This window comes from Microbacterium sp. NPDC055455 (assembly GCF_053619935.1).
This window is the reverse complement of sequence record NZ_JBSHLB010000005.1, coordinates 226316-282772: the sequence shown is the minus strand read 5'-3', so window position 1 is coordinate 282772 and position 56457 is coordinate 226316. Positions and strand designations below refer to the sequence as shown.

53 protein-coding genes and 2 tRNA genes (2 of these 55 only partly in view) are annotated in these 56457 nt (G+C 71.1%); 31 read left to right on the top strand and 24 right to left on the bottom strand.

Annotated elements, in window-relative coordinates; translation table 11 throughout:
* The 5 genes from ACWGUG_RS14820 to ACWGUG_RS14800 form a co-directional block, all read right to left on the bottom strand.
* Positions 1-290, bottom strand: partial view of an HAD-IIB family hydrolase gene (locus ACWGUG_RS14820; protein WP_452325133.1) — the 5' portion only. 487 nt of this gene lie to the left of the window's left edge; 290 of the gene's 777 nt are visible here — the first part of the coding sequence; it begins with the start codon at positions 288-290; its stop codon lies off the left edge, out of view.
* Positions 291-340: 50 nt separating this feature from the next.
* Positions 341-417 (bottom strand) — tRNA-Pro (locus ACWGUG_RS14815).
* A gap of 18 nt (positions 418-435) precedes the next feature.
* Positions 436-2286 (bottom strand): hypothetical protein, encoded by a 1851-nt coding sequence (locus tag ACWGUG_RS14810; protein WP_452325132.1) that lies wholly within the window; start codon positions 2284-2286, stop codon positions 436-438.
* A 207-nt stretch (positions 2287-2493) separates the two neighbouring features.
* On the bottom strand, positions 2494-3426 hold the full coding sequence (locus ACWGUG_RS14805) for a metallophosphoesterase (protein WP_378882083.1): 933 nt from the start codon (positions 3424-3426) through the stop codon (positions 2494-2496).
* Positions 3426-6242, bottom strand: coding sequence for a transglycosylase domain-containing protein (locus ACWGUG_RS14800; RefSeq protein ID WP_378882081.1), 2817 nt, complete (start codon positions 6240-6242; stop codon positions 3426-3428). The genes ACWGUG_RS14805 and ACWGUG_RS14800 overlap by 1 nt, the downstream gene beginning before the upstream one ends.
* A 108-nt stretch (positions 6243-6350) precedes the next feature.
* Between ACWGUG_RS14800 and ACWGUG_RS14795 the strand changes: the two genes are divergently transcribed.
* Complete coding sequence (locus ACWGUG_RS14795; RefSeq protein ID WP_336396741.1) at positions 6351-6566, top strand: hypothetical protein; 216 nt, start codon at positions 6351-6353, stop codon at positions 6564-6566.
* Positions 6567-6568: 2 nt separating this feature from the next.
* The gene (locus tag ACWGUG_RS14790) at positions 6569-7036 is read left to right on the top strand and encodes a RidA family protein (protein WP_452325131.1); all 468 of its coding nucleotides are present in this window, start codon (positions 6569-6571) and stop codon (positions 7034-7036) included.
* Positions 7037-7091: 55 nt separating this feature from the next.
* Here ACWGUG_RS14790 and acs read toward each other — a convergent pair whose 3' ends face one another.
* Complete coding sequence (gene acs, locus ACWGUG_RS14785) at positions 7092-9086, bottom strand: acetate--CoA ligase (RefSeq protein WP_452325130.1); 1995 nt, start codon at positions 9084-9086, stop codon at positions 7092-7094.
* A gap of 426 nt (positions 9087-9512) precedes the next feature.
* Between acs and ACWGUG_RS14780 the strand changes: the two genes are divergently transcribed.
* The 11 genes from ACWGUG_RS14780 (at position 9513) to ACWGUG_RS14730 (ending at position 19677) form a co-directional block, all read left to right on the top strand.
* Positions 9513-10739, top strand: coding sequence for a TadA family conjugal transfer-associated ATPase (locus ACWGUG_RS14780; RefSeq protein WP_452325129.1), 1227 nt, complete (start codon positions 9513-9515; stop codon positions 10737-10739).
* Positions 10724-11779, top strand: coding sequence for a type II secretion system F family protein (locus tag ACWGUG_RS14775; protein ID WP_452325128.1), 1056 nt, complete (start codon positions 10724-10726; stop codon positions 11777-11779). Before ACWGUG_RS14780 ends, ACWGUG_RS14775 begins: the two co-directional genes overlap by 16 nt.
* Positions 11780-11854: 75 nt before the next feature.
* On the top strand, positions 11855-12082 hold the full coding sequence (locus ACWGUG_RS14770) for a DUF4244 domain-containing protein (protein ID WP_378882068.1): 228 nt from the start codon (positions 11855-11857) through the stop codon (positions 12080-12082).
* Positions 12082-12414: a TadE family type IV pilus minor pilin gene (locus tag ACWGUG_RS14765; RefSeq protein ID WP_452325127.1), complete on the top strand. Its 333-nt coding sequence runs from the start codon at positions 12082-12084 to the stop codon at positions 12412-12414. Before ACWGUG_RS14770 ends, ACWGUG_RS14765 begins: the two co-directional genes overlap by 1 nt.
* A 49-nt stretch (positions 12415-12463) precedes the next feature.
* Positions 12464-12781: a helicase gene (locus tag ACWGUG_RS14760; RefSeq protein ID WP_452325126.1), complete on the top strand. Its 318-nt coding sequence runs from the start codon at positions 12464-12466 to the stop codon at positions 12779-12781.
* 67 nt (positions 12782-12848) lie between these two features.
* The gene (gene topA / locus ACWGUG_RS14755) at positions 12849-15563 is read left to right on the top strand and encodes a type I DNA topoisomerase (protein ID WP_452325125.1); all 2715 of its coding nucleotides are present in this window, start codon (positions 12849-12851) and stop codon (positions 15561-15563) included.
* Positions 15560-16234 (top strand): dTMP kinase, encoded by a 675-nt coding sequence (tmk, locus tag ACWGUG_RS14750; protein ID WP_336396732.1) that lies wholly within the window; start codon positions 15560-15562, stop codon positions 16232-16234. The genes topA and tmk overlap by 4 nt, the downstream gene beginning before the upstream one ends.
* A gap of 80 nt (positions 16235-16314) precedes the next feature.
* Complete coding sequence (locus ACWGUG_RS14745; protein ID WP_452325124.1) at positions 16315-17511, top strand: DNA polymerase III subunit delta'; 1197 nt, start codon at positions 16315-16317, stop codon at positions 17509-17511.
* Entirely contained in the window at positions 17508-19076 is a 1569-nt protein-coding gene (locus ACWGUG_RS14740; RefSeq protein WP_336396730.1) for an alpha/beta hydrolase, read from the top strand. The genes ACWGUG_RS14745 and ACWGUG_RS14740 overlap by 4 nt, the downstream gene beginning before the upstream one ends.
* A 74-nt stretch (positions 19077-19150) precedes the next feature.
* Positions 19151-19223: transfer RNA gene (locus ACWGUG_RS14735), tRNA-Thr, on the top strand.
* Positions 19224-19281: 58 nt separating this feature from the next.
* On the top strand, positions 19282-19677 hold the full coding sequence (locus ACWGUG_RS14730; protein WP_452325123.1) for a hypothetical protein: 396 nt from the start codon (positions 19282-19284) through the stop codon (positions 19675-19677).
* 26 nt (positions 19678-19703) lie between these two features.
* Here the strand turns inward: ACWGUG_RS14730 and ACWGUG_RS14725 are convergent, their stop codons facing one another.
* Positions 19704-20021 (bottom strand): EamA family transporter, encoded by a 318-nt coding sequence (locus ACWGUG_RS14725; protein ID WP_452325122.1) that lies wholly within the window; start codon positions 20019-20021, stop codon positions 19704-19706.
* Here ACWGUG_RS14725 and ACWGUG_RS14720 point away from each other — a divergent pair.
* Together ACWGUG_RS14720 and ACWGUG_RS14715 are read left to right on the top strand one after the other, a co-directional pair.
* Complete coding sequence (locus ACWGUG_RS14720; protein ID WP_452325121.1) at positions 20016-22226, top strand: MMPL family transporter; 2211 nt, start codon at positions 20016-20018, stop codon at positions 22224-22226. The genes ACWGUG_RS14725 and ACWGUG_RS14720 overlap by 6 nt on opposite strands.
* A complete protein-coding gene (locus tag ACWGUG_RS14715) occupies positions 22223-22810 on the top strand; it encodes an isochorismatase family protein (RefSeq protein ID WP_452325120.1) in 588 nt (195 codons plus the stop codon). Before ACWGUG_RS14720 ends, ACWGUG_RS14715 begins: the two co-directional genes overlap by 4 nt.
* A gap of 112 nt (positions 22811-22922) precedes the next feature.
* On the opposite strand, the gene ACWGUG_RS14710 is transcribed toward ACWGUG_RS14715, so the two are convergent.
* From ACWGUG_RS14710 to ACWGUG_RS14690, 5 genes are read right to left on the bottom strand one after another with little or no spacing between them, the layout of a single operon-like run.
* Entirely contained in the window at positions 22923-24149 is a 1227-nt protein-coding gene (locus ACWGUG_RS14710) for a nitrate/nitrite transporter (protein ID WP_336396725.1), read from the bottom strand.
* Positions 24146-24931 carry a respiratory nitrate reductase subunit gamma gene (narI, locus tag ACWGUG_RS14705; RefSeq protein ID WP_336396724.1) on the bottom strand — a complete coding sequence of 262 codons (786 nt, stop codon included), beginning with the start codon at positions 24929-24931 and terminating at the stop codon, positions 24146-24148. Before narI ends, ACWGUG_RS14710 begins: the two co-directional genes overlap by 4 nt.
* Entirely contained in the window at positions 24931-25554 is a 624-nt protein-coding gene (narJ, locus tag ACWGUG_RS14700; RefSeq protein ID WP_336396723.1) for a nitrate reductase molybdenum cofactor assembly chaperone, read from the bottom strand. The genes narI and narJ overlap by 1 nt, the downstream gene beginning before the upstream one ends.
* Positions 25551-27242: a nitrate reductase subunit beta gene (gene narH / locus ACWGUG_RS14695; RefSeq protein WP_336396722.1), complete on the bottom strand. Its 1692-nt coding sequence runs from the start codon at positions 27240-27242 to the stop codon at positions 25551-25553. Before narH ends, narJ begins: the two co-directional genes overlap by 4 nt.
* Positions 27242-30940, bottom strand: a complete 3699-nt coding sequence (locus ACWGUG_RS14690) for a nitrate reductase subunit alpha (protein WP_452325119.1) — start codon at positions 30938-30940, stop codon at positions 27242-27244. Before ACWGUG_RS14690 ends, narH begins: the two co-directional genes overlap by 1 nt.
* A gap of 494 nt (positions 30941-31434) precedes the next feature.
* On the opposite strand from ACWGUG_RS14690, the gene ACWGUG_RS14685 reads away from it, so the two are divergent.
* Complete coding sequence (locus ACWGUG_RS14685; RefSeq protein ID WP_452325118.1) at positions 31435-31935, top strand: hypothetical protein; 501 nt, start codon at positions 31435-31437, stop codon at positions 31933-31935.
* A 6-nt stretch (positions 31936-31941) separates the two neighbouring features.
* Here the strand turns inward: ACWGUG_RS14685 and ACWGUG_RS14680 are convergent, their stop codons facing one another.
* Together ACWGUG_RS14680 and ACWGUG_RS14675 are read right to left on the bottom strand one after the other, a co-directional pair.
* Positions 31942-33441 (bottom strand): protein kinase domain-containing protein, encoded by a 1500-nt coding sequence (locus ACWGUG_RS14680; RefSeq protein WP_452325117.1) that lies wholly within the window; start codon positions 33439-33441, stop codon positions 31942-31944.
* A gap of 190 nt (positions 33442-33631) precedes the next feature.
* Positions 33632-34297: a fasciclin domain-containing protein gene (locus ACWGUG_RS14675; RefSeq protein WP_336396718.1), complete on the bottom strand. Its 666-nt coding sequence runs from the start codon at positions 34295-34297 to the stop codon at positions 33632-33634.
* Between the two features lie 208 nt (positions 34298-34505).
* On the opposite strand from ACWGUG_RS14675, the gene sigK reads away from it, so the two are divergent.
* From sigK to ACWGUG_RS14645, 6 genes are all read left to right on the top strand, one after another.
* The gene (gene sigK / locus ACWGUG_RS14670; RefSeq protein WP_378882030.1) at positions 34506-35108 is read left to right on the top strand and encodes an ECF RNA polymerase sigma factor SigK; all 603 of its coding nucleotides are present in this window, start codon (positions 34506-34508) and stop codon (positions 35106-35108) included.
* Entirely contained in the window at positions 35108-36010 is a 903-nt protein-coding gene (locus ACWGUG_RS14665; protein ID WP_452325142.1) for an anti-sigma factor, read from the top strand. The genes sigK and ACWGUG_RS14665 overlap by 1 nt, the downstream gene beginning before the upstream one ends.
* Positions 36011-36103: 93 nt before the next feature.
* Complete coding sequence (locus ACWGUG_RS14660; protein WP_336396772.1) at positions 36104-36451, top strand: helix-turn-helix transcriptional regulator; 348 nt, start codon at positions 36104-36106, stop codon at positions 36449-36451.
* 78 nt (positions 36452-36529) lie between these two features.
* Positions 36530-36937, top strand: a complete 408-nt coding sequence (locus tag ACWGUG_RS14655; protein WP_336396716.1) for a VOC family protein — start codon at positions 36530-36532, stop codon at positions 36935-36937.
* Positions 36938-37035: 98 nt separating this feature from the next.
* Entirely contained in the window at positions 37036-37674 is a 639-nt protein-coding gene (locus tag ACWGUG_RS14650) for a DNA-directed RNA polymerase subunit beta (protein ID WP_336396715.1), read from the top strand.
* A 169-nt stretch (positions 37675-37843) separates the two neighbouring features.
* Positions 37844-38731 carry an aminodeoxychorismate lyase gene (locus ACWGUG_RS14645; RefSeq protein ID WP_336396714.1) on the top strand — a complete coding sequence of 296 codons (888 nt, stop codon included), beginning with the start codon at positions 37844-37846 and terminating at the stop codon, positions 38729-38731.
* A 7-nt stretch (positions 38732-38738) separates the two neighbouring features.
* Here ACWGUG_RS14645 and pstB read toward each other — a convergent pair whose 3' ends face one another.
* From pstB to ACWGUG_RS14610, 7 genes are all read right to left on the bottom strand, one after another.
* Positions 38739-39518, bottom strand: coding sequence for a phosphate ABC transporter ATP-binding protein PstB (pstB, locus tag ACWGUG_RS14640; protein WP_194396018.1), 780 nt, complete (start codon positions 39516-39518; stop codon positions 38739-38741).
* A 32-nt stretch (positions 39519-39550) separates the two neighbouring features.
* Positions 39551-40657, bottom strand: a complete 1107-nt coding sequence (gene pstA, locus ACWGUG_RS14635; protein ID WP_336396713.1) for a phosphate ABC transporter permease PstA — start codon at positions 40655-40657, stop codon at positions 39551-39553.
* Between the two features lies 1 nt (position 40658).
* Complete coding sequence (pstC, locus tag ACWGUG_RS14630) at positions 40659-41600, bottom strand: phosphate ABC transporter permease subunit PstC (RefSeq protein WP_452325116.1); 942 nt, start codon at positions 41598-41600, stop codon at positions 40659-40661.
* Positions 41601-41677: 77 nt separating this feature from the next.
* On the bottom strand, positions 41678-42784 hold the full coding sequence (locus ACWGUG_RS14625; RefSeq protein ID WP_378882021.1) for a phosphate ABC transporter substrate-binding protein PstS: 1107 nt from the start codon (positions 42782-42784) through the stop codon (positions 41678-41680).
* Between the two features lie 163 nt (positions 42785-42947).
* The gene (locus ACWGUG_RS14620) at positions 42948-43886 is read right to left on the bottom strand and encodes an NUDIX hydrolase (RefSeq protein WP_378882018.1); all 939 of its coding nucleotides are present in this window, start codon (positions 43884-43886) and stop codon (positions 42948-42950) included.
* On the bottom strand, positions 43883-46048 hold the full coding sequence (locus ACWGUG_RS14615) for an RNA degradosome polyphosphate kinase (RefSeq protein WP_336396709.1): 2166 nt from the start codon (positions 46046-46048) through the stop codon (positions 43883-43885). Before ACWGUG_RS14615 ends, ACWGUG_RS14620 begins: the two co-directional genes overlap by 4 nt.
* Before the next feature lie 108 nt (positions 46049-46156).
* Positions 46157-46861: a response regulator transcription factor gene (locus tag ACWGUG_RS14610; RefSeq protein ID WP_336396708.1), complete on the bottom strand. Its 705-nt coding sequence runs from the start codon at positions 46859-46861 to the stop codon at positions 46157-46159.
* 135 nt (positions 46862-46996) lie between these two features.
* Between ACWGUG_RS14610 and ACWGUG_RS14605 the strand changes: the two genes are divergently transcribed.
* From ACWGUG_RS14605 to ACWGUG_RS14590, 4 genes are all read left to right on the top strand, one after another.
* A complete protein-coding gene (locus ACWGUG_RS14605; RefSeq protein WP_336396707.1) occupies positions 46997-47287 on the top strand; it encodes a hypothetical protein in 291 nt (96 codons plus the stop codon).
* 134 nt (positions 47288-47421) lie between these two features.
* The gene (locus tag ACWGUG_RS14600) at positions 47422-48024 is read left to right on the top strand and encodes an FABP family protein (protein ID WP_452325115.1); all 603 of its coding nucleotides are present in this window, start codon (positions 47422-47424) and stop codon (positions 48022-48024) included.
* Between the two features lie 13 nt (positions 48025-48037).
* Positions 48038-49141: a CAF17-like 4Fe-4S cluster assembly/insertion protein YgfZ gene (ygfZ, locus tag ACWGUG_RS14595; RefSeq protein WP_452325114.1), complete on the top strand. Its 1104-nt coding sequence runs from the start codon at positions 48038-48040 to the stop codon at positions 49139-49141.
* Positions 49142-49155: 14 nt separating this feature from the next.
* Positions 49156-50268 carry an FUSC family protein gene (locus ACWGUG_RS14590; RefSeq protein WP_452325113.1) on the top strand — a complete coding sequence of 371 codons (1113 nt, stop codon included), beginning with the start codon at positions 49156-49158 and terminating at the stop codon, positions 50266-50268.
* Between the two features lie 7 nt (positions 50269-50275).
* On the opposite strand, the gene ACWGUG_RS14585 is transcribed toward ACWGUG_RS14590, so the two are convergent.
* Positions 50276-51094, bottom strand: a complete 819-nt coding sequence (locus ACWGUG_RS14585) for a class I SAM-dependent methyltransferase (RefSeq protein WP_452325112.1) — start codon at positions 51092-51094, stop codon at positions 50276-50278.
* Positions 51095-51175: 81 nt separating this feature from the next.
* On the opposite strand from ACWGUG_RS14585, the gene ACWGUG_RS14580 reads away from it, so the two are divergent.
* Positions 51176-51925 carry a phosphoglyceromutase gene (locus tag ACWGUG_RS14580; RefSeq protein ID WP_336396702.1) on the top strand — a complete coding sequence of 250 codons (750 nt, stop codon included), beginning with the start codon at positions 51176-51178 and terminating at the stop codon, positions 51923-51925.
* A 66-nt stretch (positions 51926-51991) separates the two neighbouring features.
* Here ACWGUG_RS14580 and phoU read toward each other — a convergent pair whose 3' ends face one another.
* Complete coding sequence (gene phoU, locus ACWGUG_RS14575) at positions 51992-52666, bottom strand: phosphate signaling complex protein PhoU (RefSeq protein WP_336396701.1); 675 nt, start codon at positions 52664-52666, stop codon at positions 51992-51994.
* 167 nt (positions 52667-52833) lie between these two features.
* Between phoU and ACWGUG_RS14570 the strand changes: the two genes are divergently transcribed.
* Positions 52834-54243 (top strand): sensor histidine kinase, encoded by a 1410-nt coding sequence (locus ACWGUG_RS14570; protein WP_452325111.1) that lies wholly within the window; start codon positions 52834-52836, stop codon positions 54241-54243.
* Positions 54240-54923, top strand: coding sequence for a response regulator (locus ACWGUG_RS14565; protein ID WP_378881998.1), 684 nt, complete (start codon positions 54240-54242; stop codon positions 54921-54923). The genes ACWGUG_RS14570 and ACWGUG_RS14565 overlap by 4 nt, the downstream gene beginning before the upstream one ends.
* A gap of 69 nt (positions 54924-54992) precedes the next feature.
* Here the strand turns inward: ACWGUG_RS14565 and ACWGUG_RS14560 are convergent, their stop codons facing one another.
* On the bottom strand, positions 54993-55439 hold the full coding sequence (locus ACWGUG_RS14560) for a DNA modification methylase (RefSeq protein WP_378881995.1): 447 nt from the start codon (positions 55437-55439) through the stop codon (positions 54993-54995).
* Positions 55440-55697: 258 nt separating this feature from the next.
* Here ACWGUG_RS14560 and ACWGUG_RS14555 point away from each other — a divergent pair, with 258 nt between their 5' ends.
* A complete protein-coding gene (locus tag ACWGUG_RS14555) occupies positions 55698-56180 on the top strand; it encodes a CarD family transcriptional regulator (protein ID WP_106816803.1) in 483 nt (160 codons plus the stop codon).
* Between the two features lie 87 nt (positions 56181-56267).
* Positions 56268-56457 carry the start of a 2-C-methyl-D-erythritol 4-phosphate cytidylyltransferase gene (gene ispD, locus ACWGUG_RS14550; protein ID WP_452325110.1) on the top strand. It continues 1013 nt past the right edge of the window, so 190 of the gene's 1203 nt are visible here — the first part of the coding sequence; it begins with the start codon at positions 56268-56270; its stop codon lies off the right edge, out of view.

The following is a 56457-nucleotide window of genomic DNA, read 5'->3' as shown; positions in this document are numbered from 1 at the left end:
GAGCGCTTGTAGACGGTCACGACGCCGTCGTCGGACAGCCGGTAGTACTGGGTACCGCACGTCGGCAGCAGGTGCATGCGGCCCCGGGCATCGGCGGTCGCGTCGGGCAGCCTGTCGACCACCTGGCTGGTGAACTGCGCGAGCTGACCACCGGAGATGATCGCGACGTCGACGCGCTCGGCGAGCGCCACGAGCAGGTCGCCGATGCGCGGGTCGATGCGGCTCTTGCTCGGTGCGAGGGTGTCGTCCAGATCGAAGGCGACGAGGCGGGGCGAGGCGCTGTCTGTCACGAGTCCGTCCTTTCGCGCGAGAGGCCCCGCCTTCCGGCGGAGCCTCTCAGTGGTCGGGGTGACAGGATTTGAACCTGCGGCCTCTTCGTCCCGAACGAAGCGCGCTACCAAGCTGCGCCACACCCCGTTTTGCAACCCTCCGAGTCTAACCGATGTCGAGCCGTGCTCCGAACCAGGGGCGGCGGGGGCGGCGGGATGCCACGACGGCGGCGCCCGCCGACAGGAGCATCACCGCGATCGCGGTCGGCACGCGAAGCGTGCCGGGGTCGGCACCCGTCGCCGGAAGCTGCGGGGCGTTCGCCGCGGGCGTCGCCGTCCGCGTCGCCGTCGGCGATGGCGCGACGACGCGCGTCGTCTCGTTCTCGACGCCGCACACCCCGAGGTGGACGATCTGCCCGGCCGCATCGAGCGCCTGCTCCTGCCAGTAGTACGTTCCGGCCTCATCCACGGGCGGCGAGGTCACCGTGTGGTCGCCCGTCGCCGTCACCAGGATCTCGTCGCTGCGCCAGACCAGGTTCTCCTCGGTGCACGTCTCCGCGGCCGGAGTGCCCTCGACCGCGCGATAGACCGCGGATGTGATGCGCAGCCCGTCGGCCGGTAGAGGATGCCCGACGTGCACGGTGTCGCTGAGGCGATCGCCCGGCGCAGCGAGCGGCAGTGCGGTGGTCGTGATCGCCGGGACCATGGTGACCTGGCTGCGCTCGCCGAACTCCTCGCTCCAGCGGTAGCCCACGCCGGTGCGCTCGGCGACCTCCTCCGTCTGCTGCGCGCCGGAGATGCTCCAGACAGCGGTGTAGAAGCCTGCCTCCGTCATCTCTTCGTCCGAGGTCACCCGGTACGCCGCGGTGGGTCCTGTCGCGGGGTCGCTGGTCAGCGCGAGCGTGGCCACCGGCTCGGCATCCGGCGGGGCGTCCCCCGTCACCGGCTCCGTGTCGGTGCGGTACACCGCGGCCTCGGCGGTCACGGGCAGGTACGAGCCGTCCTCGCCGCGGGGCCATGTTCCCTCCTCGGCGTGGAACGTCACGTCGTCTACGAACCGCCCGCCCGGTACGTAGCGGCTGACCACCTGGGTCGTGATGGTGGGCGCGAAGGGGAGAGCGCGCGGCGCGGCATCCGCACCGCTCACCTCGAAAGACACGTCGCCTGCCGGCCCCGCGGTGTCCTGCCCGCCCGGCGTCGTGAAATGCCGCACGGCGGCGACGAGCCCCGCGGTGAACCGGCCCGTGCCGCTGACGCTGAAGGGGCGACCCTCCGCGGGAGGGACGGCCGCGATCGCGTAGTCGACGCCGGGGACGGCCCCGTCGCGGGTCGCGGCGCCGGTGTCTGCGAACACCGCGTTGACGAGCGACAGCGAGCCGGTGGCGGACGTGACCGTCGCGTCGACGCGCACGCTGCCGGCCAGGGCATCGCCCGGATCGGTGGTGAAGACCATCGTCCCGGTCGCGGTCGTCGGCGCGGCCACGGCGCGGGCCTCGTCGTAGTAGGCCACGGCGAGCGCCTGCACCGCCGCGCTGTGCTGCGGAGCGAGCGCCGAGAGCGTCCAATGGATCGCGCCGGCCAGCGAATCGCCGGGATAGCCGAAGGCCTGGAGCGTCTCGTCCCAGTCGGCGATCGCCTTGACCGACCAGCCGACGGCGGCCGCGGTGACGGGGTCGTCGGTCTGACCGTACGTGGTGACGAGGAAGTTGATGCCGGCGAGCTGCTGGGGCGTGAGTCCGGCGGCTGTCGTGCTGAGCCCGAGGTCCGTGGTGGACCCGGTCGGGGCCAGAGCGCCGGGCGTGATGCAGTAGGTGTGCACACCGTCGACGAGCATCGAGCCGTGCCAGCCGTAACGCGAGATCGGCGCCCAGCTGCCGAAGCCGCTGCCCTGCGATGCGGCGTGCGCAGGCTGGGGGGCCAGCAGGGCCACCAGCAGATGGACCACGATCGCGATGGTCAGGGCGAGCGCCGAGACGGCGGGCGGAAGGCCGCGACGACGCGCACGCAGCAGCCTCACGATCAAGGGCGGCCGGGGCGGACGCGGATCGTAAAGCGGTGGGCGGCGTGGGGCGGTTCTCGTCAGCACGTCCCGAGCCTGGCGCCCGCGCGGCCGCGCGGGGATCACGAACGGCAGCACCGGTGGACAGCGGGGCGTCAGGTGCGGCCTGGGGAGGAGGCGCGTGCCGCGGGACGGCGAGCGCCGTCGAGCGCCGGCCGGCCGCCGTCAGGGGCGGGGGAGGAGGGTCAGCAGGGACGCCTCCGGGCGGCACGCGAAGCGCACGGGGGCGTAGATCGAGTGTCCGATGCCGGCGCTGACGTTCAGCGGCGCCGTCCGGCCGGCATGGGTCCACTCGCTCAGGCCGCGGGCCTGCCGGAGCGGGATGTCGCAGTTGGCCACGAGCGCCCCGAAGCCCGGCACCCGGACCTGTCCGCCGTGGGTGTGCCCTGCGAAGATCGCGTCCGCTCCGAGGTCGACGAAGTCGTCGAGCACGCGCCGATAGGGTGCATGCGTCACGCCGATGGTGAGATCCGCGGAGCCGTCCGCGCGCAGCTGCGAGACCAGGCCGGGGAGCACCTCGAGATCGTCCCACCCGCGGTGGGCGTCGCTGACGCCGAACGCGGCGATGCGCAGGTCTCCGGCATCCAGCGTCCCGCCGGCGTTGTTGAGATTCAGCCAGCCCAGCTCGTCGGCGAGGTAGCCGTCCAGCGCGTCGGTGTCGAGCGGCTCGGCCGTGTGGGTGACCTTCGAGGGCCCGGTGAAGTACCGGAGCGGGTTGCGTGGAGAGGGCGCCGCGTGGTCGTTGGATCCGTGGACGAAGACGCCCGGGATGCCGCGCAGGGGGTCGAACGCGGTGCGCAGCCCCCGCAGCCCGTCGGGGTGGCCCATGTTGTCGCCGGTGTTGACGACGAGGTCCGGCTGCAGCTCGGCGAGCGCAGCCATCCACCGCTGCTTGCGTCGTTGCCACGGAGCCATGTGCGCGTCCGAGACGTGGAGCACCCGCATCGGGCGGGCGCCGGCCGGAAGCACGGCGAGCTCATGGAACCGCACGGTGAACAGGTGGCGTTCGATGCCGATGCCCCACACCGCGGCACCCGCGGCGACCGCCCCCACCGTGCCGAGCACGGTGAGGGCGGTGCGAGCCGGAGACGACGGCACTAGTCGTCGCCGTTGCCGTTGTTGCCGCGGCCTCCGCCGCCGCCGCCGCAGTCGGCCGCGCTGTAATCGACCGTGATGCCGGCATTGCGGTTGACGACGGTGCCCGCGGCGGGGTTGGTCCCGCCGGTGCGCGACTGATTGCCCAGGGAGGCGTCCTGCGTGCAGGTGCCGTCGCTGACGTTGCCGAATCCGGCGCTGCGCAGCGCGCGCTTGGCGTCCTCCAGCGTGCGACCCGACACATCGGGCACCGCGATGCCCTGCCCGTTGCTCGGGCTGATCGTGACCACCGTGCCTGCCGCAACTCGGCCGGCACCGGGGTTCTGCCCGGCCACGACGCCTTCGGGCTGGTCGGAATCCACCGGATCGCCGACGACCACACCGAAGCCGGCGTTCTCCAGGATGGCGGTCGCCTCGTCGATCGACCTGCCGACCACGTCGGGCAGGTCTGTCAGCACCTGCTTCGTGAGCTCGGCATCGGGGCTCGCGAACCGGTCACCGCCGTAGGCGGCGTTGGCGGCGCCCTGCACCCAGCGGGCGATCGAGTAGCGGATGTCGGACAGCCGCCGGTCGTTGTACCAGGTCTTGAAGATGTCGCCGCCGCCCTCGATGTTGCCCGCCCACGTGGCGGTCGCGACCTTGGTGCTGGAGGTGATGAGCCACGACTGGATGGACTCGTGGGTACCGGTCTTGCCGATGAGCGGCACGCCGTCGCGCGGGTTGCCCTGCGCACCCGTACCACCGTTCATGACGCCCTGCAGCGCGTACGCGGCGGTCGCGGCGACCCGGGGATCGAGCACCTGGCTGCACGCGCGCTCGGGCTTGGGCAGCTCGTTGCCGTCCGAGTCCGTCACGCGGTCGATCACCTGGGGCTGGCAGTAGACGCCGTTGTTGGCGACCGTGGCGTACGCCTCGGCCATCGCCAGCGGCGAGACCGCGGCCGTGCCGATGACAGACGACAGGTTGGTCATCTGCACCTCCGTGCCGTTCGCCTGGGTGACGCCCATCTTGGTGGCGACCTTTTCGATGTCGCAGAGGTCGAGCTTCTCGGCCATGGCGAAGTAGCCGGTGTTGAGCGAATCCGCGGTGAACCGCATCGGGGTCCCGTAGTACCCCCGGTTCTTGCCGAAGTTGTTCACCAGCGTGTTGCCCTCGTTGTACCAGTCGCCGTCGCACGAGTTCGTCATCTTCTTGAAGACGTGCAGCGTGCCGTTGAGGCGCTCGTTGACAGACTTGCCCTTCTCGAGCCAGTCGAGGAGTGTGAACAGCTTGAACGTCGATCCGGCGTTGAACCCGGTCGAGTTGCCGAACTGCTTGTCGCCGGCGAAGACCAGCGACGAGAAGTTCGGGTCGGCCGAGACGGCCGCATCCTCGCTGAAGGACGTGTTCTGCGCCATGGCGAGGATGCGCCCGGTCGTGGCCTCCACGCTCACCGTGGTCGAGCCGAACCGGCCCGGGACCCCGATGTCGGGCGAGATCGGCATCTCGATGGAGGTCGGAGCGTACGTCGCGATGGCATCCTCGGCCGGCGTCTGGATGCGCGGGTCGAGCGTCGTGTAGACGTTCAGCCCACCGCGCTGCAGGGTCTCCTGCCGGTCCTCGGTCGACTCGCCGAAGGCGGGGTCGTTGAGGATCACGTACTTGACGTACTGGCAGAAGTAGGCGGCGCGGCCGGCGGCGGCGCAGCCGGTCTTCGGCGGGTTGATGGTCGGGGTGATCGGCCACACCGCAGCCTCGACGAACTGCTCGCGGGTGATCTTGCCGTCCTCGAGCATGCGGTCGAGCACGTACAGCTGGCGCACCTTGGTGGAGGTGTAGCCGTCAGCGGCCGCCAGCTTCTGCTCCTCGGTGATGTCGCCCGAGGCGACCAGACCGTCGAGCGCGGAGAGGTTCGCGCCCTCGTCGATGACGCCGTCGGGCGCCTTGTTGAAGGTCGCGCCGTCCGAGCCGAAGATGGAGCCGCCGGGGCGGTCGATGCGGTAGTTGTTGGGGTTCTGCACCATGCCGGCGAGGGTCGCCGCCTGTGCGACCGTCAGGCTCGCGGCGTTCGTGCTGAAGTAGTAGCGGGCGGCGGCCTCGATGCCGTACGTGATGCCGCCGAAGTTGGCGATGTTCATGTAGCCGAGCAGGATGTCGTTCTTCGAGTACTTCTGCTCCAGCGCGATGGCGTAGCGCATCTCCTGCAGCTTGCGGGTGTACCCCTCGGTGCCTTCGGCGGTCGTGGCCTCGACCCAGCAGTTGCGCAGCGCGTCGTCACGGCTCGTCTTGACCTTCGGCGCGCCGTTCTCGTCGACGATGATCTCGCCGGCCTCGTCGGTCTCGTACTCCGTCTCGGCGTTCTGCTCGCACTTCTGGATGAGCACGTTCTTGACGTACTGCTGGCTGATCGACGACCCGCCCTGGGTCTCGCCGCCGCCCTGCGCGTTGGAGAGGAGGGCGCGCGTCGTGCCGATGAGGTCGATGCCGCCGTGCTGGTAGTAGCGGGGGTCCTCACTGGAGAGGAGCGCGTCGTACATCACCGGGGAGATCTGATCGAACGCGACGGGGGTGCGGTCCTGCTCGAGGAACTGCGTCATCAGCACCGGCTCGCCCGTGTTGGGGTCGGTGTAGTAGAAGTTGCTCGGGAGCATGAGCTTGTCGAGCTCGAGCACGCTCGGGAGATTGTCGAACATCGTGATCGCGCGCTCGGCCGCGGTGCTCGTGATGGCGACCGCGGGGGTGACCGTGGCGGCGATGAGGACACCGGCTGCGGCACTGAGACCGACGAGGCCGGCGAGTCCGCCGAGCACACCGGTGGCCGTGCGTTTGGTATCAGGCATAGGCTTGATCGTAGGGGACATACCTGGGCGATTCCCTGACGGACGTGCGCCCGCGAAGATGTTTCCCAGCCTTCACCAGCCGTCACTTTCCCTGACCGAGGAGTCGCGATGACGACGTGGGAATACCTCACCACGCCCCTTCTGATCCACAACACCGCCGCGATCCTCAACAACTGGGGCAAGCAGGGCTGGGAGCTCGTCCAGGTCGTGCCCGGCCCCGAGGGCGGCCTCGTCGCCTACTTCAAGCGGCCCTCGGGCGGCGGCCAGCAGAATGCCGGACTGGATGCCGCGGCCCAGGCCGCCCGGCAGTTCGAGGGGTCGTGAGCATGAGCGTGAGCGACCGCCTCGCCGAGCTGGGCATCGACCTTCCCGACGTCGTGCCGCCCGTCGCGGCCTACGTGCCGGCGAAGGCATACGGCGACCTCGTCTACACCGCCGGCCAGCTGCCGATGGTCTCGGGCGCGCTGCCGGCGACCGGGAAGGTCGGTGACGGCCACGGCCTCGTGCCGGCGGTCGACGCCAAGGACTATGCACGGCAGAGCGCCCTGAACGCGATCGCCGCGGCCGCCGCGGCGGTCGGCGGCGTCGACCGGCTCACCGGCGTGGTGAAGGTCACCGGGTTCGTGGCATCCGTCCCCGAGTTCACCGGCCAGCCCGGCGTCATCAACGGCGCCAGCGAGGTGCTCGGCGACATCTTCGGCGAGGCAGGCAAGCACGCCCGCTCCGCGGTCGGCGTTCCGGTGCTGCCGCTGGATGCCCCCGTCGAGGTCGAGGTCGTCTTCTCGTACGCCTGAGACGACGGAGCGGATGCCGCAGCCCAGGGCTGCGGCATCCGCTCTTCTCGTTCCCCTACCGGACCTGCGCCGAGATGACCGACATGACCATCGTGTCGGCGAGCGTCGTGGTGTCGCCGACCTCGCGGCCCTCCGCGACGTCGCGGAGGAGGCGCCGCATGATCTTGCCGGAGCGTGTCTTGGGCAGCTCTCCGACGATGTAGACGTCTCGCGGCCGGGCGATCGGGCCGATCTGCTCGCCGACCCAGACGCGCAGGTTCTGGGCGAGGCCGTCCGGCGCGTGCTCCGCGAGGTACGACTGCTTGATGATCACGAAGGCGACGACGGCCTGCCCGGTCGTCTCGTCGGAGGCGCCCACGACGGCCGCCTCGGCCACGGCTTCGTTGCCGACGAGGGCCGACTCGATCTCGGTCGTCGACAGGCGGTGGCCCGACACGTTCATGACGTCGTCGACGCGACCCAGCAGCCACACGTCGCCGTCGTCGTCGAGCCGGGCGCCGTCGCCGGCGAAGTAGTAGCCCTGCGTGCGGAACTTCTCCCAGTACGTCTCGACGAAGCGCTCGGGGTCGCCCCAGATGCCGCGCAGCATCGACGGCCACGGCTCGGTGACGACCAGCAGCCCGCCGTTGCCGTTGCCGACGTGCGAGCCGTCCTCGTCGACCACGTCGATCGAGATGCCGGGCAGCGGCACCTGCGCGGAGCCCGGCTTCGTCTCGGTCACGCCGGGGAGGGCGGAGATCATGATCGAGCCCGTCTCGGTCTGCCACCACGTGTCGACGATCGGCGCCGTCTTGCCGCCGATGATCTTGCGGTACCACATCCACGCCTCGGGGTTGATGGGCTCGCCCACGGATCCGAGCAGGCGCAGCGACGACAGGTCGTACTGCTTGGGGATGGCGCGGCCCAGCTTCATGAAGGAGCGGATCGCGGTCGGCGCCGTGTAGAGGACGGTCACGCCGTACTTCTGCACGATCTCCCACCAGCGCCCCGGGTGCGGCGTGTCGGGCGTGCCCTCGTACAGCACCTGCGTCGCGCCGTTGGCCAGCGGGCCGTACGTGACGTAGCTGTGCCCGGTGACCCAGCCGATGTCGGCGGTGCACCAGAAGACGTCGGACTCGGGGTGGATGTCGTGCACGACCTTGTTGGTGAACGCGGACTGCGTCAGGTACCCGCCCGAGGTGTGGAGGATGCCCTTCGGCTTTCCTGTCGTCCCCGAGGTGTAGAGGATGAACAGCGGATTCTCGGACGGGAACGCCTGGGCCTCGTGGTCGCCCGATGCCTGCGGCACGACGTCGTGCCACCACAGGTCGCGGCCCTCGGTCCAGTCCACCTCGTTCTGGCCGCGCTTGACGACGAGCACGTGCTCGACCGTCTCCTGCGCACCCGCGCCGCGGTCGCCGAGCGCGAGGTCGACGGCGGGCTTCAGCGGCGAGACCTTGCCCTTGCGGTAGCCTCCGTCGGCGGTGATGACGAGCTTCGCGCCGGCGTCGTCGATGCGGGCGCGCAGGCTGTCGGCGGAGAACCCGCCGAAGACGACGGAGTGGATGGCGCCGATGCGCGCGACCGCGAGCATCGAGGCGATCGCCTCGGGGATCATGGGCATGTAGATGGCGACACGGTCGCCGGCGCCGACGCCGAGGCCCTCCAGCACGTTGGCGAGCCGCTTGACCTCGTCGGTCAGCTCGGCGTAGGTCACCCGGCGCGCGTCGCCGGGCTCGCCCTCCCACAGCAGCGCGACACGGTCGCCGTTGCCCGCCTCGACGTGACGGTCGAGGCAGTTGTAGGCCACGTTCAGCTCGCCGTCGTCGAACCACTTGGCGAACGGGGGGTTCGACCAGTCGAGCACCTGGGTGAACGGCTTGTGCCAGTGCAGGTCGCGGGCCTGCTCGGCCCAGAAGCCCAGCCGGTCGGCTTTCGCCCGCTCGTAGAGGGCGGCCGTCGCGACGGCGTGGCCGGCGAACTCCGCGCTGGGGGCGAAGCGCCGATCCTCGTTCAGCAGGTGGTCGATCTGGCTGCTGGCGGGGTGCGTGACCGGAATCTGTTCGCTCATGGGAGCGCGCTCCTTTGCGGGCTTGAGGGAGGCCGGCGGGGTGCCGGTGAGTCTGCCAGGAAATGTACCCAGGCCGCTCGGGGGCGGCTACCCCCGATAGTAGGTGGCTGCGGATATCGGACTCCCACCGATATATCGGTGAGAATCCTCTCCTTTTCGTTTGGTGGCCCCCCTCGCCTCGCCTATGCTGACCGGTGGCCGAACATTCGATTCTGGCATTGCGGCGCCCGACGTCACCCCCCGAATTCGGGCCCGCGCACGGCGGCATCCCATTCCCCCCATGGGATGCCGCCTTCATTTTCTGGTCGGAAGGCGCCTCCCCCCGCCGGGCCGGAGTCTCCTCCACATCCGTCCACGCAGCATCGCCGTCCACCGATGCGGTGATCGTCGGGTGCGCGCGCCGCCGCGTTCCCTACCGTCGACGGCATGCCGGCTCCTTTCGTCGTCCGCCCCCGCTCCGCCTCGCGGGAGCCATCGGGGCGGATGACGGATGCCGCGACCCGCTCCGCGCCGGCCGCCCCCGCCGGGCGGGTGCCCGCCGTGGCCTCGCTCCGCGTCGGCGAGACCGCGCAGGACGCCGAAGCTGCTCCCGGCTCGTCGGGCGGGGCGTGGGTGCCCCGGCGGCGAGACTCTCGCGACGCCGCCGAGCGCCCGGGGCCCGTGACGACACCGCCGGAGCGCGGGCGTCCGGCGAGCATGCCGCCGAGGGAGGCGTGGGAGCCGGCCCTCCTGCCGTTCGCGACCCACCTCGCCGATCCCGAAGTCACCGACGTCTTCGTCAACGGCACCGCGGGCCTCTTCGTCGACCGCGGTGCCGGCGTCGTCGCGGTGCCCGGCTGGCACGCCACAGAAGAAGAGGTGCGCGATCTCGCCGTCGACCTCATCGGCGCCGGTGGCCGTCACCTCGACGACGCTGCACCGTGTGTCGACGTCCGCCTGGACGGCGGCATCCGCGTGCATGCCGTGCTGGCGCCCGTCGCCCCTGACGGGACGATGATCTCGATACGGGTGCCGCGGGTCGGCCTGCCGACGCTCGATGCCCTGGAACGCACCGGGATGTTCGGTGACGAGGTGCGGCGGCACCTGGCGGGCGCGATCGCCGCCAGGACCAACCTGCTGGTCACCGGCGCGGCCGGCGCCGGGAAGACGACGCTCCTCGCGGCGCTTCTGGGCGAGACGCCCGACCACGAGCGCATCGTCACGATCGAGGACGTCGCCGAGCTGCGCATCGCGCACCCCCACCACGTCCGGCTCGAGGCCCGGCAGCCCAACATCGAGGGAAGCGGCGCCATCGGCCTCGCGAGACTCGTGCGCGAGGCGCTGCGCATGCGGCCCGACCGCCTGGTCGTGGGGGAGTGCCGCGGCGAGGAGGTGCGCGAGCTGCTGTCGGCGCTGAACACCGGTCACGACGGCGGCGCCGGCACCGTGCACGCCAACAGCCTGCATGACGTCCCGGCGCGACTGGAGGCGCTGGGCGCCCTGGCCGGGCTCGACGACCGCGCACTGGCGAGGCAGACCGCCAGTGCGATCGGGCTCATCATCCACGTCGAGCGCGGACCCGACGGCGTGCGCCGCGTCGCCGGCACCGGGCGCCCGGTCGTGGATCGGTCGGGGCGGCTGGCCATCGAGGAGCGGCCATGGGACGCGGAGTGACGGCGGCACCTCGCCTCGCCCTGCCGCACCGCCGCGAGCGGGCAGCGGCAGCGGGCGGGAGGCGCCGCCGCGGCGATGGACCACCCGGCGCGGAGGCGGACGCGGCAGCCGAGTCGGTGCTCCAGCTGGCGGTGCTGCTGCAGGCGGGTCTGGCTCCCGCCCGCGCGTGGGCGCACCTCGCTCAGGCGGGCGACGCCGCAGCCTCCCACGTCGTGGCGGCGCACCGCGACGGCTCGCCGCTGCCGGAGGCCATCGCCGGGATCGGCACGCCGGTGTGGCGCGAGATCGCAGCGGCCTACAAGGTCGCCTCGGTCGTCGGCGCCCCGCTCGCGGACTCGCTGCGGGGGCTCGCCGTCGCGCTGCGCGACGCCCACGAGGCGGCCGACGACGTCCGCGTCGCGCTCGCCGAACCCGCCGGGACGGCACGGCTCATGGGCTGGCTGCCGCTCGTGGCCCTCGGACTCGGCGCTCTGCTCGGGTTCGACATGCTCGGAGCGCTCATCACGAACCCGCTCGGCATCGCGAGTCTCGTCGGGGGCGGCCTCCTCCTCGGGCTCGCGCGCCGGTGGACGGGCCGCCTGGTCGCACGCGCTCGCGCCGACGGCGGCATTCCGGGACTCGACGCCGAGCTCGTGGCCATCGCCCTGAGCGGCGGGGTGTCGATCGATCGCGCCCACGCCGTCGTGCGGGATGCGCGGGCCGTCGGCCGGTCACGCCCCGTCGGCGCGGCCGTGTCCGAGAGCCGCGTCGAAGCGGCCGGGTCCGAGGGCCCCGGCGACCGCGCCGCTGCGGGAATGACGGCGGACGTGGCCCGCGTGCTGGCGCTCGCGCGGTCGGCGGGCGTGCCCGCCGTCGAGCTGCTGCGGGCCTCGGCCGCCCACGCCCGCCATCGGGCACGCGTCGACGGGCGCCTTCGGACCGCGCGGCTGTCGTCGAGGCTGCTGATCCCGCTGGGCGTGTGCATCCTGCCGGCGTTCCTCCTTCTCGGCGTCGCGCCGATGCTCCTGAGCGTCATGTCGACGATGTCGCTGACGCTGTGAGGCCGCTGCCGCCCCAGCCCGGACGGCCTCGACACCCCGACCGTGCCCGCACAACCGACAACGAACGGAGACCCCATGTCCCTCTTCCGCACCACGCCCACCGTGCCGCGCCTCACGCGGCGTCGAGCCGAGCGACTGTTCCTGCCTCGGGAGGTGGACGACACCGGCGCGGCCACGGCCGAGTACGCCATCGCGACGATGGCAGCGGTGGCGTTCGCCGGTCTGCTCGTCGTCATCATGCGCTCCGACGAAGTGCGCGGCATCCTCACGGACCTCGTGCGGCGAGCCCTCACGGTGGCCTGATGAGAGCGCGGTCGGGCGACGACCGCGGGTCGGTCGTCGCCGAGTTCGCGGTCGCACTCCCCGCTGTGCTGGTCGTGCTCCTCGTGGGCGTCGGCACGCTGGCGGCGGCCTCGAGGCAGGTGCGGCTGCAGGATGCGGTGGCGGATGCCGCGCGCCTGAGCGCGCGCGGCGAGCCGGCCTCGCGCGCGCGGGACGCCGTGGCGGCCGTCGTCGCGGGTGCGTCCGTCGACATCTCACCGCGCGGCGACCTGGTGTGCGTGGCGGCATCCGCGCCCGCCCTGCTGGGACTGCGCGTGAGCGCCGAGGGATGCGCGCTGGCGGGTGGGCTGTGACCGGCGCGCTCGCCGCGGCGCGGGGACCAGCGTCCCACGGAGGCGGCTGATGCCCGGCGCGCTCGCGGCGGCCGCCGTGGTCGCCGGCGCGGTCGTGCTCACCGGCGGCCTGGCGGCGGTCGGCGCGGCAGCGGTGGCCGGCCAGCGGATCGCCGCCGCGGCGGACGCGGGCGCGCTCGCCGCGGCGGACTCGGCCTCCGGCGCCGTGCCGGGTGCGCCGTGCGATCGGGCGGCAGAGGTCGTCGCCACGTTCGGCGCGGTCGTCGAGACCTGCGACCTGGACGAACTCGTCGCGACGGTGGCGGTCTCGCTGCCCATCGGCCCCCTCACCGCGCACGCGATCGCCCGGGCAGGGCCGCCGCCGTGATCCGGACTCACAGCGCTCGCACCGAGAAGCGGCGTGTATGGTTTGCGTCGAAGAAAGGACGCCCCCGTTGGCAGAAGGCAAGAAGCTCGTCATCGTCGAGTCACCGACGAAGATGAGGTCGATCCAGGGCTACCTCGGCGATGGCTACGAGGTGCTCAGCTCGGTCGGCCACATCCGCGATCTCGCGGACAAGAGAGACATCCCCGCTGAGAAGAAGCAGGCGTACGGGAAGTACTCGATCGACATCGACAACGGCTTCGACCCCTATTACGTCGAGAGCGAGCGCGGCAAGAAGACCGTCGCCGAGCTCAAGCGAGCGCTGAAGGGGGCGGACGAGCTCCTGCTCGCCACCGATGAGGATCGCGAAGGCGAGGCCATCGCGTGGCACCTCCTGCAGACCCTCAAGCCCAAGGTGCCGGTCAAGCGGATGGTGTTCCACGAGATCACCAAGGACGCGATCCAGGCCGCCGTCGGCAACACCCGGGAACTCGACCTCGCGCTCGTGGACGCGCAGGAGACCCGCCGCATCCTCGACCGTCTCTACGGCTGGGACGTCAGCCCGGTGCTCTGGTTCAAGGTGCAGCAGGGCACCTCGGCCGGACGCGTCCAGTCCGCGGCCACGCGCCTGGTCGTCGACCGCGAACGCGAGCGCATGGCGTTCGTGTCGGCGTCGTACTGGGACATCGAGGCGCTCGCCGCGCCCAACCGCCCCCAGGGCATCGATGAGGCCTTCTCGACCCGCCTGACGCGCGTGGACGGAGCGGTGCTCGCCCGCGGCACCGACTTCGACGACAAGGGCCAGCTGAAGAAGGCCGTCGTCGTCCTCGACGAGACGCAGGTGCGCGAGCTCGCCGCCGCGATCGAAGCGGCGGGCGAGGCATCCGTCACCGCCCTCGAGTCCAAGCCGGGAACCCGCAGCCCCAAACCCCCCTTCACGACATCCACGCTCCAGCAGGAGGCCGGCCGCAAGCTCTCGATGAGCGCCAAGCACGCCATGGGCGTCGCGCAGCGGCTCTACGAGAAGGGGTACATCACCTATATGCGCACCGACTCCACCGCGCTGTCGACGCAGGCCATCCAGGCCGCGCGTGAGCAGGCGGTCGCGATGTACGGTGCCGCGTCCGTGCCGCTCAACCCCCGCACGTACCGCAACAACAGCAAGAACGCCCAGGAGGCGCACGAGGCGATCCGTCCGTCGGGCGAGACGTTCCGCACGCCCTCCGAGGTGTCCGGTCAGCTCGACCGCGACGAGCTGCGGCTGTACGACCTCATCTGGAAGCGCACGATGGCCAGCCAGATGTCGGACGCGAAGTACGAGACGACGACGGTGACCCTCGACGTCGCCGCGGGCGCCCGGCGCGCGGAGTTCACGGCATCCGGAACCGTGTACACCTTCAAGGGCTTCCTCGAGGCGTACGAGGAGGGCCGCGACGAGAAGCGCGGCGACGCCGACAAGTCCGACGACCAGTCGCTTCCGGCGATGTCTGTGGGCGACGTGCTGCGGCTGCGCGACGTGGAGCCCAAGGGCCACGCGACCAGCCCCAAGCCGCGCTACACCGAGGCGAGCCTCGTCAAGGCGCTCGAGGAGAAGGGCATCGGGCGGCCCTCGACGTTCGCGAGCATCATCGACGTGATCCTCAACCGCGGGTACGTCACCAAGCGCGGGCAGGCGCTCATCCCGAGCTGGCTGGCGTTCAGCGTCGTCCGGCTGCTGGAGCAGCACTTCGCCGACCTCGTCGACTACGACTTCACCGCGGCCCTCGAGGACGACCTCGACGCGATCGCCCGCGGAGAGCAGAAGCGCGAGGACTGGCTCAAGGAGTTCTACTTCGGCTCCACCGACCACGTGGGTCTGCGCAACATCGTCGACAACCTCGGCGAGATCGACGCCCGCGCGCTCAACTCCACGCCCATCGGCGAGGTCGCCACGCTGCGGTTCGGCAAGTACGGCCCGTACCTGGAGGTGCCCGACAAGGAGAATCCGGATGCCGAGCCCCGCCGTGTCAACATCCCCGAAGACCTCGCACCCGACGAGCTGACCCCCGCCAAGGCGCAGGAGCTCATCGACGCCCCCGTCGCCGGCGACCGCGTGCTGGGGGAGAACCCGGCCAACGGCAAGCTCGTGGTGGTGAAGGACGGGCGCTTCGGCCCCTACGTCCAGGAGACCGATCCGCCCGCGAACGAAGAGGTCGACGAGGAGACCGGAGAGGTGGTCGCCGTCGAGCCGGAGCCCGCGCCCAAGAAGCGCGGCGCGAAGAAGGAGGCGGCACCGAAGCCCCGCACGGCATCGCTGTTCAAGTCGATGTCGGTCGACACCATCGACCTCGACGCGGCCCTCCAGCTGCTCGACCTGCCCCGCGTCGTGGGAGTCGACCCCGAGAGCGGCGCCGAGATCACCGCGCAGAACGGGCGCTACGGCCCCTACCTGAAGAAGGGCACGGACTCGCGGACGCTGCAGAGCGAGCAGCAGATCTTCGACATCACGCTCGAGGAGGCGCTCGCCGTCTACGCGCAGCCGAAGTACGGCGCCCGCGGTGCGAGTTCGGCTCTCAAGGAGTTCGAGAACGACCCGACCAGCGGCAAGCCGATCAAGCTGAAGGACGGCCGCTTCGGGCCGTACGTCACCGACGGCGAGACGAACGCGACGATCCCGCGCGGCGAGGACGCGATGGAGGTCACGTTCGAGCGCGCGGTGCAGCTTCTCGCCGACAAGCGGGCGAAGGGCCCCGCGAAGCGTCCCGCGCGACGCACGACCACGCGCAAGACCGCGGCCAAGAAGTGACGGCGGAGCACGCGGACACGCCGCCTGCGCCCACCGCCGGTCGCCGACCGGAGAAGGGGCTGTTCGTCACCTTCGAAGGCGGGGACGGCGTCGGCAAGACCACGCAGGCGGCGCTCCTGGAGGAGTGGCTGACCCAGGCGGGCCGCACCGTCGTGCGCACCCGCGAGCCGGGGGGCACCGAGGTGGGCGTGCTCATCCGCGACATCGTGCTGCACCATCGCGGCGAGGTGTCCGCCCGCGCGGAGGCCCTGCTGTACGCGGCGGACCGCGCCCATCACGTCCAGACGCTGGTCCGTCCGGCGCTGGCGCGCGGCGAGGTCGTCATCCAGGACCGCTACCTCGACTCGTCCGTGGCGTATCAGGGCGCCGGCCGTGTGCTCGGGCGCGATGAGGTCCGCCGGCTGTCGCTGTGGGCCACCGAAGGGCTCCTCCCCGACGTGACGGTCCTCCTCGACCTCGACCCGTCCGCCGCGCGGTCGCGCCTGGACGCCGACGACAAGCCCTTCGACCGCCTGGAGGCCGAGGAGGAGCACTTCCACGCCCGCGTGCGCGAGGAGTTCCTGGCCCTCGCGGCAGCCGAGCCGACGCGCTTCCTGGTGCTCGACGCCGCGCTGCCCGCGGCCGACCTGGCCGCCGCCGTGCGCGCCCGCGTCGAGACGCTGCTCCACTGACCATCGGCTCGGTGCCGGAGGTCCGCGTCGGACGCGGCGACCGGGGCTTCGCGTCGGAGGCGGCGGTTAGGCTGGGCGGGATGGATGCCGCGACCCAGCCCGCCGCCGCGGGCGCTCCCGATGCGCGCGACGCCGCGGACCTGGGCGGGCCGTGGCGCGAGGTGTGGGGGCAGGACGCCGCGGTGGCGACGCTGCGGGATGCGGCATCCGACCCCGCATCGATGACCCACGCGTGGCTCATCACCGGCCCGCCCGGCTCGGGCCGCTCGATCCTCGCGCACGCGTTCGCCGCAGCCCTCATCGCCGAGCCCGGCGACGAGCGCGCGATGCAGCAGGTCCTCGCGGGCACGCACCCCGACCTCACCGCACTGCGCACCGAGGGCGTCATCATCTCGATCAAGGACGCACGCGCGCTCGTGGAGCGGTCGTACTTCGCCCCCTCGCTCGGCCGCTATCGCGTCATCGTCATGGAAGACGCCGATCGCATGGCGGAGCGCACCTCCAACGTGCTGCTGAAGGCCCTCGAAGAGCCGCCCGAGCGCACGGTGTGGGTGCTGTGCGCGCCGAGCGACGCCGACCTCCTGCCCACGATCCGCTCGCGCGTGCGCACGCTGCGCCTGCGCGAACCCGACGTCGACGACGTCGCAGAGCTCATCGTCCGGCGCAGCGGCGCCGATCCCGCGATCGCCGAGCAGTCCGCCCGGCATGCGCAGCGGCACATCGGCATGGCGCAGCGTCTGGCGACGGATGCCGCGGCCCGCGCCCGCCGCGACGCGACCCTGCGCGGTGTGCTGGGCGTACGGGGTGTGGGCGACGCCGTCGAGGTGGCGGGCGCCATCGTCGCCGCGGCGGCCGACGACGCCAAAGCGCTCACCGCCGAGCGCGACGAGGCCGAGCGCGCGACGCTCCTGCGCACGCTCGGCATCGCCGAGGGCGCGGCCGTGCCGCCTGCGGTGCGGTCGCAGCTGTCGGCCCTCGAGGACGAGCAGAAGCGCCGCGCGACACGCAGTCTGCGCGACGGGATCGACCGCGTCCTCACCGACCTCGAATCGATGTTCCGCGACACCCTCATGCTGCAGTTCGGCCGCGAGGGCGACCTCATCAACCGCGAGCTCGAATCCGAGCTCCGCGCGCTGGCGGCCGCATGGACGCCGGAGCGCACGCTCGCCGTCGTCGACCGGATCGCGGCGACGCGGGAGAACCTCGAACTCAACGCCGCCCCCGTGCTCGCCCTCGAGAGCATGCTCATCACCGTCGCCAGCGGAAGGACCCCGTGACCCGCACCCGCCCCCGCCCTCGGTCCCGGAGCCTGTCGAAGGGCGCCACGGTCCTCGCCGGCCTCGTCGCGGCCGCCCTCGCGCTGAGCGGCTGCCTCTACGCGACCATCCCCGATGCGACCCCCCGGCCGGCGACCAGCGAGTCGCCCGATGTCGCCGGGGTGGCGCCCGAGCTGCTTCCCTTCTACTCGCAGACGCTCGATTGGACCGCGTGCGACGACTTCGACTGCACCACGGTGACGGCGCCGCTGGACTGGGCGGACCCCACGAAGGGCGAGATCGAGCTGGCCCTCATCCGCAGCCGCGCCGAGGGCGCGGGCGAGCCGATCGGCTCGCTCCTGACGAACCCGGGCGGCCCCGGGGCGAGCGGCGTCTCGCTGGTGCGGGACTCGGTGTCCTTCGCGGTGAGCGACCCCGTGCGCCAGGAGTTCCACACGATCGGGTTCGACCCCCGCGGGGTCGGGGAGTCGACGGCGGTGACCTGCTACGACGACACCGACATGGACGCCTACCTGTTCGACATCCCGGAAGGCGAGCGCGGCTCCGAGGCCTGGACGGACGAGCTTCTTGCGGCCCACACGGACTTCGCCGAGGCGTGCGAGGCGAACAGCGACGGCATCCTGCCGTACATCACCACCGAGAACGCCGCCCGCGACATGGATCTGATCCGCGCGGTGCTCGGCGACACCGAGCTGAATTACCTCGGCTACTCCTATGGCACCTTCCTGGGAGCGACCTACGCCAAGCTGTTCCCCGACAAGGTGGGGCGCCTCGTGCTCGACGGCGCCATCGATCCGTCGATCCCCGGGATCGACGTGGGCCTCACCCAGGGTCTCGGCTTCGAGTCTGCGCTGCGGGCGTACATGGCCGACTGCCTCCAGGACGACGAGTGTCCCTTCCGAGGGACGGTGGACGAGGCGATGGCCGACCTCGGCACGCTCCTGGCCGCGGTCGACCGCGATCCGCTGCCGGGCGCCGACGGCCGCCTGCTGGGCGCCGACACGCTCATGACCGCGATCGTCGCAGCGCTGTACTCGCCCGACAGCTGGAGCTTCCTGACGTTCGCGCTGGCTGAGACGCTTGCCGGCGATCCCGCCGCGGCCTTCCAGCTGGCCGACATCTACTACGACCGCGAGGACGGCACGTACCTCAACAATCAGACCGAGGCCTTCCGGGCGTACAACTGCATGGACTACCCGGTGGACGCGACACCGGAGGCCGAGGCCGCGGCGGAGGCCCTGCTCGCCGCCGAGGCGCCGACGATCGCGCCGTACTGGGAGGGCCCCGATCCGTGCGAGGTCTGGCCGTACCCGGCCACCGGCGTCCGCGAGCCCATCGCCGCCGAGGGCGCCGCGCCCATCGTCGTGGTCGGCACCACCAACGATCCGGCGACACCGTACGAGTGGTCGGTATCGCTTGCCGATCAGCTCTCGTCGGGTGTGCTCGTGACGCGCGTGGGCGAGGGGCACACCGGCTACAACAAGGGCAACAGCTGCGTCGACGCCGCGGTCGAGACCTATCTCCTCGAGGGCACGCCTCCCGAGGACGGTCTGCGGTGCGAGTGAGACGAGGGCCGTGGTTCGCGAGCACCTGCCGGAGGCTGTAAGATCGTTGCTTGTGCATCGCGCAAGCGGGGCGCGCCACCTTAGCTCAGTCGGCAGAGCGATTCACTCGTAATGAATAGGTCAAGGGTTCGATTCCCTTAGGTGGCTCAGAACCGGAAGCGGCCGCCGCGGCGGCCGTTTTCCGTATCCGAAGGACGGTGGTGCGGTGCCCCAGGCGATCGACGCCCTCGCCGAGATCTTCTCGTGGATCGGCTTCGGCCTGGGCGCCCTGCTCGCGGGCGTGGCGCTCATCATGTACCTCTTCGACGGCACGTGGGTCCCGGCGCGCGCCGTCGTCGAGGAGTCGCCGCACGGACGCGTCGCCCGCTGGTTCGACGACGAAGGCGGAGTGGGCGAGACCCACCTCACCCACGAGCAGGAGCACGAGATCGGCGACGCCGACACGGCGGACGTGTTCGTGCGACGGGGGTCCCTCGACCGGATGCGGCTGACCCAGGGTTCGCCTGCCGTGCGGGCGGTGGCGCGGCTGGCGATGGGCCTGCTCGGCCTCGGCGTGGTCGCGCTGGCCACGTCGCTGATCATGCTGTTCGTCCGCGGCTGAGCCCGGGTGCGCCCGACCTGCGGGCGTCACGCGATCGCGAGCAGACCGCCGGCCGTCAACGCGAGTCCCAGCCCCACCCACTGAACCGCGGCGACGCGCTCGCGCAGCACGACGGAGGCCAGGATGATGGTGCCGGCCGGATACAGGGCGGTGAGCGCCGACACGACGGCGAGGTCGCCCGTTCTCAGCGCGAGCAGGATGAGCGCATTGGCCGCCGCATCGCGCCGTAGGTCAGCGCGCCGAGGAGGGCGACGGCGGCGGGCAGCATCGTGAATCAGCTTAGAAGCGTGGACTCGTCCGGGTCGCAGCAAACTTATTTCGCTAGATAGGCTAGCGATATGCACGTGCAGAAGGAAGCTCGCCGCGGTCCCTCCCGCTGGCTGCGCATCGGCATCCCGGTGCTCCTCACCCTCATCTGGCTGGCGGCCGGTTCGATCGGCGGGCCCTACTTCGGCAAGGTCGACGAGGTGTCCTCCAATGACCGTTCGACGTTCCTGCCCGAGAGCGCCGACGCCACCAAGGTCAACGAGCGGCTCGCCGACTTCCTGGGCGAGGAGAGCATCCCTGCGGTGATCGTCGTCACCGGAGAAGGCGAGCTGACCGAGGACGAGATCGCGCAGGTGCAGTCCGTCGTCGACGACATCGCCGCCCTCGACGCCGTCGCCGGTGACGTCTCACCGCCCGTCCCCTCGGACGACGGTGAGGCCGTGCAGATCTTCGTGCCCATCGACTCCTCGGCCGAGGTCGGGGAGACCGTCGACGAGATGCGCACGCTGCTCTCCGAGAACCTGCCCGAGGGCCTCGAGGGCTGGGTCACCGGTCCCGCGGGCTTCACCGCCGACCTCGCGGAGGGCTTCCTCGGCATCGACGGGCTGCTGCTGGCCGTCGCGCTCATCGCCGTCTTCCTGATCCTGGTGGTGGTGTACCGCTCGCCGCTGCTGCCCGTCCTCGTGCTGTCGACCTCCGTCTTCGCGCTCTGTGCGGCCCTGCTGACGGTGTGGTGGCTCGCCTACGCGGGCATCGTCGTGCTCAACGGGCAGGTGCAGGGCATCCTCTTCATCCTCGTGATCGGCGCGGCGACCGACTACGCATTGCTGTACGTCGCCCGGTTCCGCGAGGCGATCGCCGCCGGGATGGGGAAGTGGGATGCCACGCTGGCGGCGTGGCGTGGATCGTTCGAGCCCATCCTCGCCTCGGGCGGCACCGTGATCGCGGGTCTGCTGTGCCTCCTGCTGTCGGACCTCGCCACCAACCGGGCGCTGGGCCCGATCGCATCGATCGGCATCGCCTTCTCGGTGCTGTCGGCGCTGACGTTCCTGCCCGCACTGCTGGCGCTGTGCGGACGCGCGGCGTTCTGGCCGTTCATCCCCAAGGAACCGCTCGCGACCATCCCCGAGGACCTCACCCAGCCGGTGAAGGGTCTGTGGCCGCGGCAGGCGCGCTTCGTCGCCCGCAACGCGCGGACGGTGTGGATCGCCTGCACGATCGTGCTGCTGGCCGGCGCCTTCGGCATCACGCAGCTCAAAGCCGACGGCGTCTCCACGAGCGAGCTCGTGCTGGGAGCCTCGGAGGCCCGCGACGGCCAGGAGGTGCTCGCCGAGCACTTCCCGGCGGGTTCGGGATCGCCGGCGTACGTCATCGTTCCCGAGGGCGACCTGGCCGACACCGCGCAGGTGCTGGAGGATGCCGACGGCATCGACTCGGTCGCCGTCGCCTCGGAGGATTCGCCCACCGGTCAGGCCGCGGTGACCGTCGAGGACGGCGAGGCGGTGCTCACCGCGGTCGGTCCGCCCGGCACGCCGGCGCCGGAGGCGACCGTCGCGGACGGCGACGTGCTCGTGATCGGGACGCTGACGGATGCCGCGGACTCCGTCGCCGCCGAGGACCAGGTGCGCGAACTCCGCGCCGACCTCGACGAGACGCTCGGCGCCGGTACGGCGATCGTCGGAGGCGAGACCGCCACCGACATCGACACCAACGACACGTCCACCCGCGATCGCAGCGTCATCATCCCGGTCGTGCTCGTCGTGATCCTCCTGATCCTGATGCTGCTGCTGCGCTCGGTGCTGGCCCCCGTGCTGCTCATCGCCACCGTCATCCTGTCGTTCGCGACGGCGCTGGGGGTGAGCGCCCTCGTCTTCAACAACGTCTTCGGATTCCCCGGAGCCGACCCGGCGGTGCCGCTCTTCGGCTTCGTGTTCCTGGTGGCGCTCGGCGTGGACTACAACATCTTCCTGATGTCGCGCGTACGCGAGGAGTCGCTGGTCCACGGCACGCGGCCGGGCATCCTGCGTGGCCTCGTGGCGACAGGCGGCGTCATCACGTCGGCGGGACTGGTGCTCGCGGCGACGTTCGCGGCGCTCGGCGTCATCCCGATCCTGTTCCTCGCGCAGATCGCCTTCATCGTCGCCTTCGGCGTGCTGCTGGACACCTTCATCGTGCGCTCGCTGCTGGTGCCGGCGCTCTCGTACGACATCGGCAGGGCGATCTGGTGGCCCTCGAAGCTCTGGCGGCGCGGTCCGGAGGACCGGCGTACGCTCGAACCATGAGCAAGGCGCTGTTCATCGTCGACGTCCAGAACGACTTCACCGAGGGGGGTGCGCTCGGAGTTCACGGCGGTGACGCCGTCGCGCAGCGCATCACCGAGTTCCTCGTCACCCACGCCGAGGACTACGCCGTGATCGTCGCTTCGCGTGACTGGCACCACGCCGAGGGCGACAACGGCGGGCACTTCCACCCGGAGCCCGACTTCGTCGACACGTGGCCGGTGCACTGCGTGGGCGGCACCGAGGGGGCGGAGTACGACCCGGGGTTCGACACGTCGGCGGTGACGCACCACGTCAAGAAGGGGCAGGGCGTGCCGGCGTACTCGCTGTTCGAAGGCACGACCGACGACGGCGAGACGGTCGCGCACCTGCTCGAGGAGAACGGCGTGGTGGACGTCGACATCGCCGGCATCGCGACCGACTACTGCGTGCGCGCGTCGGCGCTCGACGCGATCGAGCACGGACGGCACGTGCGCATCCTCACCGACCTCGTCGCCGGCGTCGCCGCCGAATCCAGCGACGCGGCCCTGGCCGAGTTGGCGCACGCGGGAGCCGAGCTGGCGGAATCCGGCCTCACCGGGCGGTAGGTGACCCGCCGTCGGGCGGGCGGCGTGCACAGCGTCGGAGGTTTCCGCCGACACGCCGAGCGCCCGGCCGCCGACCCGGCGTGGCGCCCGCGACCTCCGATGCTGTGCCCGGCTAGGACGCGGCCCGGCGATCCCGCCGTGCCAGGAAGATGACGAAGCCCAGCGCCACGAGGGCGGTGAGGCACAGCAGGCTGAGCCCGATCGTGTAGCTGTGGGCCTCCGCGTTGTACGTCGCGCCCATGACGAGCGGCGGGAAGTAGCCGCCGAGTCCGCCGGCGGCGCCGACGATGCCGGTGACCGTGCCGACCCGTTCGGAGGGGGCGCGCTGCGCGACCCACGTGAACACCGCGCCGGTGCCGAGGCCGAGGAACAGGGCCATCAGCACGAACGATGCTCCCGCCGCCAGCTCGGGAGGCGGCTGGAGGGCGATCACGACGGCCATCACCGCGGCGCCGCCGAGCGAGATGCTGAGCACGGTCGCCGGTCCGATGCGGTCCGACAGCCAGCCGCCGACGGGCCGGGCGATCACCGCCGCGATCGCGAAGCCCGCGGTGCGCGCGCCGGCGTCGGCGAGGTCGTACCCGTAGACCTCTTTGAGGTAGGTCGGCAGGTACGTCGAGAAGGCCACGAAGCCGCCGAACGTCACCGCGTACAGGAACGCCATCTGCCACGTGACGGCGAGCTTCGACGCGGCCTTGAGCTTCGGCATGACCGGCGCGGTGTTCGGCTTCCACAGCGGCGAGTCACGCATGAACAGCCACACGATGACCGCGACCACCAGAAGGGCGACAGCGATGATGATGTGCGTCGCGACGTAGCCGAACCACGCGACCATGCGCGGGGTGAAGAACGACGACAGCGCGGTGCCGCCCATACCGGCGCCGAAGAGGCCCGTGGCGAAGCCGCGTTTGGCGGGCTCGTACCAGGCGTTGACGAAGGGGATGCCGATCGCGAAGGTCGTGCCGGCGATACCGAGCAGAAAGCCGAAGGCGATCATGAGCGCGTAGGACCCCCACACGCCCGCCAGTGCGACGAGCACGACGGGCACGGCCGACGCCGCGGTCAGGATCGTGAACATGAGTCGGCCGCCGAACCGATCGGTGAACGCGCCGGTGAGGATGCGGCCGAGCGAACCGACCAGCACCGGTGTCGCGATGAGGAGCGAGGCCTCCGTCGACGTCAGTCCCATCTCGGCGGTGTACTGCACCGCGAGCGGCGCGACCATGTTCCACGCCCAGAACGTGATGGTGAACGCCAGCAGGGCGAGGAGGAGGTTCTTCGTGCGGCCCGGAAGCTCCCGAGTGCCCGTCGCGGCGGTGGCGGCAGCATCCGTGGTCATCGTCGTCCTCCGGTCTTGCCCGTGGTCGAGGCCTTGCGGTCGGGAGTGCGGTCGGTGGTGCCCACGGGCGCCCAGCCGCGGCGGATGCCGCGCGCCGTCGTCGGTCGCCCGTCACGCGAGCGGTAGACGATGTACGGGCGGAACAGGTAGTGCACCGGCGCCGTGAATGCGTGCACGAGCCGCGTGAACGGCCAGATCATGAAGAGCACCATGCCGATGACGGTGTGGATCTGGAAGTCGAGCGTCGCATGGCTCATCGCCGCGATGTCCGGCTGGAACACGAACAGCGACCGGAACCACGGGGCCACCGTCTCGCGGTACGTCGTCTCGTGCGGCGGGCCGATGACGCTCAGCACCGTCGTGGCCAGGCCCGCGACGATCGCCGCCACCAGCACGACGTACATGGTCTTGTCGTTCTTCGTCGTCGCCATGAACACCGGTCCGGTGGTGCGGCGGCGGTAGATCAGGATGCCGACCCCGACGAGCGTGGCGAAGCCGGCCACCGTCCCCAGGCCGAGCGCGGCGAGGTGGTACATGTCCTCCGAGACGCCGAGCGCGTCGGTCCACGCTTTCGGGATGACGAGCCCCACGACGTGCCCGATGATCACGACGAGGATCCCGAAGTGGAACAGCGGCGAGCCGATGCGCAGCAGCCGCGACTCGTACAGCTGCGAGGAGCGCGTCGTCCAGCCGAACTGGTCGTAGCGGTAGCGCCAGACCGTGCCGCCGATGAGCACCGCGACCATGAGGTACGGCAGGATGCCCCACAGGAAGAGCTCCATCAGCGCCTCCCGACCGGCTCGAGCGGCAGGAGCCGCGGGTCATGCGCGTCGAGCCCGACCGACTCGCGCGGCGGTCCGGCGGCGGCCATCGCCATCGCCTGCTGGCGGTCCGCGGGGGAGCGGCCGGGGAGGGTGTCGCACACCGCGGCCACCACGCCGGCGTACGGCGACCCGCGCTCGCCGAGCGCCAGCCGGATGAGCTCCAGGCTCGGGCGATACTCCTGCAGCAGGGCGGCCCCCTCGCCGGGCGCATGCCGGGCGAACTCGAGCACGAGCGGCAGGAAGTCGGGCAGCTCGCCCGTGCCGTCGATCGCCAGCCCCGCTTCGCGGTAGCGGCGCTTCAGATCGGCCAGCACGGCACCGCGCCGGCGGGTGTCGCCGTCGGTCCAGTAGCTGAGATACAGCGCGTGGCGACGCGACATGTCGAACGTGTCGACGTACGCGGCCTGCACGTCGGCGGCCGGGGTGTTCGCCCACCATTCGAGCACAGGGGCGAAGGATGCCGCGGCCCGCGGCGCCGCTTCGCTCACGGCCCGGCCGATCAGCGCCGACGACCCCAGCACGCCGTCGTCGGGGTAGCTCAGGCACAGCGACGCCGCCTGGTAGACCACCCGGACGTTCACGGAGCGCCTCCGGCAGCGGCATCCGTCCCCTGATCCCGAGGGGGGAACAGGCCGGGCGGCGCGCCGTTGCCGTCCCAGTTCAGGAGATTGACACGGCCTCGCAGCGACTCGTCGCTCGCCGCGGCGTCGGAGGTCTGTCGCTCCTTGAGGGCATGGAAGGTCTCGACCGCGACCGGCACCGGCCGGCCGCTGGCCTCGCCGAACATGCCCGGCTCGTTGCCGTACGGCCCGCCGTCGAAGTCGAGCGAGCACCCGAGCTCCTCGAGCTCGTGCGCCCGCTCGTAGTGGGCGGTCGGGATCACGTAGCGGTCCTCGTACTTCGCGATCGCGAGGAGCCGGTACATCGCGTAGATCGACTCGCCGGTCATGCCGACCGCCGCGGGGATGGACTCGTCGCGCTCGCGGTCGAGCGTGATGTCGCGCAGGTACGAGCGCATGGCCGCCAGGCGCCACAGGACGCCGGTGATGACGTCGGTGTCGCCGGCGGTGAAGAGCTCGGCGAGGTACTCGACCGGGATGCGCAGCGCCTCGATGGCTCCGAACAGCGTGCCGGCGGCCTCCGAGTCGTGGCCCTGGTCGCGCAGCAGGTCGACGATCGGCGACAGCGGCGGGATGTACCAGACCATCGGCATCGTCCGGTACTCGGGGTGCAGCGGCAGCGCCACCTTGTAGGTCTTCGCCAGGGCGTAGACGGGGGAGCGGCGGGCGGCATCCATCCAGTCCTCGGGGATGTCGCCCTGCGCGCGGGCCGCCGCGATCACCTCGGGGTCGTTAGGGTCCAGCATGAGGTCGAGCTGCGCCTCGTAGAGATCCTTCGGATCGGGCGTGGAGGCAGCCTCGGTGACGCGGTCGGCGTCGTAGAGGAACAGGCCGAGGTAGCGCAGTCGTCCGACGCACGTCTCGGAGCAGACCGTCGGGATGCCGACCTCGAGGCGCGGGTAGCACAGCGTGCACTTCTCGGCCTTGCCGGTCTTGTGGTTGAAGTAGATCTTCTTGTACGGGCAGCCGGTGATGCACTGGCGCCAGCCGCGGCAGCGGTCCTGATCGACGAGCACGATGCCGTCCTCGGCGCGCTTGTAGATCGCGCCCGACGGGCACGAAGCCATGCACGACGGATTGAGACAGTGCTCGCAGATCCGGGGCAGGTAGAACATGAACGTCTTCTCGAACTGCAGCTTGATCTTGTCTTCCGACTCGCGCCGCACGCGCTGGACGATGGGATCGAGGTGTCCCATCTCCGAGGCCCCGCCGAGGTCGTCGTCCCAGTTCGCCGACCACGTGATCTTCGTGTCCTCGCCGGTGATGAGGGACTTCGGCCGGGCGACCGGGAAGTCGTCGCCCAGGGGCGCGTCGATGAGCGTCTCGTAGTCGTAGGTCCAGGGCTCGTAGTAGTCCTCGAGCTTCGGCTGCACGGGCGAGGAGAAGATCGTGAGCAGGCGCTTCAGGCGGCTGCCTGTGCGCAGCGACAGCCGGCCGCGCTTGTTGAGCGTCCAGCCGCCGCGCCACTGCTCTTGGTCCTCGTAGCGGCGGGGATAGCCCTGACCGGGGCGCGTCTCGACGTTGTTGAACCACACGTACTCGGTGCCCGCCCGGTTCGTCCACGCCTGCTTGCACGTGACCGAGCAGGTGTGGCATCCGATGCACTTGTCCAGGTTCATCACCATGCCCATCTGGGCCATCACGCGCATCAGAACACCACCTCCTGCGAGCGGCGGCGCACCGTCGCCACCATGTCGCGCTGGTTCCCCGTCGGTCCCAGATAGTTGAACGCGTACGACAGCTGCGCGTACCCGCCGATGAGGTGCGTGGGCTTGACCAGCAGCCTCGTGACGGAATTGTGGATGCCGCCGCGCCGGCCGGTCGCCTCGGACTTGGGCACGTCGATCGTGCGCTCCTGCGCGTGGTGCACGTAGACCACGCCCGTGGGCATGCGGTGCGACACGACCGCCCGCGCCACGAGCACGCCGTTCGAGTTGACGCACTCGACCCAGTCGTTGTCGGCGGCGCCGATGGCCGCAGCATCCGCGGGGCTCATCCACACCGTCGGGCCGCCGCGCGACAGCGACAGCATGAAGAGGTTGTCCTGGTACTCCGAGTGGATCGACCACTTGGAGTGCGGAGTGAGGTAGCGCACCACCACCTGCTGCGCACCGTCCGGACCGAGCCTGGGCTCGCCGAACAGCCGGTGCATGTCCAGGGGCGGGCGGTAGATCGGCAGCGCCTCGCCGAGATCGCGCATCCACGCGTGGTCGAGGTAGAAGTGCATGCGGCCGGTGAGGGTGTGGAACGGCTTCAGGCGCTCGATGTTCACCGTGAACGGCGCATACCGCCGCCCGCCGGTCTCGGAGCCCGACCACTCCGGTGACGTGATCACCGGCACAGGCGCCGCCTGCGTCATCGCGAACGTGATCCGCTTCTCCTCGGAGCCCTCGGCGAGGTCGGCGAGGGGCTTGCCGACGCGCTTCTCCAGCGTGCGGAACCCCTGGGCGGCCAGCTCGCCGTTGGTCGTGCCCGAGAAGGCGAGGATCGCCTCGGCCATCTTGACGTCGGTGTCCATCGCGGGGCGGCCGTCGGCCGCGCCGCCGAGCATCACCCCGTTCTTCTGCGCCAGTCGCACGGCCTCGTGCGCGACGTCGTAGGTCACGTTCTTGATCGTGAACCCGAGCGTGTCGGCCAGCGGCCCGACGGCGGCGAGCTTGTCGGCGATCGCGGTGTAGTCCCGTTCGACCATCGTGAACTGCGGCATGGTCCTGCCCGGGACGCCGGCGCCGTCGCCGCGCGCCCAGTCGCGCACCTCCCCGCCCGGCTGCGACGTCTCACCGGGCGTGTCGTGCTGCATCGGCACCGACACCAGGTCGCGGCGGGTGCCGAGGTGGGTGCGCGCCTGCGCCGAGAACTCCTCGGCGATCGCGTGGAACAGGTCGAAGTCGCTCTTCGCCTCCCAGGGCGGGTCGATCGCCGGGGTGAACGCGTGCACGAACGGGTGCATGTCGGTCGACGACAGGTCGTGCTTCTCGTACCACGTGGCCGCGGGGAAGACGACGTCCGACAGCAGGGTCGTCGAGGTCATGCGGAAGTCGGCCGACACCAGCAGGTCGAGCTTGCCCTCGGGGATCTCGTCGCGCCAGGCGACGTCGTTCGGCCGCACGCTCGCCTCGTCGGTGGCCATGACGTTGCTGTGCGTGCCGAGCAGGTACTTCAGGAAGTACTCGTTGCCCTTCGCGCTGGAGCCCATGAGGTTGGACCGCCACAGCGTGAGCAGACGCGGCCAGTTCTGCGGGGCGTCGACGTCGGAGATCGCCGGCTGCAGGTCGCCGGACTGGAGCTGCGAGGCGACGAAGGATGCCGCATCCGCCGCCTCCCCGTTCGCCACCGCCGCATCGGCGCGATCGGCGAGGTCGAGCGGGTTGACGTCGAACTGCGGGTAGAACGGCATCCAGCCCAGGCGCGCGGACTGGGCGATCGTGTCGGCGGTGTGCATGCCGGCGAGGTTGCCCTCGGCCAGGGGCGAGGCGAGGGCGTCGGCGGAGTACCCGTCGAAGCGCCACTGGTCGGTGTGCATGTACCAGTAGGCCGTGCCGATCATCGTGCGGGGCGGCCTGGACCAGTCCAGGGCGTTCGCGAGCGAGAGCCAGCCCGTGATCGGGCGGCATTTCTCCTGCCCGACGTAGTGCGCCCAGCCGCCGCCGTTGCGGCCCATCGACCCCGTCAGGATCAGCAGCGCGAGGATCGCCCGGTACGTGGCATCCCCGTGGAACCACTGGCAGATCCCGGCGCCCATGATGATCATCGAGCGGCCGCCGGACTCGACGGCGTTGGCTGCGAACTCCCGCGCGATGCGTGTGCACGCCTGCGCGGGCACGCCGGTGATCTCCTCCTGCCAGGCGGGCGTGTACGGCGTCTCGGCGTCGTCGAGCCCCGACGGCCATTCGCCGGGCAGCCCGTCGCGCGCGACGCCGTACTGGGCGAGCATGAGGTCGAGCACGGTCGTGACGAGGATGCCGTCGACGCGGGTCGCGGGAACCCCGCGGCGCAGCACCCCGCCCGACCCGTCCGCCGAGTCGAAGCGGGGGAGCAGCACCTCGACCGGCTCGCCCGGCGTGCCGAGGTCGGCGATCGACAGCGCCGGCTCGACGCCCTCGAGATCGAGGTTCCAGCGGCCCTCACCCGACGCGGCGTACCGGAAGCCCATCGATCCGTTGGGGACGCGCGGTCCGCCGGTCGCGGCATCCAGCACCACCGTCTTCCACGCGTCCTCGGGGGTGTCGCCGCCGAGGTCCTTCGAAGTGAGGAACCTCCCCGGCACGAAGGCGCCGTCTCGCTCGACGAGACGGACGAGGTGGGGGAGGTCGGTGTACTGCCGGGCGAAGTCGGCGAAGAACGGCACACGGCGGTCGACGTAGTTCTCCTTCAGCACGACGTGCCCCATCGCCATCGCCAGCGCCGCGTCGGTGCCCGCCTGGCAGGGCAGCCACTCGTCGGCGAACTTCGTGTTGTCGGCGTAGTCGGGGCTCACCGTCACGACCTTCGTGCCGCGATAGCGCACCTCCGCCATCCAGTGCGCGTCGGGCGTGCGGGTGACGGGCACGTTCGAGCCCCACATCATGAGGTACGTGGCGTCCCACCAGTCGCCGGACTCGGGAACGTCCGTCTGATCGCCGAAGACCTGCGGGCTCGCGACGGGCAGGTCGGCGTACCAGTCGTAGAACGACGTCATGACCCCGCCGACCAGCTGCGTGAAGCGCGTGCCGATGCAGTGCGAGACCATCGACATCGCCGGGATGGGCGAGAAGCCGGCGACCCGGTCGGGTCCGTACTCCTTGATGGTGTGGACGTAGCCGGCCGCGACGAGCTCGACCGCCTCGTGCCACGACGCGCGCACGAGCCCGCCCTTGCCGCGGGCCCGCTGATAGCGGCGGCGCCTCTCGGGGTCCTTCGTGATCTCGCCGAACGCTTCGACGGGGTCGTTGCCGCGCGCCTTGGCGGCCCGGTACTCCTCGAGCAGCACGCCGCGGACGTACGGGTAGCGGACGCGGGTCGGCGAGTAGGTGTACCACGAGAACGCAGCCCCGCGGGGGCAGCCGCGGGGCTCGTACTCGGGACGGTCGGGCCCGACGCTCGGGTAGTCGGTCTCCTGGGCCTCCCACGTGATGATGCCGTCCTTGACGTACACCTTCCACGAACACGAGCCCGTGCAGTTCACGCCGTGCGTCGAGCGCACGACCTTGTCGTGACTCCATCGGTCGCGGTAGAAGGCGTCGCCCTCGCGCCCGCCCTCCAGGAACGCCGCGCGGTGATCGGCGGTCTGGTCCCATCTGGTGAAGAAGCGCGCTGCCGCCAGCAGCGCATCGGAAGCCGGCCCGTCCACACCGATCTGGGGCGTCATGCCACGGACCCTAGCGAATGGCCTGCCCAACGCGCCAGAGGGGCGGGCCAGGCGCGTGGCATGCGGCGCGTGGCGCAAGGAGCCGAGACGGCATGGTGCCCCCACAGGGGCTCGAACCCTGGACCCACGGATTAACCTGCTGCACTGAGTTTCCCCAGCCACCGTCTCCGGCTTGCAGTCTGGACTATATCTTCACCTTCGGCCGGGCCGGTCAGGTGCGCCGCGTGTAGTCTCTGAGGTTCCCTTGCGGTTACCTGCTGATTGCCCAATCCCTCGGATTTTCACTGCCAGGTGTCGTTCAGACACGTGGCGAGTACCTCGGGCTATCAGGGTGTTCCAGCATATAGCGGCGGTCATCCGACGCATTTCTGCGCCGGCGCTCCATTTTGTTGTTGAAGTCCGTTGCTCTAACCAACTGAGCTATAGGGGCGTTCCCACCCTAGCAATGCCTCTTGGTACCGGGCACGTCGGTGGCCCGCTCTACCATCGGCGGTGTGCTCCGGACGAAGGCAGGCGAGGAGGGTGACGAGGTGCTCAAGCGCTGCGGAACCTGCCATCAGGTCAAGCCGCTGGCCGATTTCAACCGTAAGTCCGCTCGTCCCGACGGCCTCCAGGAGGTTTGCCGAGACTGCAATCGCGAATCCTCCCGCGCATACTATGCGCGCAACCGTGAGCGGCACGTACAGGTCATCGTCGCGCGCACGGCGAGGCGTCGCATGGAATCCAAGGTCTTCCTCGCCGACTACCTCGCGGAGCATGCCTGCGTCGATTGCGGCAACACCGATCTCCGGGTCCTCGACTTCGATCACCGACCCGGCACGGCGAAGCGGAAGGATGTGATGGCGATGGTGCGCGAGGGCTTCAGCATCGCCAAGATCGAGGAGGAGATCGCCAAGTGCGATGTGCGGTGCCGCAACTGTCACGCGATCGTGACCCTGGAGCGCGGCGGGGCCAACTGGCGTTCTGAGGCGATGCGTCGAGCGAAAAACGGGTAACCGCCGTCAGCGGTTGCCCTTGCCGTTGCCGCTGTTGCTGCCCGGGCCGTTGCCGTTGCCGTTGTTGTTGCCGGGTCCGCTGTTGTCCGTCCCGCCTCCGCCGGTCTCGACCGGCTGCACGTCCTCGGCGGGCGCCTGCTCCACCGGCGCCTGCTCAACGGGAGCGGCCGGCTCCTCTTCGGCCGGTGCTTCCTCGGCGGGCGTATCCTCCGTCGGCGCCGGTGCGGGCTGCTCCTCGGCGGGTGCCGTCGGCGCAGGCTCCGGCAGGGCCGACCATGCGGACGACAGCCAGAGCACCCCGAGGACGAGCCCGAGCACGAGCAGGGCCGCGACGATCGCTCCGATCACCACGGCACGGCGAGAGGGCCGGCGATCCTCGTCCGGGACGGTTGGCAGGACGGATGCCGCGGCATCCGTCTGCGGTGACGCTGCCGCTGCGGCGACGGCGGCGATGCGGGCATCGCGGCGGAGAGCTCCTCGTTCGGCGGGCGTGGCCGCTGCCGCCGCGGGCGTGGGTTGGACGAAGGCCTGGGTGGGGCCGGTGGTGGGATTCGCGGCGACGACGGGAGCTGCAGTCGACGCGGCAACAGGAGTCGCGGCGACAGGCGTCGCGACCGGCGCGGTGGACGGGTCCGCCTTCTCGCGGGCGATGGTGTTCTCCATCGCGGCCAGTCGGGATGCGGCCGATACGACCTCGAGCGCCGTGGGCCGATCGTCCGGGCGGATGGCGGTCATGCCGCGCAGCAGCCCCTGCCATGCCGGGTGCAGGGTCTCCGGGATGCTGGGAGCCGCAGACAGCCGGGCGACGACGGTGCCGATGCCCTCCGCATCGCCGAACGGCCGCTCGCCGGTCAGCGCCTCGATCAGCAGGAGGCCGAACGCGTAGATGTCGGCCGGCGCGGCGGGGACCGCGCCCTGCGCCTGCTCGGGGGCGACGTAGGCCATGGTGCCGACGATGACGCCGGGCGTCGTCACGCGGGCGGAGTCCGTGAGGTACGCGATGCCGAAATCGGCCAGCTTGGCTCGCCACTCCCACCCGGGCCTCGGCGACTCCCAGAGCAGGACGTTCGAGGGCTTGATGTCGCGGTGGACGACCCCGTGCTCGTGCGCGACGTGCAGGCCCTCCGCGACGTCGATCGCGACCGACGCGACGATCCTCGGGTCGACGGGTCCACGGGCGATCAGGTCGCGCAGTGTGATGCCGTCGACGTGCTCCATGACCAGATAGCTGGCGTCGTCCGTGCCGATGCGCGCATCGAAGACCGTGACGAGCGAGTGATGGCTGAGGGAGGCGAGGAGCGTCGTCTCCGACAGCGCCCGCTGGACGGAGTCGATGCCGTCGGTGGGCTCGCGGAAGACCTTGACCGCGACGGAACGCTGGAGGTGCGTGTCGTCGGCGCGGTACACGCGCGCCATTCCGCCCTCGCCGATCCGCTCCTGCAGGACGTAGCGATTGTCCAGCAGTTCGCCTGTCGAGACTTCGCCCGACTCGCGCAGGTCTGTCACATGCCCCTCCCGTCCGGCGTCCGGACCCCTCCGGCGCGACTTCGGACTGCTCTCACGGTAGGCGCACCGCGGAGAAGCCGATAAGGACTTGACGGATGGGCGCGGGCATGCAAGCAGCGCGCCACGAGGCCGCCGACAGAACGTCGGCGGCCTCGCACCCCCCTGCATGCCGGCCGAGGCCGGCGGTCGGTCACTGAGCCGGCGGCATCAGGACCGAGTCGATGAGGTAGACCACGGCGTTGGCGGTCTGGACGCCGCCGCAGATGACGTTGGCGTCGTTGACCATCCACATCTCGCCGTCGCCGGTCACCTCGAGGTCCGCGCCCTGCACGGTCGTGTGGGTCCCGGCGATGTCGGCCGGCTCGATCTGTCCGGGCACCACGTGGTAGGTGAGGATCGACGTCAGCGTCGCGGTGTCCGTCTTGAGCGACTCGATCGTGGCGGGGTCGATCGCGGCGAACGCGTCGTCGACGGGCGCGAACACCGTGAACTCGTCGCCGTTGAGCGTGTCGACGAGGTCGACCTCGGGGTTGAGCTGACCGCTGACCGCCGAGACGAGGGTCGTCAGCAGCGGGTTGTTGGATGCCGCGACCGCGACGGGGTCGGCCGACATGCCCTCGATCGAGCCGGCGCCGTCGGGAACAGCCTCGGCGTAGTCGGCGCAGCCGGGCCCGACCAGATTCCCGGCGGGGTCGGCCGTCATCGGCTCCTCGGTCTCCTCCATGGCGGGCGCCGAGGGCTCGGCGGAGGGCTCGGCCTCCGTCGCGGCGCCCATCGAGCACGCCGACAGTGCGAACGTCGCGGCGACCGCGAGGGTGAGCCCTGCTGAGAGGCGCTTCCTGGTGATGCGAGACATGTCTTCCTCCTGCGTGCGGCCGTCGGGCCGCGATCTGGTGGACCCCGGCGGGGGCGGGCCGCAGAAGCGGCTGCACGGACTGTTCGGAAGGCTTCCCGGATCGGATTGGACGGAATCGGATGCCGCCACCGCCGTGTCAGCGGGGGCGGAAGTGTACTCATTCACGATCGGGCCGTCGCGCGCACCGACAAAGGGGGAGGAGTTTGGCATGCTGGTGGACGTGGTGATCGACGGAATCGACGTGCCGGAGGACGGCACCGAGCCCGTCGACCGCATCGGCGCCCTTCTCCAGCAGGTGGCAGCCGGCGACCAGACGGCGTTCGCGCGCGTGTACGACCTGCTGTCGCCGCGGGTCTTCGGCCTCATCCTCCGCGTCCTCGTGGATCGCTCCCAGAGCGAGGAGGTCCTGCAGGAGGTCTTCCTCGAGGTCTGGCAATCCGCCTCCCGGTTCGCTCCGAACAGAGGGCAAGGGAGGTCGTGGGTGCTCACGATCGCGCATCGCCGGGCCGTCGATCGCGTGCGTTCATCGCAGGCGAGCACGGACCGTGATGTGCGTGCGGGCTTCCGGGACCTGGATGTGGCCCATGACGGGGTCTCCGAGCAGGTCGAGCTGCGCATCGAGGGGGAGAGGGTCGCCAGCGCGCTCTCCGCCCTCCCCGAGGCGCAGCGGGAGGCGCTGACCCTCGCGTATTACGGGGGTTACAGTCAGAGCGAGATCGCGGCCCTGGTGGGCGCGCCGCTGGGGACGGTGAAGACGAGGATGCGGGACGGACTGTCCCGCCTGAGGGTCGAGATGGGGGTGACCGCGTGATGGACGAGCAGGAGTTCGCCGAGCTGGCAGCAGGAGCTGCGCTGAACGCGCTGTCGCCGGCCGATCGCGCGGCATTCGACGTGGCGCGTCGCGAGCACCCGGAGTGGGAGCACTGGGTCCGGGCGGATGCCGCCACCGTCGCCTCGCTCGCCGACGACGTACCGGACGCCCTTCCTCCGCTCACGCTGCGTTCCACGCTGCTCGCGCGCATCGCGACGACCCCGCAGCTTCCGTCGATCGACGCGTCGGTCGCCGCGGCCGCCGCGCCGGTGGGCGCGTGGCCCCGGGCCGGCGCGGAAGAACCTGCGTCGGCCGAGGCGCCCGGCCCCGACGACGACGCACCCGCCGGCGCCCGCGCGCCTGCGCAGCCCGCGGATGCCCCCGCCTCCGGCCGGGCGACGGAGCCTCCGCCCACCACTGCGACGATCCAGGCGGTCTCCCGCCGCAACTGGACGCGGGGCATCGTCGCGCTCGCCGCCTCGATGGTGCTGCTCGTGGCGCTCGGGCTCGGCGCTGCGATGATCAACGACTATCTCAACCGGCCGCCCGCGGTGGTCGCGCTGCAGGAGATCGAAGGGGCGCCCGACGCCCAGTCGGCCACCGTCGACGTCGTCGAGGGCGGCTCCGCGACGGCCCACTGGTCCGAGTCGGTCGGCAAGGCGGTGCTGGTCTCGCAGGGGCTGCCGCAGATCGCCGACGACGAGACCTACGAGATGTGGTTCGTCCGCGACGGGGCGGCCGAGTCGGCCGGCACCTTCGACCCCGAGGGCCTGACCACGACCGCGCTGCTGGACGGCGCCGTCGAGTCGGGTGATGTGATCGCGATCACCGTCGAGCCGCAGGGCGGCTCGCCGACCGGCGAGCCGTCGTCCCAGCCGATCGTGCAGATCCCCACGGCGTGAGCCGCCGACGGGGGATGCGGGTAGCGTGAGGGCGTGGCATCCGCCCGGCAGACGATCCAGACGCTCGCGCACCTGCGCCGCGCCCGCGATCTGATGGACCGCGACTACGCCCAGCCCCTCGACGTGCCCACGATGGCGGCGCAGGCGCTCATGTCGCCCGCGCACTTCTCGCGCGAGTTCAAGGCCGCGTACGGCGAGACGCCGTACGCGTACCTGATGACCCGCCGCATCGAGCGCGCGATGGCGCTGCTGCGCGAGGGGATGTCGGTGACGGATGCCTGCACCGCCGTGGGTGCGACGTCGCTGGGCTCGTTCAGCTCGACGTTCACGGAGATCGTCGGGGAGACCCCCAGCTCGTACCGCGCGCGGCCGCACGACGCCGCGGAGGCCATGCCGCTGTGCGTGGCGAAGATCCTCACGCGGCCGACGCGCTACGCGTAGCGCGAGGGGCCGCGCCGCGGCTCAGACCGAGCAGGATCGGAGAAGCGCGCTTTCCCGTCGCCCCCTAGCGTGGCTGTCATGACGAACATCGCACTCGCGTACAGCCCCATCACGGTCGACGACGTCGACGCCGCCATCCCCTTCTACCGCGACGGACTCGGCCTCGAGGTCGTCAACGACGTGTCGTACGACGGCCACCGCTGGGTGAGCTTCGGATTCCCGGGGCAGCCCGGCCTCTCGCTCGTCGTGTCCGACCCGACGGCCGGACGCTCGCCCGACGACGGCGAAGCGCTCGAGCGGCTCATCGCGAAGGGATCCGGCCCCGGCCCGTACGTCTTCACGACGACCGACCTGGACGGGACGTTCGAGAAGCTGCGGGCGTTCGGCGCCGAGGTCCTGCAGGAGCCGAAGGAGCAGGGATGGGGACCGCGGGATGCCGCGTTCCGCGATCCCGCGGGCAACCACATCCGCATCAACCAGGTCTGAAGCGGTGCTGCCCCGTGTGCCTGCCGTGGGCCGCCGCGCTGAAGCGGGACGAGGAGCTGCGCGAGCCGGTGCTCGTGGCGGCGAGTAGCCTGGACGGAATGAGCGACGCGTCCCGGGATTTCCACAAGCCCGTCCGGCGGCCGGCCGAACTCTTCGACCGGCGGTTCTCGGCCGAGGATCCGGCCGAGGTGTCCCGCGTCGCCCACTCCACCGCGCACGCGCTGCTGGCACGCGTCCGTGCCGACCCGGACGGCGCGATCGTCGACCGCCTCGTGGCGTTCACCGACGAGCACGGCATCGACGACATCGCCGAGCTGTGGTCGCGGTCGCCGGCGAAGACCCTCCCGGGTGCGCTGTGGCGGCTGTACCTCGTGCAGCTGATGATCCACGACGACCCCCGCACCTCTGCGCTGCTCTACGAGCGCGGCCGTGCCGAGCTCTCCTCCGCGGACGACGTGGTGGCCGGAGCGCCGTCGCCCGCCGGACCCGACGAGCTGGTCGCGCTGGTGGACACCATCCTCCGCGGCCTGTTCGAGGGCGACTTCGCCGTGGCGCTGGACAGGGCGGCGGCGTTCTGCCGCGTGCAGGCGTCGGGCGCCACGCATCTCGCCGACGACTACGAGGTCACCGAGCCCGACCGCGCCTCCGCGTTCACCACGCGGGCGCTGCGGCTCTCGGACTTCGCCGCCGATCTGTCGGCCTGCGCCGCCCTGTGGCGGCGCGACGCGCTGAGCTGAGCCATCCGGCGGGCGGCCGTGGCCGGGAATGCGAGTGCCGGGCCGCAGAACGCCTCTCGGCGCGAGGCCGCTCGCAGCGGCAGAAGATGGAGCCCGGGGTTACTGCGGCCCGGCCGATACAGTCTAACCGAGGCCCAGGGGACCGTATTCCCCGGCCTAAGCTCTTGACATGGCTTGGCGCTTCGCCCTCGTGATCGACCCCGCGGCATCCGACGACCCGCGCTCGGACTTCTCCGACACCTTCACACCGATCGATGTGACCGCACCGGCGCTGAGCGTCGGGGAGATGAGCACGCAGCGCGGCGACGGGATCTTCGAATCCATCGGGGTGGTCGACGGCCACGCGCAGGAGGTCGGTCCCCACCTCGATCGCCTCGCGCATTCGGCGGCCCTGTGCGACCTTCCCGCTCCGCACCGGGAACAGTGGCGGCAGGCGATCGCCGTGGCCGCCCAGCACTGCCCGCCCGACGCCGAGGCGGTCATCAAGCTCATCCTGAGCCGTGGGGTGGAGCACGGGCCGACGCCGACGGCGTGGGTGACGGCCGCGGAGGCCCCCGACAACGCCGCGGTGCGCGAACGCGGCATCCGCGTCGTCACGCTGGACCGCGGCTACGGGATCGACACGCCGCGGAGGGCGCCGTGGCTGCTCCTCGGGGCGAAGACGCTGTCGTACGCCGTCAACATGGCGGCGATCCGCGAGGCGAAGCGCAGGGGCGCCGACGACGCGATCTTCGTCACCTCCGACGGCTTCGTCCTGGAGGCGCCCACGGCCTCGCTCATCCTCCGCGTCGACGGCCGGTTCCTCACGCCCGCGCCCAACGGCGGGATCCTGCACGGCACGACCCAGCTCAGTCTGTTCGCGCACCTGGAGGAGCGGGGCGCCGAGACCGCGTACGAGACGATCCCCGTCTCGGCGCTGGCCCGGGCGGATGCCGCGTGGCTGGTGTCGAGCGTCCGCCTGGCCGCGCCCATCCGCGCGATCGACGGCAGGGATGTGCCCGTCGACGGTGAGCTGACGGCGTCCTTCAACCGCTACCTGCTCACCCCGCGCGACTGACCGCCGATCAGCCGAATCGACCCGAGACGTAGTCCTCGGTCGCCTGCACGGACGGCGTGGTGAAGATGGTCCTGGTCTCGTCGTACTCGATGAGCTTGCCGGGCTTGCCGGTGCCCGCGATGTTGAAGAACGCGGTCTTGTCGCTCACGCGCGACGCCTGCTGCATGTTGTGGGTCACGATGACGACGGTGTAGTCGTTCTTGAGCTCGCCGATCAGCTCCTCGATGGCGTACGTGGAGATCGGATCGAGCGCCGAGCAGGGCTCGTCCATGAGGATCACCTCGGGCGAGACGGCGATGGCGCGCGCGATGCACAGACGCTGCTGCTGACCGCCCGAAAGGCCCGAGCCGGGCTTGTCGAGGCGGTCCTTGACCTCGTTCCAGAGGTTCGCGCCGCGCAGCGACTTCTCGACGAGGGCGTCGGCGTCCGACTTCGACATCTTCTTGTTGTTGAGCTTCACGCCCGCCAGCACGTTCTCCTTGATCGACATCGTCGGGAACGGGTTGGGGCGCTGGAACACCATGCCGACCTGGCGGCGCACGAGCACCGGGTCGACGTTGGGCGCGTACAGGTTGTCGCCGTCGAGCAGCACCTCGCCCTCGACGCGGGCGCCGGGGATCACCTCGTGCATGCGGTTGAGGGTGCGCAGGAAGGTCGACTTGCCGCAGCCGGAGGGGCCGATGAAGGCGGTGACGCTGCGCGGCTCGATGTCGAGGGAGACACCCTCGACGGCCAGGAAGTCGCCGTAGTAGACGTTGAGGTCGTTGACTTCGATGCTCTTGGACATGATTTCCGTCGGTGCTTTCGGGTTGGGGATGCTCAGCGGCCGAGCTTCGGCGAGAAGACCCTCGCGACGATGCGCGCGATGAGGTTGAGGAGCATGACGATGACGATGAGGACGAGCGCGGCGGCCCAGGCGCGGTTGTGGTACGCCTCGACGGGGATGCCCGCGTTCATGTACTGCGTGTAGACGAACACCGGGAGCGTCATCATGCGCCCGTCGAAGAGGTTGTAGTTCATCGAGGTGGCGACGCCGGCAGTGAGCAGCAGCGGCGCCGTCTCGCCGATGACGCGCGAGATCGACAGCATGACGCCGGTGGTGATTCCGGCGACCGACGTCGGGAGGACGACCTTGGCGATGGTGCGCCACTTCGGCACGCCGAGCGCGTACGACGCCTCGCGCAGCTCGTTGGGCACGAGGCGGAGCATCTCCTCGGTGGATCGCACGACGACGGGGATCATCAGCACCGCCAGCGCGATCGAGCCCATGATGCCCATGCGGATGCCGGGACCGAAGAACAGCGCGAAGACGGCGTACGCGAAGAGGCCGGCCACGATCGACGGGATGCCGGTCATCACGTCGACGAGGAAGGTGATGCCGCGTGCGACCCGGTTCCCCGCGCCGTACTCCACGAGGTAGATCGCGGCGAAGATGCCGATCGGGATCGAGATGACCGCCGCCGCCAGCGTGATGAGCAGGGTGCCGACGATCGCGTGCAGCGCGCCGCCGCCCTCGCCCACGACGTTGCGCATCGACGAGGTGAAGAATTCGGCGGACAGGCCCGCGACGCCGTTGACCAGCACGGTGATCGCGAGCGAGACGAGCGGCACCATGGCCACGAGGAAGGCGATCGTGACGACGCCCGTCACGAGCCGGTCGACGCCCTTGCGCCGTCCCTCGACGAGCGAGGAGGTGGTCGTGATGAGCGCGAGGTACAGCAGGGCGGCCACGACGCCCCACCCGGCGAGGTTGAAGCCCTCGCCGGAGCCGATCGAGAGGACGCCGAACAGGATCGCGCTGATGGCGAGGCTGCCGGCGAGGATGGCCCACGGCCCCCATGCGGGCAGGTGCCCGCTGGTCAGGCGCGGTGTCTCGCGGACCGGCGCCTGCTGCGGCGCCTCGGGAGGAGCGGTCGTCACGGTCATGTCAGTTCGCCCCCGAGAATTCCTTGCGACGGCTGACGATCCATCGGGCGATGGCGTTGACCGCGAAGGTGACGATGAAGAGGATGAGGCCCGTGGAGATCAGCACGTTGATGTTGGTGCCGTACGCCTCGGGGAACGTGAGCGCGATGTTCGCGGGGATCGTGCTGGGGTTCTCCGACGTGAAGAGCTGGAAGGTCACGACGCCGGTCGCCGAGAGCACCATGGCGACGGCCATCGTCTCGCCCAGGGCGCGGCCCAGGCCGAGCATCGAGGCCGAGACGATGCCGCTGCGCCCGAACGGGAACACAGCCATGCGGATCATCTCCGAGCGGGTGGCGCCCAGCGCGAGCGCGGCCTCCTCGTGGAGGACGGGAGTCTGCAGGAAGATCTCGCGGCAGATGGCGGTGATGATGGGGACGACCATGACGGCCAGCACGATCGCAGCGGTGAAGATCGTCCGGCCGGTGCTGGACACCGTGCCGCCGAAGAGGGGGAACCACCCCATGTTGGCGTTGAGCCAGGCATAGACCGGCTGGACGGCGGGGGCGAGCACGAGGATGCCCCAGAGGCCGAAGACGACGGAGGGCACCGCGGCCAGCAGGTCGACGACGTAGCCGAGACCCTGCGCCAGGCGACGCGGTGCGTAGTGCGAGATGAAGAGCGCGACGGCGACCGCGAGCGGGACAGCCATGAGCAGCGCCAGGAACGACGCCCACACCGTGCCGAACACGAGGGGCCACACATACTCCCAGAAATTCCCGGTGAGGATGCTCGCGGTCTCGCTCGTGGCGGTGAGGCCCGGGATGGACTGGATGATGAGGAACAGCGCGACGGCGGCCAGCGTGACGAGGATCATCAGGCCGGCCGAGAGTGCGGTCCCCGAGAACCAGCGGTCTCCTGGTCTCTGCTTGACCTTGGCCGCGGGGGCGGTGGTCGTCGTCATGGTGTCCTTCGGGTTCGGGTCTTCTCAGGGGCGATGCCCGGCCCGGTCGTGGACGACCGGGCCGGGCATCGATGTTCTCAGTCCGTGACGATCAGGTCGATCGCCGCGTTGACCTGCTCGCGCAGGGTGTCCGAGATCGGGGCGCTGCCGGCGGCCTCGGCCGCGGCGTCCTGGCCCTCGGCGCTGGCGACGTGCTGCAGGTAGCCCTTGACGATCGGTGCGACCGCCGCGTCGGCGTACTCCTGGCACGCGATCATGTAGCTGACGAGGACGATGGGGTAGACGCCGGCCTCGTCCGAGGTGCGCTGGAGCTCGATGGCGAGGTCGCCCTCACCGCGGCCCTCCTCGAGCGGCGACGCGTCGACGATCGCCGCAGCGGCCTCGGGCGAGTACTCGACGAACTCGTCGCCGACCTTGACGGCGGCGGTCGAGAGGCCCTCCTCGGCAGCGCGGGAGGCGTCGGCGTAGCCGATGGTGCCGTTGCCGCCTGCGACGGCCGAGACGACACCCGAGGTGCCCTGCGCAGCCTCGCCGGACGAGAGCGGCCAGACACCGTCGGGCTCGCTCGTCCAGACGTCACCGGCGGCCTGGAACAGGTAGTCGGTGAAGTTCTCGGTGGTGCCCGAGTCGTCGGCGCGGTGCACCGGCGTCACGGCCAGATCGGGAAGCGTCACGCCCTCGTTGAGCGCGGCGATCGCCGGGTCGTTCCAGTTGGTGATCGTGCCGGCCATGAGGCCCGCGATCGCGGCGGCGTCGAGGTTCAGCGCGTCCACGCCCTCGATGTTGAAGATGACCGCGATCGGCGAGATGTAGGTCGGGAGCTCGATGATGCCCGAGCCGTCCACGCACGCGTCGAACGGGCCGGCCTCGATCTCCTCGATGGTGAAGGCGCGGTCCGAGCCCGCGAACGGGAAGGCGCCCGCCTGGAACGACTCGCGGCCAGCGCCGGAGCCGGACGGGTCGTAGGTGATGGTGACGTCGGGGTTCGCGGTCTGGAAACCGGCGGTCCAGGCCTGGACCGCCACCTCCTGCGCCGACGATCCGCCGCCGGCGATCTCGCCGGAGAGGTCGGAGGTGGTGCCGCCGGTGTCGCCGGGAGCGGTCTCGTTGGCGGCGCAGCCGGCAAGGGCGAGGGCCGCGACAGCGGCGACAGCGCCCACCTGGGCGATGCGGGAGATCTTCACTGTGTGAATCCTTCACGTGTCAGGGAATCAGGTCCGTGCAGGACCTTCGGGTGGGAACCCGGTGCGGGGTTCGCTCTGAAACGTAGGCTCGGACTCTTAAGAGAGTGCGCTGCGCAGGTGAACGGGAGGTGAACGGGCAGGGGTGCGCGGGGGGCGCCCCCGGTCAGACCTTCGGCTCGTGGGTCTCGATCGCGACGATGCCGGAACCGGGATTGTCGACCGAGAGGTGGGCCACAGAGAACGCTCCCGTCTCCAGGGCGGACGCGCTGCCGAGGTACGAGCCGCGCAGCGTGCCGGTGGCCAGGGCGAGCTCGCTCAGGATGTCGGGGAGCACCGGTCCGTGGCTGCACAGGACGGCGGGCTTGCGCGCACGCACGCGCTCGCCGATGATCGTGCGGGCGTCGGACTTGCCGTCCTCCCACGCGTCCTGGCTGATGAGCTTGGTGAGCTCGATCCGCCGACCGAGCGCGGCGGCCAGCGGCTTCACGGTGTCGGCGCAGCGCGTCGCCGGGCTCGAGATGATGCGTCTCACGCCGAACGCCTGGAGCGGACCGACGATGGCGCTCGCCTGCTTGCGGCCGCGGGGCGACAGCGGGCGCGCGGCATCCTTCCCCTTCCACTCCTCGCGCGCGAGGGCCTTGGCGTGGCGCAGCGCGATGATGGGGAAAGTGCGCAGGACGCCTTCGTCCATGAGCCGGAGGAAGTGCTCGACGATCTCGCGGTCGACGGGATAGCTGAGCCGCTTGAGGGCCTTCTTGGGCGAGACCCACTCGAGCGCGGCGATCTCCTTGTTCGGCACGAACGCCGACGCGCGGATCGCGGCGTCGGTCGCCTCGGCGGCCCAGTAGTGCACGATCTTGGTGCGCTTGCTGGGGAGCCGGTAGCGCGAGACGCCGACTGCCACCCCGAGGGCGACGCGGATGCCGGTCTCCTCGTGGATCTCGCGGACCGCCGTCTCAGCGAGCATCTCGCCCGGGTCGACCTTGCCCTTGGGCAGCGTGACGTCGCGGTACTTGGTGCGGTGGATGAGGAGGATGAGCACCTTCTCGTCGACGATGCGCCAGACCACCCCGCCGGCCGCGTAGATCGCGGTCTCGGTCATCGCACCGCCCGCGCGCGCCGGCGGCGCTGGACGTTGGTCATCCGGCGGTCCTGGATGTCCAGCAGCGGCTTGCCGTCGGCGTCGGTGTGGTGCCTGACCCACTCGCCGTCCGGGCCGAGGTGCCACGAACTGGTCGTGTCGCTCATCGCGAGCGTGAAGAGGTCGTTCATCTCTTTCACGTGGGCGGGGGACGACACCCGCACCAGGGCCTCGACCCGGCGGTCGAGGTTGCGGTGCATCATGTCGGCGCTGCCGATGTACACGATCGGGTCGCCGTCGTTGTGGAACGCGAAGATCCGCGAATGCTCCAGGTACCGGCCGAGGATGGAGCGCACCGTGATGTTGTCGCTGACCCCTTCGACGCCGGGCTTGAGCGCGCAGATGCCGCGCACCCACACCTCCACCTTCACTCCCGCCTGGCTGGCGCGGTACAGCGCGTCGATGATCTGCTCGTCGACGATCGAGTTCACCTTGATGCGCACGCTCGCGGGCTTGCCGGCCTGCGCGTTGCGCCGCTCCTTGTCGATCAGGCGGAGCAGCCCCTTGCGCAGGTGCAGCGGCGCCACCAGGAGGCGCTTGAACTTCTTCTCGATGGCGTAGCCGCTGAGCTCGTTGAACAGGCGCGTCAGGTCGCGACCGACCTGGTCGTCGGCCGTGAACAGGCCGTAGTCCTCGTAGATGCGGCTCGTCTTGGGGTTGTAGTTGCCGGTGCCGACGTGGCTGTAGCTGCGCAGCACACCGTTCTCCTCGCGGATCACCAGGGCGAGCTTGCAGTGGGTCTTCAGGCCCACGAGCCCGTAGACGACGTGCACGCCGGCCTTCTCGAGCTTGCGCGCCCACACGATGTTGTTCGCCTCGTCGAAGCGGGCCTTGATCTCGACGAGGGCGAGCACCTGCTTCCCGGCCTCGGCGGCGTCGATCAGCGCCTCCACGATCGGGCTGTCACCGGAGGTGCGGTACAGCGTCTGCTTGATGGCCAGGACGTGCGGGTCCTTGGCCGCCTGCTCCAGGAACGCCTGCACGCTGGTCGCGAACGACTCGTACGGGTGCTGCACGAGCACGTCGCCCTTGCGGATCGACGAGAAGATGTCGGGGCGCTCGTTGTTGTCGCCGGGTTGGAACGCCAGGGCGGTCGTGGGCACGTGCGGCTTGTAGTGCAGGTCGGGCCGGTTGATGCGCGACAGGTCGAACAGCCCGCGCAGATCGAGCGGGCCGGGGAGGCGGTAGACCTCCTGCTCGGTGATGTCGAGCTCCTTGATGAGGAGGTCGAGCGTCACGTCGTCCATGTCATCGGTGATCTCCAGGCGGATCGGCGGGCCGAAGCGCCGCCGCAGCAGCTCCGCCTCGAGCGCCTGGATGAGGTTCTCCGTCTCGTCCTCCTCGATCACGACGTCTTCGTTGCGGGTGAGGCGGAAGGCGTGGTGGTCGAGCACCTCCATCCCCGGGAAGAGGTCGTCGAGGTGGTTGGAGATCAGGTCCTCCAGCGGCAGGTAGCGCACCGCGCCGTCGGCCGGGGGAAGCTCGACGAACCGGGGGAGCATGGGCGGCACCTTGAGGCGGGCGAACTCCTGGCGCCCGGTGCGCGCGCTGCGGATGCGGATCGCGAGGTTGAGCGACAGGCCCGAGATGTAGGGGAACGGGTGGGCGGGGTCGACCGCGAGCGGCATGAGGACCGGGAAGACCTGCGCCTGGAAGTACTCGTAGAGCTGGGCGCGCTCGTCCGCCTGGAGCGTCTCGTACGAGACGACCTCGATGCCCGCCTCGGCCATGGCGGGCTTGACGTGGCTCTTCCACGTCTCGGCGTGGCGCAGCTGCAGGCGGTGGGCGTCGGCCGAGATGTCGGCGAGGACGTCCGCGGGGGAGCGGCCGACGTTCGTGGGAACGGCGAGGCCGGTGACGATGCGGCGCTTGAGGCCCGCCACGCGCACCATGAAGAACTCGTCCAGGTTGCTCGCGAAGATCGCGAGGAAGTTCGCCCGCTCGAGCACCGGCAGACGGTGATCCTCCGCGAGCTCGAGCACCCGCTGGTTGAACGAGAGCCAGCTGACCTCGCGATCCAGGTACCGGTGATCGGGCAGCTGGGAGTCGAAGACCTCCTCGAGGTCGAAGTCGTCGTCGTCCGCGTCGCCCAGGCCGGCGTCGAGCACCTCGGGTTCGATCATCCCCTCATCATTGCAGGGTCGCGTGTCGAGAGTGTGAACGAGTCGGGGCCGCCGGCGACGCCCGCAGCAGCGGATGCGCGGATGCCGCGGCGGGCCGCGGCATCCGTCTCAGGCGTCGCTGCGCTCGCGCGGCACCGGAGCAGGCTCCGGCTCGTCCTCGTAGACGTTGAAGCGGTAGCCCACGTTGCGCACGGTGCCGATGAGCTGCTCCATGTCGCCGAGCTTGGCGCGCAGACGCCGGACGTGCACGTCGACGGTGCGGGTGCCGCCGAAGTAGTCGTACCCCCACACCTCGCTCAGCAGCTGCTCGCGCGTGAACACCCGGGAGGGGTGCGTGGCGAAGAAGTGGAGGAGCTGGAACTCCTTGTACGTGAGGTCCAGCGCGCGGCCGTGCACCTTGGCCGAGTACGAGGACTCGTCGATCGTGATGCCCGAGGTCTGGATGCGCGTCGAGACCTGCTCGGCCGACTGGCGGCCGACGGCCAGGCGGATCCGGGCGTCGACCTCGGCGGGTCCGGCGGTGAAGAGGATGACGTCGTCGACGCCCCAGTCGGGCGACACCGCGGTGAGCCCGCCCTCGGTGACGATCAGCAGGAGCGGGGCATCCAGGCCCGTCGTGTTGAGGATCTTGCACAGCGACTTGGCGCCGACGAGGTCCACGCGCGCGTCGACGAAGATGACGTCGGCGCTCGGCGCGTTGACGAGCTGCGCCGGCTCGGCCGGGATCTGGCGCACGCGGTGACTCAGCAGTTCGAGCGAGGGCAGGACGGGACCGCCTCCGTGCGTGGAACTGAGAACCAGGAGCTGTGCCAATGGATCGCCTTCCCGGCACGTGGGGGCGCGCCGCGAACCCCAGTGTAGGGCGTGGCGGCCGTGCGCTCCGATCGCGAGAGCCCGACGCCGCCGCCGAAGCGTGCGCCACGCGCCGTCATGCGGGATGATGGAGCCGTGGCCATCCCCGACCTCGCACCCCGGCGCACGCTCGGCGGGATCATCGCCGTGTGGGTGCTCGCGGCCGTGATCGCGATCGTGATCGGCGTCCTGGCCACCCCCGATTGGCGCGGGGCATGGCTGGCGGTGGGACTGGGCGGATGCCTCATCGCGGCGTTCGCGATCCAGCTCTGGCCGGGCCGCTCGCAGGGCTTCACCGAGCGGGTCGCGGCCAGCATGCTCGGCGCCGCCCTCGTGATGGGCGTCATCAGCCTGGGCTTCGGACTCGCCGCCCTCGTTCCCGGCTAGACTCCTTGCCATGGATCTCGTCGCGCTCGAACTCTTCTACGTGGGCCTGCTCGGTCTGGCTTCGCTCGCGATCGCCTTCGTCTCCGCGGTCGTCCTCAAGAACCTGTACCGCGGCCAGCGCTGACGGGTCCGTCGTGATCGACATCCCGACCGACCTCCCCGCCGAACTCGTCCCGATGTCCTGGCTCATCGGGGTCTGGGAGGGCACCGGCGTCATCGATTACGGGGAGCACTCGCTGACCGGTGAGTTCACCCACCGGGTCAGCTTCAGCCATGACGGCGGCGACTACCTCAACTACTCGGCCGAGGCGTGGCTGCACGACGCCGACGACCCGGGGTCGCGCACGCGCCTGGTCGCCGAGCTCGGCTACTGGCGCCTGTCCCGTCCGGCCACGGACGCCGATGCCGGCCCCGGTCTCCTTCCGCCGACGGCCGCACCGGTCGCGCGCGGCGCCGAAGACATCGAACGGCTGCGCAACGCCGACGGCGGCTTCGACATCGAGGCGGCGATCGTGCACGCCGACGGCGTGAGCGAGCTGTACCTCGGCCAGATCAAGGGCCCGCGGATCGACATCGCCACCGATGCCGTCGTGCGGCCGGCGGGCGCGAAGAACTACGCGGCGGCCACCCGCATGTACGGACTCGTCGACGGGCACCTGCTGTGGGCGTGGGACATCGCCGCGCTCGGCTACGAGCTCGCCGCGCACGCGTCCGCGCGTCTCGCCCGGGCCGACTGAGCGGGGAGCACCGATGACCGACCTGTTCGCCGCCCTCCCCGGGGCCGTCGTCGACGACGCGGGTCTCCAGCACGTGGGTAATCCGCTCGTCGAGCAGCGGCGCCTCGCCGCGGGGGCGGCCGTGGCGCCGCTCGGGGACCGTGCCGTCATCGCCGTCCCCGGCGAGGACCGGCTCACCTGGCTCGACTCGCTCTCGTCGCAGGCCCTCGCCCGGCTCCAGCCCGGCGTCGGCACCGAGCTGCTGATCCTCGACCCCCAGGGGCACGTCGAGCACGCGGCATCCGTCGTCGACGACGGCGAGACGACCTGGCTCATCGCCGACCGCGCCGATGTCGAAGGCCTGCACGGCTGGCTGCGCAGGATGCGCTTCCGGCTCCGCGTGGACCCGCGGATCGCCGACGAGTTCGCGGTGGTCGGGGGCACGGCGTCGGCGCTCGCGCGCATCACGCCGGCCGCGCCGTCCGGAGTGCCGCTGGTCTGGCAGGATCCGTGGCCCGATGTCATGCCCGGCGGCCATGCCTACGCGCCGGTCGACCCCCACCCCGGCGCCGACCGCGACTGGGCCGAGGCGATCGTCACGCGCGACGAGGAGCGACGGATCGCGGATGCCGCAGCCCGCGGCGAGCTCGAGCTCGCCGGCCTCGCCGCGGTCGACGCGCTGCGCGTCGCGGCATGGCGCCCGCGGTGGACGACCGACGTCGACGAGCGGGCGCTGCCGCACGAGCTGGACTGGCTGCGCACGGCCGTGCATCTCGAGAAGGGCTGCTACCGCGGTCAGGAGACCGTCGCCAAGGTGCACAACCTCGGCCACCCGCCGCGGCGGATGGTCGCGCTGCAGCTGGACGGCTCCGGCAGCGTGCTGCCCGCGCACGGCGCCGCGGTGCGGCTCGGCGACGCCGAGGTGGGCATCGTGACCTCCGCCGCCCTGCACCACGAGGAGGGGCCGATCGCCCTGGCCGTGGTGCGGCGCACGACCCCCGTCGACGCCGCCCTCACCGTCGACACCGAAGACGGTCCCGTCGCCGCGGCGCAGGAGGTCATCGTGCCGCCCGACGCCGGCGCCACGGCGAACGTGCCCAGGATCACCCGGCTCTCGCGCCGCAGCGCGGCGCAGTAGGTCAGGGTCCGACGGTGAGCGGAGACGGCGACACCGCCGCGATCACGCAAGCCGTTCCGACCGGATGGCGCGCCCGCTTCGACCTCCGGCCGCCGCTCACCCGCGTCCGCGGCTCGGCGCTGGCCATCGTGCAGATCACGGTGGCGGCGACCGCGGCATGGGCCTTCGCGCACTACGTGGTCGGCCATCCCGCGCCGCTGCTGGCCGCGACCGTCACCATCTCCAGCCTCGGGCTCGTCCGCGATGCCCGCCCGAAGCGGGTGCTCGAGACCGTGGTGGGCATGATCGTCGGGATCCTCGTCGCGGAGGCCTTCGTCGTGGTGGTGGGGCCGGGGTGGTGGCAGCTGGCGCTGGCCCTCGGGGTGACGCTGGTGGTCGCCCGCTTCCTCTCGCCCTTCCCGCCCTTCGCGATCATGGCCGGCATCCAGGCGTCGATCGTGATGTCGCTGCCGGCGAGCCAGCCGTTCGCGCGCGTCGTCGACGGCGTCGTCGGCGGGGTCGCCGCGCTGCTGGTGACCGCGCTCATCCCGCGCAACCCCCGCCGCGAAGAGGCGCGGGACGGCCATGCGGTGTTCGCCGCGGCGGACTCGGCGGCGCGCACCATCGTGCAGGCGCTGCGTCGAGGCGACCCGATCCGGGCGGCCAGGGGCCTGGAGAAGGCGCGCGCGATCGCGCCGCGCGTCGACGACTGGCGGGCGTCGCTGGACTCGAGTCTGGCGGTCGCCGGCTTCTCACCGTGGCTCCGCCCCCAGCGTGCCGAGCTGCGGCGGCACCATGGCGTGCTGCTGGCGATGGACTTCGCGACGCGCAACCTGCGGGTCGTCGCGCGGCGCGCGGTCTACCTGTGCGAGGACGGGCAGCGCCGCCCTGTGCCGGCCGACGTGCTGGCCGAGCTCATGCGCGCGGCGGAGCTGGTGGGGGAGAGCCTCGATGACATCTCGCTGCAGCCGCCGGCGCGGGAGGCCGTCGCCGCCGTGGCGGCGCGGCTGGATCCCGCGCGGATCCTCCCGGACGGCACGCAGACCGAGCTGAACCTCATCACGGCGCTTCGCCCGCTCGCCGTCGACCTGCTGACCGCGACGGGCATGCCCTCGGCCGACGCGCGCGCCGTGCTGCCGCGCGTCTAGCCTCGCGTCACCCCGGGGCCACGGCCTCCCACGGCACCGTCGCCTCGCCGAGCCGCCAGCGGGAGCGCTCGAGAACCGGCCACCCGCCGTCGACGAGCGCCGCCAGCGCCGTGCGCCACCGGTGCACGGGCCCGAACGGGGCGACTGCGGCGGCGCGGTCCCATTCCGCGTCGAGCGCCGACAGGAACGCGTGCACGCGCTGCCCCGGCACGTTGCGGTGGATGAGCGCCTTCGGAAGCCGCTCCGCGGCGACGGACGGATGCTGCAGCCCGGCCAGCCGCAGCGACACGGTGAGGGTGCGCGGCGCGGCGTCGGTCCCCAGGGCGACCCACGTCGCGATGCGGCCGATCTCGTCGCAGGTGCCCTCCACGAGCAGTCCGCCCGGCGCGAGGCGCGACGCCATCGCCGTCCACGCGCCCGCCACCTCCGGCTCGTCGTACTGCCGCAGCACGTTGAAGGCCCGGATCACCGCCGGACGCCGCCCGTCCGGCACCGGCACCTCGAACCCGCCGCGGGCGAACGACACCCGCGCATCGGCCGGGAACGTCGTCTCGCCCGCGCGCACCGCCGCGAGCTGGGTTCGGGCGCGGGCGACGCGGCCGGGATCGATCTCGAGGCCCAGGACTTCGACGTCGGGGCGCGCGCGGACGAGGCGGGCGTACAGCTCGAGTGCGGTGACACCGCTTGCGCCGTACCCGAGGTCGATCACGAGCGGATCGGTCGAGCGGCGCAGGGCGGGGTGCCGGGCGATCCAGCGGTCCACCCGCCGCAGCCGGTTCGTCCCGGTGGTGCCGCGCGTGATCTGCCCGACCGGTCCCCGCGCCATCCCCCCATGATGCCAGCGGGGAGTGCCATGCCGGGGACACAGGACGGGGGAGGGCCGCCCCGCGCCGATATCATGGGGCGCATGACCGCGCCCTACACGCTGATCCTCCTTCGACACGGCCAGAGCGAGTGGAACAAGACCAACCAGTTCACCGGCTGGGTCGACGTCCGACTCACCGAGCAGGGCAAGGCCGAGGCCCAGCGCGGCGGCGAGCTGCTCGCCGAGTCCGGCATCCTTCCCGACGTCCTCCACACCTCCGTGCTCAGCCGCGCCATCCAGACCGCCGACATCGCGCTGGACGCCGCCGACCGCCTGTGGATCCCGGTCAAGCGCTCGTGGCGCCTGAACGAACGTCACTACGGCGCGCTGCAGGGCAAGGACAAGGCCCAGACGCTCGAGGAGTTCGGCCAGGACCAGTTCATGCTGTGGCGCCGCTCGTTCGACGTGCCGCCGCCGCCGCTGCCGGCCGACGACCAGTACAGCCAGGTCGGCGACCCGCGCTACGCCGACATCGACGGCGAGGTGCCCGACACCGAGTCGCTCAAGATCGTCATCGACCGCATGCTGCCGTACTGGCACAGCGACATCGTGCCCGACCTGAAGGCGGGCAAGACCGTTCTCGTGACGGCGCACGGCAACTCGCTGCGCGGCCTGGTGAAGCACCTCGACGGCATCAGCGACGCCGACATCGCCGAGCTGAACATCCCGACCGGCATCCCGCTGGTCTACCGCCTCGACGAGAACCTCGAGCCGCTCAGCCCGGGCGAGTACCTCGACCCCGAGGCCGCCGCCGCGGGCGCCGCCGCGGTCGCCAACCAGGGCAAGAAGTAGCACCGGCGAGCAGAAGGGACCGGATGCCTCGGCTGAGGCATCCGGTCCCTTCTTCCGTCCGTGGGCTCAGCCGTGGATGACGTCGATGGTGTCGGTGCTGCTGGTCCAGTCGCCCGTCGACAGGTAGGCGACCTTCTTCGCCACCGAGACGGCATGGTCGCCGAAGCGCTCGTGGTAACGGCTGGCGAGGGTCGCGTCGACGGTCGCCGACGGATCGCCCTGCCAGCTGTCGCTCAGCACCTTCTCGAACACCGAGACGTGCAGCTCGTCGAGCTTGTCGTCAGCGTTGCGGATCTCGTCGATGAGGTCGCCGTCCTGGGTGCGCAGCAGCTCGGTCAGCTGGCGCGCCGCCTCGACATCGAGCTCGCCCATCCGCAGGAAGGTCGACTTCAGGCCCTTGGGGATGGCCCGCTCGGGGAAGCGCATGCGGGTGAGCTGAGCGATGTGCTCGGCGATGTCGCCCATGCGCTCGAGCGACGCGCTCATGCGCAGCGCGCTCACCACGATGCGCAGATCCCGCGCCACCGGCTGCTGACGGGCCAGGATCTCGATCGCGAGCTCGTCGAGCGCGATCGCCTTCTCGTCGATGACGGCGTCGGCCTCGATGACCTCCTCCGCGAGCGACACGTCGCTCGTGCCGAACGCACGCGTCGCCTTGTCGATGGCGATCGTGACGAGCTCGGCGATCTCGACGAGACGCCCCTGCACGTCCTCGAGAGACTGGTGGAAGACTTCGCGCATTCCGATGCACCTTTCGTGGTTCCGGGGAAGGCACAAGCCAGCGCCCCGGCGATTCTCGTCAGGGAAGGTTAACGGATGGTGCCGCATCGGTGAACACTGGCGGGCGCGTGCGCCGTCGTCACCGCCGCCGTCCGACGGCGCCGTGGGCGTGCCCGTACGCTGGTGGCATGGACACGACGCAGCTCGCGCTGCTCGCCCTCCTCGCGGGCATCGTCGTCGGCGGCTCGGTCTCCGCCCTCGTCGTCGCGGCGATGCGGGCGCGCGATCGCGCTCTCATCGAGAGCTCGGTGGAGGTCCCTGACGGAGTGCGCGGCGTGCTCCACGGCATGGACGACGCCGCGATCGTCGTGGACGCCTCGTTCACCGTCCTGGCCGCCTCGTCGGCGGCCGCCGCGTTCGAGCTCGCGGAGGGCGGCTCGCTTCCGACCGACGAGCTGCGGGCCCTCGCCCGTCGCGTGCGCACCAGCGACGCGATCGCGACCGAGACGACGGCGACCCAGACGATGCGGCTGCGACGCGGGGCGCCGCCGGCCGAACCCCGGCTGGTCTCGGTGCGCGCGTCGCGCATCTCGCCGCGGCTCACCCTCCTCGTGCTGCGCGACATCACCGAGCGCGAGCGCGTCGAGGAGATGCGCCGCGACTTCGTCGCCAACACGAGCCATGAGCTGAAGACGCCCGTGGGCGCGGTGAGCCTGCTCGCCGAGGCCATCGAGTCCGCCGCCGACGACCCGCCCCAGGTGCGCATCTTCGCGACGCGCCTGCAGGCCGAGGCCGCACGGCTCGCCCTGCTGACCTCGCGCATCATGAACCTCTCGCGGCTGCAGGCGGCCGATGAGCTGCCGGCCCGGATCGTCTCGATCGACGAGGTCGTAGCCGGCGCCCTGGACGCCCACGCGATCCAGGCGGACTCCGCCGGCGTCGAGGTGGTGCGCGGCGGCGCGCGCGGCCTGTACGTGCTCGGGGACGCGCAGGTGCTGAGCGAGGCCGTCGGCAACCTGATCGCGAACGCGATCGCGTATTCGCCGCGGGGATCGAGCGTGGGCATCGGCATCAAGGCCGCCGACCGCGTCGTCGAGATCGCGGTGACCGACCGCGGCATCGGCATCGCCGAAGGCGAGCAGGACCGCGTGTTCGAGCGCTTCTATCGCGCCGACCCGGCACGGGCCCGCCGCACGGGCGGGAGCGGCCTCGGCCTCTCGATCGTGAAGCACGCCGTCCAGCGTCACGGCGGCGAGGTGCGGCTGTGGTCGCGGCCCGGCCGCGGCTCCACCTTCACCATCCGCCTGCCGCAGGCGGACGCCCCTGAGGTCGACCCCGCGCCGAAGCGGGGACGCAAGAAGCGGCGGGCGTCCTCGGCCGACGCGAGCGCTGTGCAGAAGGCCCCCGCCGGCACCACTGCGCCCGCGCCCGCCGGTTCCGCCGCCCCCGTTGCGCCCGCTCCCGCCCCGGCGCCTGCGGCGCCCGTGGCTGCGCCCGCAGCGGCGCGCGACGTCCCTGCGAAGCCCAGGCGTCCCCGCAAAGCCCCGTCCGCCTCTCGTGGCGAACATGCTTCCGCCGGAAATGGAGATCCCGCATGACCCGCGTCCTGATCGTCGAGGACGAGCCCGACCTCGCCGACCCGCTCGCCTACCTCCTCCGTCGCGAAGGGTACGACGTCGAGATCGCCGAGGACGGCCCGGCCGCGCTGACGGCGTTCCGCGAGCGCGGCGCCGACATCGTGCTGCTCGACCTGATGCTGCCCGGGATGCCCGGAACCGAGGTGTGCCGGCAGATCCGCACGACATCGTCGGTGCCGATCATCATGCTCACCGCGAAGGACTCGGAGGTCGACATCGTGGTGGGACTCGAACTGGGCGCCGACGACTACGTCACCAAGCCCTACTCGGCGCGCGAGCTGCTCGCCCGCATGCGGGCGGTGCTGCGACGCTTCTCGCAGCTCGACGCGGACCTCGAGGACCGCGTCCTGGAGGGCGGCCGGGTGGTGCTCGACATCGATCGGCACACCGTGGCCGTCGACGGCGGCGAGATCAACATGCCGTTGAAGGAATTCGAGCTGCTGGAGGTTCTGATGCGCAACGCCGGCCGGGTGCTCACCCGCGGTCAGCTCATCGACCGCGTGTGGGGGAGCGACTACTTCGGCGACACCAAGACGCTCGACGTGCACATCAAGCGCATCCGCTCGCGCATCGAGAAGAACCCCGGTGCCCCCGAGATGCTGGTCACGGTGCGGGGCCTCGGCTACCGCTTCGAAGGCTGAGCACCCACGGCATACGCGAAGAGGGCGCCCCACCGGGGCGCCCTCTTCGCGTTCGCGGAGTCGGTCAGGTCACGGCGCGAGCGCCGTGAGATAGTCCAGGGTGCCGTCGAGCACGGGGACCGAGACGAGCTCGCCCTCGGCGTCGCCGGACTGGAAGTACGCGTCGATGTACGCGCCCGGCATGGTGTCGAGGTCCTCGATGAGGATCGGCTCCTCGCCGTCCTCGGCGCCCAGGCTGAGCACGGTGTCAGCGGGAACCCGGACCGTCAGGGAGATGTCGGAATCCTCGCCCCCGAAGTCGATGTTGAGGGTCTGGGTCTCGTCGGTGTCGTTCACCAGCGCCGCCACGAAGTTGCCCTCGGAGCCGTCCTCGTTCGCGACGATCTGGGCGTTGCGCACCTGCACGGGGCCGGCGCCGACGACGTTGGTGCCCTCCGCAGCCGAGTACGAGATCGTGGTCGCCTGCGGCGAGATCATCGCGCAGCCGGTCGCGGTCAGGGCGAGGGCGCCGCCCATGGCGAGCGACGCGACGAGCCGTCGACCCCTCGAACCCGGTGCCGCCGCGAATCGGCCGTTCGCAAAACCGTTGCGGCGGTGTATCGAGATCACGGATCCTCCCAAGACGGATGACGGTTCTCCAGCATTCTAGGGGGTTCGGCACCGCCGGAACGGTCCACGCCGCACGTGCGAGGCGCGGCCGGGGAGGGATGGGGCGGAGAACCTTAGCGTATTTCTCCTGTGGTATCCTGGAGGTTGCCGAAAGGACATAACTCCATGCTTTTTGAGGTTGGCGAGACGGTCGTCTACCCCCACCACGGGGCGGCAACGATCATCGAGGTCAAAGACCGGATCATCAAGGGCGAGACGAAGAAGTACCTGAAGCTCAACGTCACGCAGGGTGATCTCATCATCGAAGTACCCGCAGAGAACGTCGACCTGGTCGGCGTCCGCGATGTCATCGGCAAGGAGGGCCTCGACAAGGTCTTCGAGGTGCTGCGCGCGCCGTTCACGGAAGAGCCCACGAACTGGTCCCGCCGCTACAAGGCGAACCTCGAGAAGCTCGCCTCCGGCGATGTGATCAAGGTCAGCGAGGTCGTCCGCGACCTGTGGCGCCGCGATCAGGACCGCGGCCTGTCCGCGGGTGAGAAGCGCATGCTCGCCAAGGCGAAGCAGATCCTCATCTCCGAGCTCGCTCTCGCCGAGAAGACCGACGAGGAGCAGGCCAGCGTCCTCCTCGACGAGGTCCTCGCAAGCTGAGACAGACACCGGAACGGCGCCCCACGGGGCGCCGTTCCGCTGTCTGCCCCGGGAGAATGCGATCCCCGGGCGCGATAGCGTGAACGGGTGAGCATCACCCCCGTGCCGCACGTCGGCGTCATCGTCGTGGCCGCCGGCTCCGGAACCCGCCTGGGTGCATCGACGCCGAAGGCGTTCGCCCGGATCGACGGCCGGAGCATCCTCCGGCACGCCCTGCTCGGCGTGCTCGCCGCGGCGCCGGCACAGGTCGTCATCGTGGCGCCGGAGGGCCGCGAGG

Excerpts from the sequence above, each read along its gene's own strand:
- ACWGUG_RS14800 (WP_378882081.1), bottom strand. The coding sequence starts at position 6,242 with ATGCCTGATACCAAACGCACGGCCACCGGTGTGCTCGGCGGACTCGCC.
- ACWGUG_RS14795 (WP_336396741.1), top strand. The coding sequence starts at position 6,351 with ATGACGACGTGGGAATACCTCACCACGCCCCTTCTGATCCACAACACC.
- ACWGUG_RS14790 (WP_452325131.1), top strand. The coding sequence starts at position 6,569 with ATGAGCGTGAGCGACCGCCTCGCCGAGCTGGGCATCGACCTTCCCGAC.
- acs (WP_452325130.1), bottom strand. The coding sequence starts at position 9,086 with ATGAGCGAACAGATTCCGGTCACGCACCCCGCCAGCAGCCAGATCGAC.
- ACWGUG_RS14780 (WP_452325129.1), top strand. The coding sequence starts at position 9,513 with ATGCCGGCTCCTTTCGTCGTCCGCCCCCGCTCCGCCTCGCGGGAGCCA.
- ACWGUG_RS14775 (WP_452325128.1), top strand. The coding sequence starts at position 10,724 with ATGGGACGCGGAGTGACGGCGGCACCTCGCCTCGCCCTGCCGCACCGC.
- ACWGUG_RS14770 (WP_378882068.1), top strand. The coding sequence starts at position 11,855 with ATGTCCCTCTTCCGCACCACGCCCACCGTGCCGCGCCTCACGCGGCGT.
- ACWGUG_RS14765 (WP_452325127.1), top strand. The coding sequence starts at position 12,082 with ATGAGAGCGCGGTCGGGCGACGACCGCGGGTCGGTCGTCGCCGAGTTC.
- ACWGUG_RS14760 (WP_452325126.1), top strand. The coding sequence starts at position 12,464 with ATGCCCGGCGCGCTCGCGGCGGCCGCCGTGGTCGCCGGCGCGGTCGTG.
- ACWGUG_RS14745 (WP_452325124.1), top strand. The coding sequence starts at position 16,315 with ATGGATGCCGCGACCCAGCCCGCCGCCGCGGGCGCTCCCGATGCGCGC.
- ACWGUG_RS14720 (WP_452325121.1), top strand. The coding sequence starts at position 20,016 with ATGCACGTGCAGAAGGAAGCTCGCCGCGGTCCCTCCCGCTGGCTGCGC.
- ACWGUG_RS14715 (WP_452325120.1), top strand. The coding sequence starts at position 22,223 with ATGAGCAAGGCGCTGTTCATCGTCGACGTCCAGAACGACTTCACCGAG.
- ACWGUG_RS14710 (WP_336396725.1), bottom strand. The coding sequence starts at position 24,149 with ATGACCACGGATGCTGCCGCCACCGCCGCGACGGGCACTCGGGAGCTT.
- narI (WP_336396724.1), bottom strand. The coding sequence starts at position 24,931 with ATGGAGCTCTTCCTGTGGGGCATCCTGCCGTACCTCATGGTCGCGGTG.
- narH (WP_336396722.1), bottom strand. The coding sequence starts at position 27,242 with ATGCGCGTGATGGCCCAGATGGGCATGGTGATGAACCTGGACAAGTGC.
- ACWGUG_RS14690 (WP_452325119.1), bottom strand. The coding sequence starts at position 30,940 with ATGACGCCCCAGATCGGTGTGGACGGGCCGGCTTCCGATGCGCTGCTG.
- ACWGUG_RS14675 (WP_336396718.1), bottom strand. The coding sequence starts at position 34,297 with ATGTCTCGCATCACCAGGAAGCGCCTCTCAGCAGGGCTCACCCTCGCG.
- sigK (WP_378882030.1), top strand. The coding sequence starts at position 34,506 with ATGCTGGTGGACGTGGTGATCGACGGAATCGACGTGCCGGAGGACGGC.
- ACWGUG_RS14665 (WP_452325142.1), top strand. The coding sequence starts at position 35,108 with ATGGACGAGCAGGAGTTCGCCGAGCTGGCAGCAGGAGCTGCGCTGAAC.
- ACWGUG_RS14660 (WP_336396772.1), top strand. The coding sequence starts at position 36,104 with ATGGACCGCGACTACGCCCAGCCCCTCGACGTGCCCACGATGGCGGCG.
- ACWGUG_RS14655 (WP_336396716.1), top strand. The coding sequence starts at position 36,530 with ATGACGAACATCGCACTCGCGTACAGCCCCATCACGGTCGACGACGTC.
- ACWGUG_RS14650 (WP_336396715.1), top strand. The coding sequence starts at position 37,036 with ATGAGCGACGCGTCCCGGGATTTCCACAAGCCCGTCCGGCGGCCGGCC.
- ACWGUG_RS14645 (WP_336396714.1), top strand. The coding sequence starts at position 37,844 with ATGGCTTGGCGCTTCGCCCTCGTGATCGACCCCGCGGCATCCGACGAC.
- pstB (WP_194396018.1), bottom strand. The coding sequence starts at position 39,518 with ATGTCCAAGAGCATCGAAGTCAACGACCTCAACGTCTACTACGGCGAC.
- pstA (WP_336396713.1), bottom strand. The coding sequence starts at position 40,657 with ATGACCGTGACGACCGCTCCTCCCGAGGCGCCGCAGCAGGCGCCGGTC.
- pstC (WP_452325116.1), bottom strand. The coding sequence starts at position 41,600 with ATGACGACGACCACCGCCCCCGCGGCCAAGGTCAAGCAGAGACCAGGA.
- ACWGUG_RS14620 (WP_378882018.1), bottom strand. The coding sequence starts at position 43,886 with ATGACCGAGACCGCGATCTACGCGGCCGGCGGGGTGGTCTGGCGCATC.
- ACWGUG_RS14615 (WP_336396709.1), bottom strand. The coding sequence starts at position 46,048 with ATGATCGAACCCGAGGTGCTCGACGCCGGCCTGGGCGACGCGGACGAC.
- ygfZ (WP_452325114.1), top strand. The coding sequence starts at position 48,038 with ATGACCGACCTGTTCGCCGCCCTCCCCGGGGCCGTCGTCGACGACGCG.
- ACWGUG_RS14585 (WP_452325112.1), bottom strand. The coding sequence starts at position 51,094 with ATGGCGCGGGGACCGGTCGGGCAGATCACGCGCGGCACCACCGGGACG.
- ACWGUG_RS14580 (WP_336396702.1), top strand. The coding sequence starts at position 51,176 with ATGACCGCGCCCTACACGCTGATCCTCCTTCGACACGGCCAGAGCGAG.
- phoU (WP_336396701.1), bottom strand. The coding sequence starts at position 52,666 with ATGCGCGAAGTCTTCCACCAGTCTCTCGAGGACGTGCAGGGGCGTCTC.
- ACWGUG_RS14570 (WP_452325111.1), top strand. The coding sequence starts at position 52,834 with ATGGACACGACGCAGCTCGCGCTGCTCGCCCTCCTCGCGGGCATCGTC.
- ACWGUG_RS14565 (WP_378881998.1), top strand. The coding sequence starts at position 54,240 with ATGACCCGCGTCCTGATCGTCGAGGACGAGCCCGACCTCGCCGACCCG.
- ACWGUG_RS14560 (WP_378881995.1), bottom strand. The coding sequence starts at position 55,439 with ATGGGCGGCGCCCTCGCCCTGACCGCGACCGGCTGCGCGATGATCTCG.
- ACWGUG_RS14555 (WP_106816803.1), top strand. The coding sequence starts at position 55,698 with ATGCTTTTTGAGGTTGGCGAGACGGTCGTCTACCCCCACCACGGGGCG.